The organism is Pelomonas nitida (genome assembly GCF_043555975.1).
Taxonomy (GTDB): Bacteria; Pseudomonadota; Gammaproteobacteria; order Burkholderiales; family Burkholderiaceae_C; genus Pelomonas; species Pelomonas nitida.
Genome location: NZ_JBIGIA010000012.1, coordinates 115,344 through 172,557, shown reverse-complemented (window position 1 = coordinate 172,557; position 57,214 = coordinate 115,344). Strand labels below are relative to the sequence as shown.

General features: G+C 65.8%; 47 protein-coding genes (1 of these 47 running past the window's edge). 31 read left to right on the top strand and 16 right to left on the bottom strand.

What is annotated here, in order from left to right:
* The 3 genes in view from ACG00X_RS16490 to ACG00X_RS16480 are tightly spaced (at most 56 nt apart) and all read right to left on the bottom strand, a layout consistent with a single transcriptional unit that may run on beyond the window.
* Positions 1-161: the 5' end (the start) of a septation protein A gene (locus ACG00X_RS16490; RefSeq protein ID WP_394489382.1), read on the bottom strand. It extends 481 nt beyond the left edge of the window; 161 of the gene's 642 nt are visible here — the first part of the coding sequence; its start codon is at positions 159-161; its stop codon lies beyond the left edge, outside the window.
* Positions 162-217: 56 nt separating this feature from the next.
* Complete coding sequence (gene msrB / locus ACG00X_RS16485) at positions 218-637, bottom strand: peptide-methionine (R)-S-oxide reductase MsrB (protein WP_394489380.1); 420 nt, start codon at positions 635-637, stop codon at positions 218-220.
* Positions 634-2,094: a protein adenylyltransferase SelO gene (locus tag ACG00X_RS16480; protein WP_394489378.1), complete on the bottom strand. Its 1,461-nt coding sequence runs from the start codon at positions 2,092-2,094 to the stop codon at positions 634-636. Before ACG00X_RS16480 ends, msrB begins: the two co-directional genes overlap by 4 nt.
* 167 nt (positions 2,095-2,261) lie before the next feature.
* Between ACG00X_RS16480 and ACG00X_RS16475 the strand changes: the two genes are divergently transcribed.
* The 6 genes from ACG00X_RS16475 (at position 2,262) to ACG00X_RS16450 (ending at position 9,614) form a co-directional block, all read left to right on the top strand.
* Positions 2,262-3,908 carry a 3-(methylthio)propionyl-CoA ligase gene (locus tag ACG00X_RS16475; RefSeq protein WP_394489376.1) on the top strand — a complete coding sequence of 549 codons (1,647 nt, stop codon included), beginning with the start codon at positions 2,262-2,264 and terminating at the stop codon, positions 3,906-3,908.
* Positions 3,909-3,960: 52 nt separating this feature from the next.
* Positions 3,961-5,214 carry a branched-chain amino acid ABC transporter substrate-binding protein gene (locus ACG00X_RS16470; protein ID WP_394489374.1) on the top strand — a complete coding sequence of 418 codons (1,254 nt, stop codon included), beginning with the start codon at positions 3,961-3,963 and terminating at the stop codon, positions 5,212-5,214.
* Positions 5,215-5,411: 197 nt separating this feature from the next.
* Entirely contained in the window at positions 5,412-6,371 is a 960-nt protein-coding gene (locus tag ACG00X_RS16465; RefSeq protein ID WP_394489443.1) for a branched-chain amino acid ABC transporter permease, read from the top strand.
* A gap of 84 nt (positions 6,372-6,455) precedes the next feature.
* Entirely contained in the window at positions 6,456-7,751 is a 1,296-nt protein-coding gene (locus ACG00X_RS16460) for a branched-chain amino acid ABC transporter permease (protein ID WP_394489372.1), read from the top strand.
* A 130-nt stretch (positions 7,752-7,881) separates the two neighbouring features.
* Positions 7,882-8,652 (top strand): ABC transporter ATP-binding protein, encoded by a 771-nt coding sequence (locus ACG00X_RS16455; protein WP_394489370.1) that lies wholly within the window; start codon positions 7,882-7,884, stop codon positions 8,650-8,652.
* Positions 8,653-8,906: 254 nt separating this feature from the next.
* Entirely contained in the window at positions 8,907-9,614 is a 708-nt protein-coding gene (locus ACG00X_RS16450; protein ID WP_394489368.1) for an ABC transporter ATP-binding protein, read from the top strand.
* A 291-nt stretch (positions 9,615-9,905) separates the two neighbouring features.
* On the opposite strand, the gene ACG00X_RS16445 is transcribed toward ACG00X_RS16450, so the two are convergent.
* A complete protein-coding gene (locus tag ACG00X_RS16445) occupies positions 9,906-10,406 on the bottom strand; it encodes a diguanylate cyclase (protein WP_394489366.1) in 501 nt (166 codons plus the stop codon).
* Positions 10,407-10,617: 211 nt separating this feature from the next.
* Between ACG00X_RS16445 and ACG00X_RS16440 the strand changes: the two genes are divergently transcribed.
* Genes ACG00X_RS16440 through ACG00X_RS16430 form a run of 3 tightly spaced genes read left to right on the top strand, consistent with a single transcriptional unit; the run spans position 10,618 to position 14,299 of the window.
* Positions 10,618-11,169: an ECF-type sigma factor gene (locus ACG00X_RS16440; protein WP_394489364.1), complete on the top strand. Its 552-nt coding sequence runs from the start codon at positions 10,618-10,620 to the stop codon at positions 11,167-11,169.
* Position 11,170: 1 nt separating this feature from the next.
* A complete protein-coding gene (locus ACG00X_RS16435) occupies positions 11,171-13,900 on the top strand; it encodes a protein kinase domain-containing protein (RefSeq protein ID WP_394489362.1) in 2,730 nt (909 codons plus the stop codon).
* 15 nt (positions 13,901-13,915) lie between these two features.
* Complete coding sequence (locus ACG00X_RS16430) at positions 13,916-14,299, top strand: hypothetical protein (protein ID WP_394489360.1); 384 nt, start codon at positions 13,916-13,918, stop codon at positions 14,297-14,299.
* Positions 14,300-14,679: 380 nt separating this feature from the next.
* Here the strand turns inward: ACG00X_RS16430 and ACG00X_RS16425 are convergent, their stop codons facing one another.
* Positions 14,680-15,204, bottom strand: a complete 525-nt coding sequence (locus tag ACG00X_RS16425) for an REP-associated tyrosine transposase (RefSeq protein ID WP_394489358.1) — start codon at positions 15,202-15,204, stop codon at positions 14,680-14,682.
* 831 nt (positions 15,205-16,035) lie between these two features.
* On the opposite strand from ACG00X_RS16425, the gene ACG00X_RS16420 reads away from it, so the two are divergent.
* A complete protein-coding gene (locus ACG00X_RS16420; RefSeq protein ID WP_394489356.1) occupies positions 16,036-17,715 on the top strand; it encodes a cytochrome ubiquinol oxidase subunit I in 1,680 nt (559 codons plus the stop codon).
* A gap of 116 nt (positions 17,716-17,831) precedes the next feature.
* On the opposite strand, the gene ACG00X_RS16415 is transcribed toward ACG00X_RS16420, so the two are convergent.
* Together ACG00X_RS16415 and ACG00X_RS16410 are read right to left on the bottom strand one after the other, a co-directional pair.
* The gene (locus tag ACG00X_RS16415) at positions 17,832-18,683 is read right to left on the bottom strand and encodes a J domain-containing protein (protein WP_394489353.1); all 852 of its coding nucleotides are present in this window, start codon (positions 18,681-18,683) and stop codon (positions 17,832-17,834) included.
* Between the two features lie 84 nt (positions 18,684-18,767).
* Complete coding sequence (locus tag ACG00X_RS16410; RefSeq protein WP_394489350.1) at positions 18,768-20,942, bottom strand: sodium-translocating pyrophosphatase; 2,175 nt, start codon at positions 20,940-20,942, stop codon at positions 18,768-18,770.
* 194 nt (positions 20,943-21,136) lie between these two features.
* Here ACG00X_RS16410 and ppa point away from each other — a divergent pair, with 194 nt between their 5' ends.
* The gene (gene ppa / locus ACG00X_RS16405; protein WP_394489348.1) at positions 21,137-21,673 is read left to right on the top strand and encodes an inorganic diphosphatase; all 537 of its coding nucleotides are present in this window, start codon (positions 21,137-21,139) and stop codon (positions 21,671-21,673) included.
* A gap of 49 nt (positions 21,674-21,722) precedes the next feature.
* Here ppa and ACG00X_RS16400 read toward each other — a convergent pair whose 3' ends face one another.
* Positions 21,723-22,886 (bottom strand): GNAT family N-acetyltransferase, encoded by a 1,164-nt coding sequence (locus ACG00X_RS16400; protein ID WP_394489345.1) that lies wholly within the window; start codon positions 22,884-22,886, stop codon positions 21,723-21,725.
* 85 nt (positions 22,887-22,971) lie between these two features.
* On the opposite strand from ACG00X_RS16400, the gene ACG00X_RS16395 reads away from it, so the two are divergent.
* Positions 22,972-24,981 (top strand): NAD(+) synthase, encoded by a 2,010-nt coding sequence (locus tag ACG00X_RS16395; protein WP_394489343.1) that lies wholly within the window; start codon positions 22,972-22,974, stop codon positions 24,979-24,981.
* A 307-nt stretch (positions 24,982-25,288) separates the two neighbouring features.
* Positions 25,289-25,627, top strand: coding sequence for a P-II family nitrogen regulator (locus tag ACG00X_RS16390; protein WP_394489341.1), 339 nt, complete (start codon positions 25,289-25,291; stop codon positions 25,625-25,627).
* A 259-nt stretch (positions 25,628-25,886) separates the two neighbouring features.
* Here the strand turns inward: ACG00X_RS16390 and ACG00X_RS16385 are convergent, their stop codons facing one another.
* The 5 genes from ACG00X_RS16385 to ACG00X_RS16365 are packed head-to-tail and all read right to left on the bottom strand — an operon-like array spanning position 25,887 to position 28,608.
* Positions 25,887-26,264, bottom strand: coding sequence for a diacylglycerol kinase (locus tag ACG00X_RS16385; RefSeq protein ID WP_394489339.1), 378 nt, complete (start codon positions 26,262-26,264; stop codon positions 25,887-25,889).
* Entirely contained in the window at positions 26,261-26,767 is a 507-nt protein-coding gene (locus tag ACG00X_RS16380) for an RDD family protein (RefSeq protein WP_394489337.1), read from the bottom strand. The genes ACG00X_RS16385 and ACG00X_RS16380 overlap by 4 nt, the downstream gene beginning before the upstream one ends.
* On the bottom strand, positions 26,764-27,537 hold the full coding sequence (locus ACG00X_RS16375) for a DUF3106 domain-containing protein (RefSeq protein ID WP_394489335.1): 774 nt from the start codon (positions 27,535-27,537) through the stop codon (positions 26,764-26,766). The genes ACG00X_RS16380 and ACG00X_RS16375 overlap by 4 nt, the downstream gene beginning before the upstream one ends.
* Before the next feature lie 31 nt (positions 27,538-27,568).
* Entirely contained in the window at positions 27,569-28,045 is a 477-nt protein-coding gene (locus ACG00X_RS16370) for a DUF3619 family protein (protein WP_394489333.1), read from the bottom strand.
* The gene (locus ACG00X_RS16365; protein ID WP_394489329.1) at positions 28,042-28,608 is read right to left on the bottom strand and encodes an RNA polymerase sigma factor; all 567 of its coding nucleotides are present in this window, start codon (positions 28,606-28,608) and stop codon (positions 28,042-28,044) included. Before ACG00X_RS16365 ends, ACG00X_RS16370 begins: the two co-directional genes overlap by 4 nt.
* 229 nt (positions 28,609-28,837) lie before the next feature.
* Between ACG00X_RS16365 and ACG00X_RS16360 the strand changes: the two genes are divergently transcribed.
* The 7 genes from ACG00X_RS16360 (at position 28,838) to pbpG (ending at position 38,138) form a co-directional block, all read left to right on the top strand.
* Positions 28,838-30,622 carry an acetolactate synthase 3 catalytic subunit gene (locus ACG00X_RS16360; RefSeq protein WP_394489327.1) on the top strand — a complete coding sequence of 595 codons (1,785 nt, stop codon included), beginning with the start codon at positions 28,838-28,840 and terminating at the stop codon, positions 30,620-30,622.
* A gap of 162 nt (positions 30,623-30,784) precedes the next feature.
* Positions 30,785-31,276 (top strand): acetolactate synthase small subunit, encoded by a 492-nt coding sequence (gene ilvN / locus ACG00X_RS16355; RefSeq protein ID WP_394409289.1) that lies wholly within the window; start codon positions 30,785-30,787, stop codon positions 31,274-31,276.
* 59 nt (positions 31,277-31,335) lie between these two features.
* Positions 31,336-32,352, top strand: a complete 1,017-nt coding sequence (gene ilvC, locus ACG00X_RS16350) for a ketol-acid reductoisomerase (RefSeq protein ID WP_394489325.1) — start codon at positions 31,336-31,338, stop codon at positions 32,350-32,352.
* Positions 32,353-32,561: 209 nt separating this feature from the next.
* Complete coding sequence (gene pssA / locus ACG00X_RS16345) at positions 32,562-33,386, top strand: CDP-diacylglycerol--serine O-phosphatidyltransferase (RefSeq protein WP_394489322.1); 825 nt, start codon at positions 32,562-32,564, stop codon at positions 33,384-33,386.
* A 191-nt stretch (positions 33,387-33,577) separates the two neighbouring features.
* Positions 33,578-35,266, top strand: coding sequence for a 2-isopropylmalate synthase (gene leuA, locus ACG00X_RS16340; RefSeq protein WP_394489320.1), 1,689 nt, complete (start codon positions 33,578-33,580; stop codon positions 35,264-35,266).
* Positions 35,263-36,804 carry a 2-isopropylmalate synthase gene (locus ACG00X_RS16335; protein WP_394489318.1) on the top strand — a complete coding sequence of 514 codons (1,542 nt, stop codon included), beginning with the start codon at positions 35,263-35,265 and terminating at the stop codon, positions 36,802-36,804. Before leuA ends, ACG00X_RS16335 begins: the two co-directional genes overlap by 4 nt.
* 380 nt (positions 36,805-37,184) lie before the next feature.
* Positions 37,185-38,138, top strand: coding sequence for a D-alanyl-D-alanine endopeptidase (gene pbpG / locus ACG00X_RS16330; RefSeq protein ID WP_394489314.1), 954 nt, complete (start codon positions 37,185-37,187; stop codon positions 38,136-38,138).
* A 67-nt stretch (positions 38,139-38,205) separates the two neighbouring features.
* Here pbpG and ACG00X_RS16325 read toward each other — a convergent pair whose 3' ends face one another.
* Positions 38,206-38,976, bottom strand: coding sequence for an IclR family transcriptional regulator (locus tag ACG00X_RS16325; protein ID WP_394489312.1), 771 nt, complete (start codon positions 38,974-38,976; stop codon positions 38,206-38,208).
* Positions 38,977-39,815: 839 nt separating this feature from the next.
* Between ACG00X_RS16325 and ACG00X_RS16320 the strand changes: the two genes are divergently transcribed.
* From ACG00X_RS16320 to ACG00X_RS16305, 4 genes are all read left to right on the top strand, one after another.
* Positions 39,816-40,205: a helix-turn-helix transcriptional regulator gene (locus tag ACG00X_RS16320; RefSeq protein ID WP_394489310.1), complete on the top strand. Its 390-nt coding sequence runs from the start codon at positions 39,816-39,818 to the stop codon at positions 40,203-40,205.
* 144 nt (positions 40,206-40,349) lie between these two features.
* A complete protein-coding gene (locus ACG00X_RS16315) occupies positions 40,350-40,691 on the top strand; it encodes a helix-turn-helix domain-containing protein (RefSeq protein ID WP_394489308.1) in 342 nt (113 codons plus the stop codon).
* Between the two features lie 24 nt (positions 40,692-40,715).
* The gene (locus ACG00X_RS16310; RefSeq protein WP_394489306.1) at positions 40,716-42,068 is read left to right on the top strand and encodes a type II toxin-antitoxin system HipA family toxin; all 1,353 of its coding nucleotides are present in this window, start codon (positions 40,716-40,718) and stop codon (positions 42,066-42,068) included.
* 290 nt (positions 42,069-42,358) lie between these two features.
* Complete coding sequence (locus ACG00X_RS16305) at positions 42,359-42,802, top strand: hypothetical protein (RefSeq protein ID WP_394489304.1); 444 nt, start codon at positions 42,359-42,361, stop codon at positions 42,800-42,802.
* A gap of 152 nt (positions 42,803-42,954) precedes the next feature.
* Here ACG00X_RS16305 and ACG00X_RS16300 read toward each other — a convergent pair whose 3' ends face one another.
* Both ACG00X_RS16300 and ACG00X_RS16295 read right to left on the bottom strand, forming a co-directional pair.
* Complete coding sequence (locus ACG00X_RS16300; RefSeq protein ID WP_394489302.1) at positions 42,955-43,275, bottom strand: hypothetical protein; 321 nt, start codon at positions 43,273-43,275, stop codon at positions 42,955-42,957.
* 222 nt (positions 43,276-43,497) lie between these two features.
* Positions 43,498-43,815, bottom strand: a complete 318-nt coding sequence (locus tag ACG00X_RS16295; RefSeq protein WP_394489300.1) for a hypothetical protein — start codon at positions 43,813-43,815, stop codon at positions 43,498-43,500.
* A 311-nt stretch (positions 43,816-44,126) separates the two neighbouring features.
* On the opposite strand from ACG00X_RS16295, the gene ACG00X_RS16290 reads away from it, so the two are divergent.
* The 7 genes from ACG00X_RS16290 to ACG00X_RS16260 all read left to right on the top strand — a co-directional run bounded on the left by ACG00X_RS16290 (position 44,127) and on the right by ACG00X_RS16260 (position 55,787).
* The gene (locus ACG00X_RS16290; RefSeq protein ID WP_394489298.1) at positions 44,127-45,557 is read left to right on the top strand and encodes a MalT transcriptional regulator family protein; all 1,431 of its coding nucleotides are present in this window, start codon (positions 44,127-44,129) and stop codon (positions 45,555-45,557) included.
* 290 nt (positions 45,558-45,847) lie between these two features.
* Positions 45,848-47,440 (top strand): class I SAM-dependent DNA methyltransferase, encoded by a 1,593-nt coding sequence (locus ACG00X_RS16285; RefSeq protein ID WP_394489296.1) that lies wholly within the window; start codon positions 45,848-45,850, stop codon positions 47,438-47,440.
* A 10-nt stretch (positions 47,441-47,450) separates the two neighbouring features.
* Positions 47,451-48,761, top strand: coding sequence for a restriction endonuclease subunit S (locus ACG00X_RS16280; protein ID WP_394489294.1), 1,311 nt, complete (start codon positions 47,451-47,453; stop codon positions 48,759-48,761).
* Entirely contained in the window at positions 48,758-51,940 is a 3,183-nt protein-coding gene (locus ACG00X_RS16275; RefSeq protein ID WP_394489292.1) for a type I restriction endonuclease subunit R, read from the top strand. Before ACG00X_RS16280 ends, ACG00X_RS16275 begins: the two co-directional genes overlap by 4 nt.
* Before the next feature lie 49 nt (positions 51,941-51,989).
* Positions 51,990-53,288, top strand: coding sequence for a dsDNA nuclease domain-containing protein (locus ACG00X_RS16270; protein ID WP_394489290.1), 1,299 nt, complete (start codon positions 51,990-51,992; stop codon positions 53,286-53,288).
* Positions 53,278-53,832 carry a hypothetical protein gene (locus tag ACG00X_RS16265; RefSeq protein WP_394489288.1) on the top strand — a complete coding sequence of 185 codons (555 nt, stop codon included), beginning with the start codon at positions 53,278-53,280 and terminating at the stop codon, positions 53,830-53,832. The genes ACG00X_RS16270 and ACG00X_RS16265 overlap by 11 nt, the downstream gene beginning before the upstream one ends.
* Complete coding sequence (locus tag ACG00X_RS16260) at positions 53,829-55,787, top strand: hypothetical protein (protein WP_394489286.1); 1,959 nt, start codon at positions 53,829-53,831, stop codon at positions 55,785-55,787. Before ACG00X_RS16265 ends, ACG00X_RS16260 begins: the two co-directional genes overlap by 4 nt.
* Positions 55,788-57,214: the final 1,427 nt, after the last annotated feature.

Here is a 57,214-nt window from a genome sequence, read left to right as displayed (position 1 = left end):
GCCAGCATCACCGGGCCTTCGTCGACACCGACGACGCCGCCCGACACCATGAAGCCGAAGTGCTCGGTCGTGAACGCGGCCGCCCAGGCCGCGTGGCCCTTGGCGTATTGATAGGTGCCGAAGAACAGGATCAGCGGCAGGAAATCGAACAGGAGCTTCATGGGGAATCAGTCGAGGGCAGCGCTGCTTGCGCCACGCCGGCGGTCAGTGGCCGAGTTCAGCCATTGTCCTTGACGAAGTCGATGGCCGCCGAGTTGATGCAGTAGCGCTCGCCGCTGGGCCCGGGGCCGTCGGGGAAGACGTGGCCCAGGTGGGAGCCGCAGTGGTTGCAGCGCACCTCCACGCGGACCATGCCGTGGCTGCGGTCGACGACGCGTTCGATGACTTCGCTGTTCACCGGCGCCCAGTAGCTGGGCCAGCCGCAGCCGGCGTCGAACTTGGTGCCGGACTCGAACAGCGGCGTGCCGCAGCCGATGCAGTTGTAGTGGCCGTCCTTGAAGTGGTCCCAGTACTTGCCGGTGAAGGCGCGCTCCGTCGCCGCGTGGCGGGCGACCTGGTATTGCATGGGGTCCAGCTGCTCACGCCATTCGGCGTCGGTCTTCTGGACGGGGTAGGGCTTGTTGCTGTCGTGGCTCATGATGAACAGGAGACTTCGAGGGACTGGGCCCAGTCGGGCGGCAGGGCCGCATCGGCGGGGTTCTCGGGTTCGTCGAACGGGCGGCTCAGAACTTTCAGCAACCGCTCGATTTCGCTGAAGTCGCCCTGGCTGGCGGCGCGGATGGCGCCCTCGGCGAGGTGGTTGCGCAGCACCACGGCCGGGTTGGCCGCCAGCATGCGCGCCTCGGCGTCGGGCGCGGTGCGCTCGCGCCAGCGCGGCAGCCAGGCGTCCAGCGCGGCGCGGTCGATGAACTGGTCGCGCAGCGCCTGCGGCTCGCTCAGCGCACGTGACAGGCGGCGGAAGGTGATGGTGTAGTCGGCGCCGGAGGCGGCCATCATCTTCAGCAGGTCGTCGGCCAGCGCCTGGTCGCCGGGCGCCTCGCCGGCCAGGCCCAGCTTGGCGCGCATATGGCCCAGCATCTGGCTGGCGAAGCGCTCGCGGAAGGACTCGACGGCGGCGATGAGCCGCTCGCCGGAGGCCTCGGCTTCCTGGTCGGTCGCGATGGGCATCAGCGGCATCAGCGCCTGGGCCAGCGCATGCAGGTTCCAGAACGCCACGGCCGGCTGGCGAGCGTAGGCGTAGCGGCCGCGGTCGTCGCTGTGGTTGCAGATGTGGCCGGGGTCGAAGGCGTCCATGAAGCCGAACGGGCCGTAGTCCAGCGTCAGGCCCAGCATGGACATGTTGTCGGTGTTCATGACGCCGTGGCAGAAGCCGATGGCCTGCCAGTGCGCGAGGAGGTCGGCCGTCTGCAGCGACACGCGCTGCAGCAGCGCCACGGGCGGCTCGTCCGCGTCGGCGCACTCGGGCGCGTGGTGGGCGACGAACCAGTCGAACAGGCAGCGCAGCGCGCCGTGCTGCTGGTGGTGGGCGAAGTGCTCGAAATGCCCGAAGCGCACGAAGCTCGGCGCCACGCGCGTGACGATGGCGGCGGTCTCGACCGTCTCGCGCCGCACCGGCAGCTGCGAGCCCGTGATGCACAGCGCCCGCGTCGTGGGCACGCCCAAGGCGGCCATCGCCTCGGAGCACAGGAACTCGCGGATGGACGAGCGCAGCACCGCGCGGCCGTCGCCGCGGCGCGAATAAGGTGTCAGCCCGCCGCCCTTGAGCTGCAGCTCCTGCAGGCCGCCGGGCGTGCTCACCTCGCCCAGCCACAGCGCGCGGCCGTCGCCCAGCTGGCCGGCCCACACGCCGAACTGGTGGCCGCTGTAGACGCTGGCCAGCGGGCGCATGCCGGGCCAGGTGGCGTTGCCGGAAAAGGCGGCCAGCGCCTCAGCGTGCTCGGCCCAGTCGGCGGGCCAGCCCAGCAGTGCGGCGCAACCGGGGCTGCGCGCCACCCAGTGCGGGTCGGGCAGGCCTTGCGCCGGCAGTTCGGTGAAGAAGTCCGGCCCCAAGTCCGCGAAGCGGTTGGTCCAGGTGAGGCCGTCCAGCAGTGTCATCGCCGCAGTTTAGTGAGAGCCTCCAAGGCCTCGCTGGCTTGGGTGTTTCCCCGGGGTGGGAAGGTCGCGGGTGTGACGGCCCGTGCGCAAGGCCGCGGGCTAGACTGGCCGCCACCCGCCTGCCCCCGGGCCGGGGCGGTGGACAAGAAAACCGGCAGGAGACAACCATGACATTGATGGGCCGGATGATGTCGGAGCCCTTGCTGATCTCGTCGTTGCTCAAGCACGCCGAGCGGCATTCGGGCGATACCGAGATCGTCAGCAAGCGGGTCGAGGGCGACCTGCACCGCAGCAACTGGCGCGAGGTGGCGCGCCGTTCACGCCAGGCCGCGCAGGCCTTCGCGCGCTTGGGCTGCCAGCCCGGCGACCGGGTCGGCACGCTGGCCTGGAACGGCCATCGCCACCTCGAGATCTACTACGGCACGTCGGGCTCGGGCCTGGTGTGCCACACCATCAACCCGCGCCTGTTCCCAGAGCAGATCGTCTGGATCGCCAACGACGCCGAGGACCGCGTGCTCTGTTTCGACGCGACCTTCCTGCCGCTGGTCGAGAAGGTCGCGCCGCTGCTCAAGAGCGTGCAGCACTTCGTGCTGATGACGTCGCGCGCCCACATGCCGGCGGCCACGGCCATCCCCGGCCTGCTGTGCTTCGACGAGCTGCTGGCGGCGGAAGACGGCGACTACACCTGGCCCACGTTCGACGAGAACACTGCGTCCAGCATCTGCTACACGTCGGGCACCACGGGCAACCCCAAGGGCGCCGTCTACAGCCACCGCTCCACGCTGCTGCACGCCTATGCGGCGGCGCTGCCCGACGCGATGGCCTGCTCCAGCCGCGACGTCGTGCTGCCCGTCGTGCCGATGTTCCACGTCAACGCCTGGGGCCTGCCCTACAGCGCCGCGCTGGTGGGCTGCAAGCTGGTGTTCCCCGGCCCGCACCTGGACGGCCGCAGCCTGTACGAGCTGTTCGAGGGCGAGAAGGTGAGCTTCAGCGCCGGCGTGCCCACCGTGTGGCTGGGGCTGCTGAACCACGTCAAGGCCAACGGGCTGAAGTTCTCCACCTTCAAGCGCACCGTCATCGGCGGCGCGGCCTGCCCGCCGGCCATGATGGCTTCGCTGCAGCAGGACTACGGCCTGGAGGTCATCCACGCCTGGGGCATGACCGAGATGTCGCCGCTGGGCACGCTGTCCAAGCTGACCACACGCCAGCTCGACCTGCCCGCCGCCGAGCAGCAGCGGCTGCTGGAGAAGCAGGGGCGCGTCATCTACGGCGTGGACATGGCCATCATCGACGACGATGGCCGCTCGCTGCCCTGGGACGGGCAGGCCTCGGGCAACCTGGTCGTGCGCGGGCACTGGGTCATCAGCCAGTACTTCCGCAACGACGCGTCGCCGCTGGTCAGCGTGGACGGCGAGCCAGGCTGGTTCCCCACCGGCGACGTGGCCACCATCGACGCCGACGGTTTCATGCAGATCACCGATCGCAGCAAGGACGTCATCAAGTCGGGCGGCGAATGGATCTCGTCCATCGACCTCGAGAACATCGCGATGGCCCACCCCGGCGTGCACGAGGCCGCCGTCATCGCGGCCCGGCACCCCAAGTGGGACGAACGGCCGCTGCTGGTCGTCGTGAAGAAGCCCGACGCCACCGTCACGCGCGAGGAGTTGCTGGCCTTCTATGAAGGGCGCATCGCCAAGTGGCAGGTGCCCGATGACGTCGTCTTCGTCGCCGAGCTGCCGCACACGGCCACCGGCAAGCTGCAAAAGCTCAAGCTGCGCGAACAGTTCGTCAGCCACAAGCTGCCCACCACCTGAATCGCCGTTCCGTCAAACCAGAGGCCACAGGCCCTTACCCCAGGAGACAAGCATGTTCGATTTCACTTCGTTCCGCTTCCGCGTGCGCGCTTCGGGTGCTGCGGCCGTCCTCGCGCTGGCGGCCGGCACCGCGCACGCCCAGAAGGGCGAGACGGTCAAGCTGGCCTACATCGACGCGCTGTCGGGCCTGATGGGCCCCGTGGGCCAGAACCAGGTCAAGACCTTCCAGTTCCTCGGCGAGAAGTTCAACAAGAGCAACCCGGCCGGCGTGAAGTTCGAGCTCGTCACCTTCGACAACAAGCTCAGCCCCGCCGAGACGCTGAACCTGCTGAAGGCCGCGGCCGACCAGGGCATCCGCTACGTCATGCAGGGCAACGGCTCCAGCGTGGCCCTGGCGCTGACCGACGCGGTGGCCAAGCACAACGAGCGCAACCCGGGCAAGGAGATCGTCTACCTCAACTACTCGGCGGTAGACCCCGACCTCACCAACAGCAAGTGCAGCTACTGGCACTTCCGCTTCGACGCCGACACCTCGATGAAGATGGAGGCGCTGTCGTCCTTCATCAAGGACCAGCCGGACGTCAAGAAGGTCTACCTGCTCAACCAGGCCTACGCCCACGGCCAGCAGGTCGCCAAATACGCCCGGGAGACGCTGGCGCGCAAGCGGCCGGACATCCAGATCGTCGGCGAGGACTTTCATCAGCTCGCGCAGGTGCGCGACTTCGCCCCCTACGTCGCCAAGATCAAGGCCAGCGGTGCTGACAGCGTCATCACCGGCAACTGGGGCTCCGACCTGGCCCTGCTCGTCAAGGCCGCCAACGAGGCCGGCCTGACGGCCAAGTTCTTCACCTACTACACCGGCGTGACCGGCACGCCCACGGCGCTGGGGCAGGGCGGCGCGGGCCGCGTGTTCCAAGTGGCCTACAACCACTACAACATGGGTGGCGAGGCGCAGAAGAACGTCGAGGAGTACAACAAGAAGTTCAACGACGACATGTACACGCTCAGCATCCAGCACATCTACACGCTGCTGAGCCAGGCCATGGCCAACGCCAAGTCCACCGACCCGGTCAAGGTGGCGGCCGCGCTCGAAGGGCTCACCGTCAAGAGCTTCAACGGCGAGGTGACGATGCGCAAGAGCGACCACCAGCTGCAGCAGCCGCTGTTCGTCTCGGTCTGGCAGAAGGCCGATGCCAAGTACCCCTACAGCCCCGAGAAGACCGGCATGACGCTGGCGCCGGTGAAGCAGTTCGACAGCTATGTGGCGTCGACGCCGACGTCCTGCCAAATGAAGCGGCCCGGCTAAGCCGTCTTGCTGCTGCGCAAGCCGATCTTGGGCCTGCAGTGCTCGCCGTACGGGTGTACGGCTGTGCGCTTCGACCCAACCTTGGCTTGCTCGCGACGCAATCCGGCTCAGCCGGGAGCGCGGTCTTTGAAAGGGCGGTCTTGGATCAAGTCTTCATCAACCTGCTGAACGGCCTGTCGTCCGGCCTGCTGCTGTTCATGCTCAGCGCCGGGCTGACGCTGATCTTCAGCATGATGGGCGTGCTGAACTTCGCGCATGCGAGCTTCTACATGCTGGGCGCCTACATCGCCTACTCGCTGGTGGGCGTGGTGGGCTTCTGGTCGGCGCTGCTGCTGGCGCCGCTGGGCGTGGGGCTGCTGGGTGCGGGCTTCGAGCGCTTCGCATTGCGGCGCGTGCACAAGTTCGGCCATGTGCCGGAGCTGCTGATCACCTTCGGCCTGTCCTATGTCGTGCTGGAGCTGGTGCAGCTGGTGTGGGGCCGCACGGCCGTGCCGTTCACGCCGCCGCCTGCGCTTCAGGGCTCGGCGTTCACCATCGTCTCGTCGCCCGCGCAAGGCTTCTCCGTCGTGCTGGGCAGGGCGGCGCTGGCGCTGTGCGATGCAGCACAGTGCTCCACCTTTCCGCTCACGCGCGCCTTCATGATGGCCGTGGCACTGCTGATGCTGCTGGCGCTGTGGCTGCTGCTCACGCGAACGCGCGTGGGTCTGGTCATCCAGGCCTCGCTGACGCATCCGGAGATGGTCGAGGCGCTGGGCCACAACGTGCCTCGCGTGTTGATGCTGGTGTTCGGCAGCGGCTGTGCGCTCGCGGCGCTGGCCGGCGTCATCGGCGGCATCACCTTCGTCACCGAGCCCCACATGGCCGCCATCGTCGGCTCCATCATCTTCGTCGTGGTGGTGGTGGGCGGCGTCGGCTCGCTGGCCGGTGCCTTCATCGCGTCGCTGGTCATCGGCCTGCTGCAGACGCTGCCGCTGACCGTCGACGCGTCGCTGGCCTCGGCGCTGGCGTCGCTGGGCGTCACCGTCTCCCCCGACACCCCCGGCTACCCGGTGCTGCGCCTGGCGCTGAAAGACGTGGCGCAGATCCTGCCCTATCTGCTGATGGTGCTGATGCTGATCTTCCGGCCCAAGGGCTTGCTCGGGACGAGAGAAGACTGAAGTCATGGCGCCCCCACGCTCACTTCGTTCACTGCCCCCCGAGGGGGCGCTGTCCTCCCTTGGGGCGGCCCGGCGGGAGGACTGATGGCCGCGACGAAGGAATTCCACTTCAAGCCCTACAGCGTCGGGCGCTGGTTCGTCTGGGGCGCCTTCGCGCTGGTGCTGCTGGTCGCCCCGCGCCTGTGGACCAGCGGCCTCGCGCAGACGCTGCTCACGCAGATGGGCATCGGCATCATTGCCTGCCTGGCCTACAACATCCTGCTGGGGCAGGGCGGCATGCTGAGCTTCGGCCACGCCGTCTACAGCGGGCTCGGGGCCTTCCTGGCCATCCATGCGCTGAACAAGGTGGGCGCCGGCACGCTGGGCCTCCCAGTGAGCCTGGTGCCGCTGGTGGGCGGCCTGGCCGGCATGGTGGCCGCGGCGCTGCTGGGTTATGTGTCCACCAAGAAGGCCGGCACGCCGTTCGCAATGATCACGCTGGGCATCGGCGAACTCGTCTTCGCGCTGGCGCTGATGCTGCCCGAGTTCTCGGGCGGGGAGGGCGGCGTGTCCAGCAACCGCGTCGTCGGCGCGCCGGTGCTGGGCATCACGTTCGGGCCGCAGATCCAGGTCTACTACCTCGTCGCCGCCTATTGCTTCGTCTGCACGGCGGCCATGTTCGCGCTGACGCGCACGCCGCTGGGCCGCATGCTCAACGCTGTGCGCGACAACCCCGAGCGCGTCGAGTTCATCGGCTACGACACGCACTGGGTGCGCTTCCTCGCGTTCACGATCTCGGGCTTCTTCGCCGGCATCGCGGGGGGCTTGAGCGCCATCAACACCGAGATCGTCAACGGTGAGGTGCTGCACGCCACGCGCTCGGGCGCCTACCTGCTGTTCACCTTCCTGGGCGGCGCGACCTTCTTCTTCGGCCCGGTCATCGGGGCGGTGCTGATGGTGTTGTGCGGCGTGCTGTTGTCGGAACTCACGCAGGCCTGGCTGCTGTACCTGGGGCTGATCTTCCTGTTCATGGTGATGTACGCGCCGGGCGGCGTGGCCAGCCTGCTGCTGATGAACCTGCGCGTGGCCGCCTACGGCAAGCTGGGGCGCATCTGGGTGTCCTACCTCGCGCTGGGCGGCGCCGCGCTGACGGCGCTGGCCGGCGCGGCCGCCATGATCGAGATGGTCTACCACCGCCAGCTCAACGAGGCGCTGGGCCCGCAGCTGCGCTTCCTGGGCGCCACGTTGAACGCCGGCGGCGCCGACGCCTGGTTCGGCGCCGGCCTCTTGGTGGCCGTGGGTGCGGGGCTGTTCGAGCTGGCGCGCCGCCAGTACGTGCAGCAGTGGGGCGAGATCCAGGAAGAGATCGAGAAGCTCATCAAGCGGAGGGAAAGTCTGTGACCACCCCCTACGGCCTGACGGCCGCCCTCTCCGGGATGCACCACCGGTGGCCTGGCGACGCCAGTGCCACGGTGGTCACTGGGCTTGCTGTTCGTGTGGCAGCCACGCGGCGTGTTCAAGGGGGCGCTGGATGAGGCCGACGTCCTGTGCGCTCGAACTGCGCGACGTGCGCAAGCGCTTCGGCAAGAGCGAGATCATCCGCGGCGCCAACCTGGCCGTGCAGCCGGGCGAGCGCGTGGCCATCATCGGTCCCAACGGCGCGGGCAAGAGCACGCTGTTCAACCTCATCAGCGGGCGCTTTGCGCCAACGTCCGGCGAGATCCTGCTGCACGGCGGGCGCATCGACGGCCGCAAGCCCTTCGAGGTCAACCGCCTGGGTCTGTCGCGCAGTTTCCAGGTCTCCAACCTGTTCACGCGTCTGAGCGTGTTCGAGAACCTGCGCTGCGCCGTGCTGTGGAGCCTGGGCCACCGCTATGCGTTCTGGAAGTTCCTCGGCAACCTGGGCGACGCCAACGACCGCGCCGAGCAGGTGCTGAAGATGATCCGCCTCGACCGCCGCCGCGACGTACTGGCCATGAACCTCACCTACGCCGAGGCGCGCGCGCTGGAGATCGGCATCACCATCGCCGGCGGCGCCAGCGTCATCCTGCTGGACGAACCCACCGCCGGCATGAGCAAGAGCGAGACCCTGCGTTTCATCCAGCTCATCCGCGAGGTGACCGTGGGCAAGACACTACTGACCGTGGAGCACGACATGGGCGTCGTGTTCGGCCTGGCCGACAAGATCGCCGTGCTCGTCTACGGTGAGGTCATCGCCTTCGACACGCCCGACGCCGTGCGCGCCAATGCGCGCGTGCAGGAGGCCTACCTCGGGTCGGTGCTCGCCGAGGTGCATCCATGAGCGCCGAGCGCAGGGCCGCTCCCAAGCCGGCGCACGCCCCCTCGGGGGACCGCCTGGCGTACCCGCAAGGCGAGGGGCATCCATGAGCGCCGAGCGCAGGGCCGCTCCCAAGCCGGCGCACGTCCCCTCGGGGGACCGCCTGGCGTACCCGCAAGGCGAGGGGCATCTATGAGCGCCGAGCGCAGGGCCGCTCCCAAGCCGGCGCACGTCCCCTCGGGGGACCGCCTGGCGTACCCGCAAGGCGAGGGGCATCTATGACCGGCCGTCAACTCAAGCTGGACAACCTGCACGCCTTCTACGGCAAGAGCCATGTGCTGCACGGCGTGAGCTTGGCAGTCAACCCGGGCGAGATCGTCAGCCTGCTGGGCCGCAACGGCGCGGGCCGCTCCACGATGGTCAAGGCCATCATGGGGCAGGTCGACGCCACCGGCTCCGTGACGTTCGGTGATGCGGAGCTGGTGGGCCGCAAGGCCTACGAGATCGCGCACCTGGGGCTGGGCTACGTGCCCGAGAACCGCGACATCTTCCCCAGGCTCACCGTGCACCAGAACCTGATGCTGGGCGAGAAGTCCGGGGCCAGGAAGCCCCGGTGGAGCTTCGACGACATGTACCGCATGTTCCCGCGCCTCAAGGAGCGCCAGCACACCGAGGCCGGCGTGCTGTCGGGCGGCGAGCAGCAGATGCTCACGCTGTGCCGCACGCTGATGGGCGACCCCGACCTCATCATGATCGACGAGCCCACCGAGGGCCTGGCGCCCAAGATCGTCGAGCTGGTGGCCGAGTACCTGAAGGCGCTGAAGGCGCGCGGCATCGCCGTGCTGCTGGTGGAGCAGAAGCTGGCCATCGCGCTCGACATCTCCGAGCGCTGCTACGTCATGGGGCACGGCCGCATCGTCTTCGAGGGCAGCCCGGCCGAACTGCGCGCCAACGCCCACGTTCGCAAGGAGTGGCTGGAGGTTTGAGCCTAGCCCGGATATCTCGCGAAGTACGCGGGAATTGCGTGGATGCCAGGCGCCGGGGGATGCGCCGAGACGGCCGCAGCCAATGCCCGTAGGCATTGGCGAGGAGTTGAGGTGCAGCCGACAAGCCTGGCGCCGCGCAAGCCCGCGTAGGCCCGTGAAGCCAAAGTGGATATCACGTTGAACGGCGAGATCGCCGTGTTCATCGGTGTTGCAGGTCGGCGCGGGCCGGCTTCGCGAAATATCCGGGCTAGAGCTTCGCCCGTCCCCCGGGCTTGTGAGAGGGCCGACCCGTCACTCCGCCAGGCGGCGCGCCACCTCGGCCAGCTCCGCGCCGTTGCGCCCGTGCTCGGGGAACAGCGAACGGCCCACCCGCACGGTCAATTGCACGACGCGCTCGTCCATGCCGTAGCTGCCGCGCACGGCCTGCAGCAGCCGCTGCTCCACGATGTCCGACTCCAGCGAGCCCGCCGACGGCAGCAGCACCGCGAAGCTCTGCTCGCCCACGCGCAGCACTTCGTCCACGCCGCGCACGCGGTGGCGCAGCCGCTGGCTGACGGCATCGATCAGCTCGTCGCGCGCGTCGACGTCCATGCTCTCGCCGGGGCGCATCTGCAGGTCCACCGCCACCCACAGCATGGCCAGCTGCGCGTTCTGGCGGCGGCATTGCGCGAACAGGCGCGACACGCGCAGCCCCAGCGCGGCCAGTGAATCGACGCGCGGCAACGGCGCCGTGACACAACTGCGGGAGGAGGCGGGCGGTTCGTCGCTGGCGATCATCTGTGGTTGAGGCATGACGTTGTGGTGATGTGGGTCGGTACAGGGAGAACCCTTGCTGGCGGTCGGGCCGTGCGCGCCGTTGCCATCGCGCTTCACAGGGTTCTCATCGAACAGAACGGGGCGGGTGGGCAAATCCCGTCATCGCCACGGAAATATTTCGTTGCAGGTGCGATACCGCCGCGTCGGCGCCACGATTCCGACGCACGCAGCCGTTAGAGTCCGGCCGGTGAACGAGATCACGCAGCTGCTGCAGTCGGCCCGTCGGGGCGATCGCGCCGCCGCCGACCAGGTGGTGGCCCAGCTTTATGGCGACCTGCAACGCCTGGCGCGCCGCCACGTGCGGCAGGCGGGTCATCTCACGCTGCTGGACACCACCGCCCTGGTTCACGAGGCCTGGCTTCGTCTGGCCGGAGCCGATGGCGCCGACTTCCCCGACCGCCGGCACTTCCTGGCCTACGCGGCGCAGGCGATGCGCTCGGTCGTCATCGACCAGGTGCGGGCCCGCCAGGCCGAACGGCGCGGTGGCGGGCAGCAACACCTGACGCTGGACACCGCCCTGGTCGAGCAACTGCCCAGCGGCGACACCGAGCTGCTGCGCGTGCACGAGGCGCTGGACGAACTCGCGCAGCTGGAGCCGCGCCTGGCCCAGGTCGTCGAGATGCGCTACTTCGCCGGCCTGCGCGAGCAGGACATCGCCGGTGCGCTGGGCGTCACCGAGCGCACCGTGCAGCGCGACTGGCAGAAGGCGCGGCTGTTCCTGTCACTGAGCCTGGCCTGACATGGACCCGCTGGACAAACAGCGCTGGCTGTCCCTGAGCCCCCTGCTCGACGAGCTGCTGGACCTGGCCCCACCCGCCCGCGCCGCCCGCCTGGCCGAGCTGCAGGCGCAGGACGCCGACACCGCCGACCAGCTCCAGCGCCTGCTGGCCCGCGCCGACGGGCTGGAGCAGCAAGGCTTCATGAGCGAGCCCGTCATCGCCCAGTGGAACGACGCGCTGGCCGCCATGCCCGGCGACGAGCCTGGGCCGCCGCCCGACCTCGCCGGCCAGGCCATCGGCCCCTACGTGCTGGAGCGCCAGCTGGGCCAGGGCGGCATGGGCACCGTGTGGCTGGCGCGCCGGGCCGACGGCCGCTTCGAGGGCCAGGTGGCCATCAAGTTCCTGACCGCCGGAGTGCTGGGCAGTGGCGACACCGGCCGCTTCGCCCGCGAGGGCGAAATCCTCGCGCGCCTGTCCCACCCGCACATCGCCCGGCTGCTCGACGCCGGGCTGCACCACACCGGCCAGGCCAGCCAGCCCTACCTCGTGCTGGAGTATGTAGACGGCCAGCCCATCGACGCCTACTGCCGGGCGCACCAGCTCGGTGTCGAAGCCCGCGTGCGGCTGTTCCTGGGCGTGCTGGCCGCCGTGGCCCACGCCCATGCGCGGCTCATCCTGCACCGCGACCTCAAGCCCAGCAACATCCTCGTCACCGAGCAAGGCGACGTGAAGCTGCTGGACTTCGGCATCGCCAAGCTGCTCGCCGATGCGACGCAAGCCAGCCAGGGCGCCGCCGCCACCGAGCTGACGCAGCGCGCCGGCAGCGCCTTCACGCCGCATTTCGCCGCGCCCGAGCAGGTGCAGCAGACCGACGTGACCACGGCCACTGACGTCTACGCTTTAGGCGTGCTGCTCTACCTGCTGCTGGGCGGCAGCCACCCGACGGCCGACGACACGCAAAGCCAGCTCGACCGCCTGAAGGCGGTGGTGGAACTGGTGCCCAAGCGCCTGTCCGACGTGGCGGCGGCGCACGACGACGAAGCCATCGCCGGCCAGGCCCGCGAGCTGCGCGGCGACCTGGACACCATCGTCGCCAAGGCGCTGAAGAAGTCGCCGGCTGAGCGCTACCCGAATGCGCAGGCGTTTGCCGATGACCTGCAGCGCTGGTTGGCGCATGAGCCCATCAGTGCGCGGCCGGACAGCCGGCTCTATGTGTGGAGCCGCTTCGTGCGCCGCCACCGCTGGGCCGTGGCGGCAGGCTCGGCGGCGGTGCTGGCATTGGTGAGTCTCACGGCGGTGAGCGCCTTGCAGGCGCGGCGCGCTGAGGCGGCCGAGCAGCAGGCGCAAGTCCGGCGTAAGCAGGCCGAGGATGCGCTCAGCTACATGCTGGGCGAGTTCGCTGACAAGCTGCGGCCGATTGGGCGGTTGGAACTGCTGGATAACGTGGGCAGCAAGGCGCTGAGCCTTCTCGCCGAAGGCGCGGAAGCCGGCCCGATGGAGAAGCTTCAGCGCGCCAAGGCGCTGACGGTGATTGGCGAGGTGAGGGTGTCCAAGCGCGAGCTGGACTCCGCCATCGAGCCGCTGGAGGCGGCCAATGCGCTACTGCAGGGCGACCCGCCCACGCCTGACCTGCTTGCCGCATGGCGCAAGGCACAGGGGCAGGCGGCTTTCTGGCTGGGGCATGTGGCGTACACGCAGAGGCGGTTTGGGCCGGCCGGGGAGGCTTTGGGCCGCTACCGCGAAGCCAGCCAGCAATGGCTGGCCGCCGAACCGACCAACCTGGATGCCCAGGTCGAACTGGCCTATGCGGACAACAACCTTGGCATCCTGATGTTGGACCAAGGGCGATTGGCCGAAGCCGAGGATCGATTCACGCAGGCTACCGCCAAGATGGAGCGGGTACTGCAGCCTCGGTCTGAGGATGCGAGCTTGCGCGCCGAATGGGCCGCTTCGCTGAGCTGGCTCGGTTCAACGCTTATGCAGCGTGGTCGATACGCGCAGGCCGAGCAGGTGTTCCATCGTGCTCTCGAACATGCCCAGGCTCTGCTGGCGAGTCATCCGGCGGATCAAGCTTGGCAGCAGGAGTTGGGAGACAGCGCTCGCGCGCTGGCCGACGTGTTGCTACGCGATGAGAGGTTCGCCGAGGCCCAGCCTTTCGCATTGCAGTCCGTTCGAGCCTTTCGTACATTGACAGAAGTCGACCCGAAGAATCGCAAATGGGCCTTTAGTCTGATCCGTAGCGAAGTGACTTTGCTGCGCAGCCGGCCAGTGCCGCCAGCAGCCGTGACGGGTGCTCTTCTGCACCGTCTGGCAGCGTTGGAGGCTGGCCACGCTCCTTCCGCGCGTTTGCATCCGTTGCGCGCCGAATTGGTGGGCTTGCATGCACGTGCGTTGCGCAAGTCGGGAGATCAGTCCACCGCGCTGGTCACCGTGGAACGGCTCTTGGAGTTGTTGCGGGCTGATCGGTCCAAGACACCCAAAGACCTTGAAACCGCCAACGCCCTGCTAGAACTAGCCTTGCTGCGGGCCACGGAGTTGACCGACGACGCTGTCCAGCGACGTAAGGGTTGCGAGGCGTTGCGTGATGATCTTCAACTGAGCCCCTTGCCGGCGCTGCTGCGTGTGCATGCCGGCGTGACCCGCGTCGCCGCCCGTACGCATCTGTGCCTGCAGCAGCCGATTGAGGCCCAGGACCTGCAGCAATGGCTTGACGCTCAATCCCGGCTGCGCCCCGTTTCCCCCACCCTCTGAAACCGGAGATCCTTCATGTCAGAACCCACCAATATCTTCTACGTCCAGGCCGAGCCGGACCCCCTGGACCCGCAGCGGGCACGCTGCACTTTCTTCACCGACTACGCCTGCACGGATCCGGTCAAGTCGCCGATGTCCATCCCGGTGACGGCGGGTGAAGCCATCTTCGTGCAAGTGGCCACGCCCAACCATTGGCTGCTCGTGGGAGCCGTGGCGGACCGCTGCGACACCTCGGTCATCGACCCCAGCTTTCTGCCCTCAACCTTCAACCAGGTGGCGGTAGCCATGCCCGTGAATCGGGTCATTTCCCAGGGTGTTTTGTTGATCTTCTCCAGTCAGGGTGAGGTGACGCAGCTCTATTCCAGCAGCGACCCTGTTATCAGGAACGATGGCGTTTGAGTGACCTTACCCCTGAATTCCGTATCCCATAGCTGGACTACGAGTTGACTTGCCGGCGTTGGCCGGCGAGCCAGCCCGGTAGGTTAATGGGATGGACGTCCCCACCTTGAACGGCATCGAAGTGCCAAAGTGGAAGGGCAATGTTCAACCACTGAGTGGAAGGGGCGTCCGAGATGGAGATTACGACGATCGGCCTGGATTTGGCCAAGCCCGGTAGGTTGGGGTGAGCCTGCGAACCCCAACGTTTGACGGCTGCGGTTTGTCGGGGCGAACTCCGCGAACCCCAACGTTTGACCGTTCCGGTTCGTTGGGGTTCACTGCGTTCACCCCAACCTACCCATGACGCCATGCGCTGCCGCCGCGCCGACACGCCCAACGCCTCACTCGCCTGCTTCGATCTCCACGCACTCGACGTCAGCCCACGCGGCGTCGAGCACGCCGTTTCGGATGAAGCTGTGAATGCTGGAGTGCGGCCAGTCGGCTGCCCGGGCCACCCAGCCATGCTTCACCGGGTTGAAGTGGATGTAATTCACGTGCCGCTCGAAGTCAGCGTCGTCGCGGATCAGGTGCTCCCAGTAGCGACGCTGCCACAGCCCTCGCTCGCCCTTGGCGGCCCGGCTGGCGCTCACGCGCTCGCCGGACGGGATTCGCCGCGAGAAACCTTGCTTGATGAGCATGATGCGCGTGGCGAAGTCGGCGTCTTCGCGCGGCAGCGTCATCAGCAGATGCAGATGGTCGGGCAGCACGCAGATCGCGTCCAAGCCAAACGGGCGCGACCGGCGAACGGTGCGGATGCTGTCTCGCAGTGCGTCGATGTGATCCGTCAGCACGCGACCCCGGCGGTCAGCCGCGTTCAACGTTAAGAAGTAGGTGGCGCCGGGCGTGTCGGCGCGGCGGTAGCGCATGGCGTCATGGGTAGGTTGGGGTGAACGCAGTGAACCCCAACGAACCCGGATGGTCAAACGTTGGGGTTCGCAGGCTCACCCCAACCTACGACAGGCACGATGCGCTACCTCTTTCTTCACATTGAACGCGGTTGATTGCGGCCCGGTCGGTTGGGGAGAGACCGCGAACCCCGCCGTTCGGCCGTCCGGGTTCGTCGGCTTCACTGCGTCCGCGCAGCCCACCGCCTGCCCGATCCCATCGCCGCACGCCGAGACGGCTTGTGCACCGTTTTCGACCCGCTTTCGTGGCCGCCGCGTGAGCGGCGAACAGGCGTAGCCATGGCGCCTGCTGAGGCTGCGGACTTGTTCACGCATGAAGGGCTCATGGGTCCTGGCTTCGTGAGGTAAGTCCTGCCCCGCGCGCGCGGTCGTATGCCGCTGTGTCGACGTGTAAGCAGTTGCTTCGTTGCGCTCAAAGGCGCCGCTATGTTCCAGCGGGCCGACAACGCCAACTCCTTGTCGATTTCGCCGTTGCGATCGATGGCGACGGCGTTCGCGCTGAAGTGAGCGGTTCCAGAATTCAGCGCGTCGAGGGCATCAAGCCCGAAGACGCTCCGGTGGCTTCTCGCTCCCGTGAGTCGTGTGTCAACGGCATCCCACCTGCCCATCCGGTGCGCTTTCACAAGGAGTGCATGGCAAGGTTTCGTGCACATCGGCTGCGGGGCGTTCTGCCAGTTCCGTGACCTCGCGGCGGCGATGCAAGGGCTTGAGCCCTGGCATGGCAGGCGCAGCGCAGGCGCTGACTGGGCAGGGCGTGCCGGCTCGGTTCGCAAGCAAATCTGGAGGTTGTTTATGACAGATGCAGCCGGCACCGTGGACATGACGCGAGCGCTGTTCGCGTTTTCAACAGAGTTCCACTACCTTTTCGTTCCGCTGACCATCGGGCTGATGGCGGTGATCGCCTCGCTGGAGGCCGTGGCGCTCTACACGCGCAAGGCCGTGTGGGCGGAGGCGGCCCTGTTCTGGGGGCGCTTTTTTCTCGTCAACTTCGTGTGCGGTGTGCTCACGGGCTGGCCGCTGCGCCACCACTTGCAGGCGCAGTGGGGCCACTACACCGAGGCGGCCGGCGAGGTGCTGACCTACATCTTCTCGCTGGAGGGGCGGCTGGCGCCGGTGCTGTTCGGCCTGGTGCTGATCTTTGCGTTGCGGCGGCGGCTGCCGCTGCGCTGGCGGCTGGGCGTGTCGGCGGCGCTGGCGGCGGCGTTGATCGCGCAGTCGGTGGCCATCCTGGCGCTGAACGCCTGGATGCAGAACCCCGACGGCATCGTCTGGGCCGAAGGCCGGTGGCATCTGCCCGACCCGTCGGTGCTGTTTGCCAACCCGCTGCTGCCGTCCAAGCTGCTGCACACGCTGGCGGCGGCCTATGTGCTGGGCGGCATGTTCGTGACCGGGCTGAGTGCCTGGCTGCTGTTGCGCGCACGCCGCGTCGAGGTGGCGCAGTCGTCGATCCGCGTGAGCGCCTTCTTCACGCTGGTTGCGCTGTTGACCACCGCGCTGGCCGGGCACCGCAGCGGCGAGCAGCTGGTGCACCACCAGCCGGCGAAGTTTGCGGCCATCGAGGGGCTCTGGCGCCCGAGCGCAGGCCGCGAGGCGCTGACCGTCTTTGCGCTGCCGGACGCGGCCAGCCGCAGCAACCGGTTCGCGCTGGAGATCCCCGGTGCGCTGGCGTGGATTGCGGGCAGCGATCAGCCGCTGCCGAATCTGCAGGACATCGAGCGGCAGACGCGCGACTCGCTGAGCCGCGCGTTGGCGTTGCGCGCTGTAGAGCGCGAGCCGGCGCGCAGCTTGACGCTGGCGAGCTATCAGGCCAGCCACGGCGTGCTGAGCTTGCTGGACACGGCGCAGGCCCCGTCAGACGCCGCGCTGGACGCCGCCGCACGGCGCGCGCTGCCGCCGGTGGCGGCGGTGTTCTGGGGCTTTCGGGTGATGGTGGGCGCCTGGGTGGTGTTGATGGTCGTGGTGGGCGTGCTGAGCTGGTGCGGCGCTCGCCCGGATCAGCGGCGGGGCCGGGTGCTGTTGTGGGCCTGCCTGTGCGCGCTGCCGTTTGCCTGGATCGCCAACATGGCCGGGTGGATGGTCTGCGAGATGGGGCGGCAGCCCTGGACGATCACCGGTGTGCTGAGCACGCTGCGCAGCCACAGTGTGGCGGCCGGCGGCGTTCCGGTGTGGGTGCTGCTGGGCTGGGGTGCGGCCTATGCCTGCGTGGCGGTTGCCAATGTGACGCTGTCGCTGCGCTGGCTCAGGCCCGCGCCGGTGGCCGCGACCGTGGCGGCCCAACCGGTGGTGGTGCAGCCGGCGGTGGTGCGGCTGAGCGGCCGCGAGAAGCGCCGGCTGGTGGCGGCCGCCTGCCGGCCGGGCGCGTCGGTGGAGCAGATCGCGCGGGCGCACCGCATCAGCGTGCGCCGGCTGCAGCGCTGGATTCGCACGCTGGAGGTGGCGGGCAAGCTGCCGGGGCCGCAGGAGTGCTATTGACCCTGGGAGGCTGACGAGCGCTGTGGACAGGGGGCGCTGCTGGGCCGGGCGGGCCGGCGTCGGTTCAACGGGTCAGCTCAACGAGTCGGTTCAGCGCCGTTGAGCAGTCGCGGGGCTCAGCCCAGCCCCAGTCCGGTGACCCGCTGGTAGCGCTTGCGCAGGAAGTCTGCCGCCAGCCGCGCATCGCCGCCCACGCGCTCGCCGATGTAGAGCTCCTGGCGGCGCTCGGCGATCTGGGCGCGCAGCCGGTTGGCCATGATGTCCAGCGGCCGCATGCCGCCGGCTTCGGCCCGCTCGATGGCGACGCGCAGCTGGTGCATCTGCAGGTTCTGCAGCATCACGGTTTGTGCCTGCACAACGCGGATGCGCCCCTGCACCATGTGCTCGCACAGGCCCAGCCAGGCGCGCACGGCGTCGGCCGGGCCGCCAATCACCTTCTCGGGCAGCTCGCCGGCCGCGAGCAGCAGGCTCTCCAGCCGGGCGCGGTCGCCGTTGGTGTAGGCCTCGTTGACGGTCATCATGCGCTGCTCGCAGACCTCGCGTTCGGGGCCGGAGGGCGCCAGGTCGGGGTGAAAGCGCATGGCCGCGCGGCGGTACAGCGTCTTGAGCGTGGGCGGCGGCAGGTCGGTCATCGGGCCCGTGGGCTCGGGCGGCAGCGGCACGGGCTCGGGCAGGGCGGGGATGTCGGGCCAGGCCTTGGCGGCGGGCGGCGCGGGCAGCGGTGCGTCCACACCCTGGCGTTTGAGCGTGTCGTACAGCAACGCCGTGGCCTGGTGCAGCTGCACTTCCAGCTCGTCGAGCTCGCGCATCAGCGGGGCTAACGCTTCCAGGTAGCGCAGGCGAAAGCCCAGCAGCTTGGCGCGCACGCCGTCGTGGTCGGCCTCCAGTGCGGCCAGGCAATGGCGGAGCTCCTGCAACTGCTCGCGCCTGCGCGTCAGTTCGTGTCTCGCGATCGCCGTGCTGGTCATGCGCGGATTTTGCCGTGGCCCAAACGAGAAAAAAGCCCGCGAACCGTGAATTCGCGGGCCTTTCGGGCTTGCCGGGCGGGCGCTTCAGGGCGCAGCCATGGACGCTGCGGCGCTGGCCGGCTCGGCCGGGGCGGTGGGGGCCGAGGCGGCGACGGCGGCCGGTGAGGCATGCACCGGCGCCAGGCTGCCGGCGGGCAGCGGCAGCAGCGGCACGATGAGCAGCGCCACGATGTTGATGATCTTGATGAGCGGGTTCACGGCCGGGCCGGCGGTGTCCTTGTAGGGGTCGCCCACGGTGTCGCCGGTGACGGCGGCCTTGTGCGCGTCGCCGCCTTTCTTGTGCAGCACGCCGGCCGCATCGGTGAAGCCTTCCTCGATGAGCTTCTTGGCGTTGTCCCACGCGCCGCCGCCGGTGCACATGCTGATGCCGACGAACAGGCCGGTGACGATGGTGCCCATCAGAAGGCCGCCCAAAGCGGCCGGGCCCAGCACCAGGCCCACGAGGATGGGCGCGGCTACCGGCAGCAGCGACGGCACGATCATTTCCTTGATGGCGGCGGTGGTGAGCATGTCGACGGCCGCGCCGTACTCGGGCTTGCGCCGGCCGGCCATGATGGCGCCGTCGGCGAACTGCTTGCGCACCTCCACCACCACCGCACCGGCCGCGCGGCCCACGGCTTCCATCGCCATGGCACCGAACAGGTAGGGAATGAGCCCGCCGATGAAGAGGCCCAGGATGACTTTGTGGTCGCTCAGGTCGAAGCTGGCGGCCATGCCGCGCGCGGTCAGCGCGTGCGTGTAGTCGGCAAACAGCACCAGCGCGGCCAGCCCGGCCGAGCCGATGGCGTAGCCCTTGGTGACGGCCTTGGTGGTGTTGCCCACGGCGTCCAGCGGGTCGGTGATGTCGCGCACGCTGTCGGGCAGCTCGGCCATCTCGGCGATGCCGCCGGCGTTGTCGGTGATGGGGCCGTAGGCGTCCAGCGCGACGACGATGCCCGCCATGCTCAGCATGCTGGTGGCCGCCACGGCGATGCCGTACAGGCCCGCCAGCGCATAGGCCGCGTAGATGGCGGCGCAGACGAACAGCACCGGCCACGCGGTGGACTTCATCGACACGCCCAGGCCCGCGATGACGTTGGTGCCGTGGCCGGTGGTGGAGGCCTGCGCGACATGTTGCACCGGCGGGTATTGCGTGCCGGTGTAGTACTCGGTGATCCAGACCATGGCAGCGGTCAGCACCAGGCCCACGGCGCAGGCGCCGAACAGCGCCATCGCCGTGGTGCTGCCGCCGCTGCTCAGCGCGATGTCGCCGGGGAACATCGCGCGGGTCACGAAGAAGAACGCGACCAGGCTCAGCACGCCGGCCACGATGAGGCCCTTGTAGAGCGCCGGCATCACGTTCTTCATGCCCTCGCTGGCCTTGACGAAGTAGCAGCCGATGATGGACGCGATGATGGACACGCCACCGAGTGCCAACGGGTAGACGACGCCGGCCAGCGCGCTGCTGCCGGTGATCATGAGCGCACCCAGCGCCATCGCGGCGATGAGCGTGACGGCGTAGGTCTCGAACAGGTCGGCGGCCATGCCGGCGCAGTCGCCGACGTTGTCGCCCACGTTGTCGGCGATGACGGCCGGGTTGCGCGGGTCGTCCTCGGGGATGCCGGCCTCGACCTTGCCGACGAGGTCCGCACCCACGTCGGCGCCCTTCGTGAAGATGCCGCCGCCGAGCCGCGCGAAGATCGAGATCAGCGACGAGCCGAAGGCCAGGCCCAGCATGGGCTTGAGTGCCGTGCTGTCATGCCCGCCGCCGATGGCGAGGTAAAAGCAGCCCACGCCCAGCAGGCCCAGGCCCACGACGAGCATGCCGGTGATGGCGCCACCCTTGAAGGCCACGTCCAGCGCGGGGCCGATGCCCTTGGTGGCGGCCTGCGCGGTGCGCACGTTGGCGCGCACCGAGATGTTCATGCCGATGAAGCCGCAGATGCCCGACAGCGCCGCGCCGACGACGAAGCCGGCGGCCGTGGTGAGCCCCAGGCCCGACACCGCGATGGCGATGGCCAGCACGACGCCCACGAGCGCGATGGTGCGGTACTGCCGCCCCAGGTAGGCCGCGGCCCCTTGCTGGATCGCCGTGGCGATCTCCTGCATGCGGGCGTTGCCCGCGTCCTGGCTCAGGATCCAGCTGCGCTGGATGAACCCGTAAAGCACGGCCGCGAGGCCGCAGGCCAGCGCGAAATACAGCGCCATCTCCGTCGACATAGGCAAGTCTCCTGTGGTGCGTGTGATTTTTTCGGCCACTGCGGGCTGCGAGTGGCCTGCGCGGCGGAGCTTAAGGCCGGGTCTTGCCTGCCGGGGGAGCGTTTACCCATGGAAGGCCCCGGCCCCAGCCGGGCGGGGCCGCGGCCGGCGGGCTCTTTAGAATGCGGGTTTTCCTTGACCCCCAAAAGACGACCATGAGCCTGCACAACGTGACCCCCGGCGCCAAGGCGCCCGACGAGTTCAACGTCATCATCGAAATCCCGATGAATGCCGACCCGATCAAGTACGAGGTGGACAAGGAGAGCGGCGCGCTGTTCGTCGACCGGTTCCTGACCACGCCGATGTACTACCCGTGCAACTACGGCTACATCCCCAAGACGCTGGCCGACGACGGTGACCCGGTGGACGTGCTGGTCATCACCCCGTTCGCGCTGTCGCCCGGCGTCGTCGTGACCTGCCGCCCGCTGGGCGTGCTGATGATGGACGACGAGGCGGGTGGCGATGCCAAGCTGCTGGCCGTGCCCACCAACAAGATCCTGCCCATGTACAGCCACTGGGAAAAGATCGAGGACGTGAACCCGATGCGCCTGTCGGCCATCCAGCACTTCTTCGAGCACTACAAGGACCTGGAGAAGGGCAAGTGGGTCAAGGTCAAGGGCTGGGAAGGCCCGGACGCGGCCAAGAAGGAAATCACCGACGGCCTGGCCAACTACGCCAAGGCTGAGAAGTAAGCCCACCCGCTACCGGCTGCGCCGGCCCTCGCCGGGCTGGCGGAGTAGCTCATGAAGACGCCGCGCTTGCGGCGTCTTTTGCTTTGTAGGGTGCGTGTTCGTTCAGCTCACCGAGGTAGCCCGCCATGGCGTCGCCTTCGCGGGCGAGGAATTCGTTGACGGCCTCGGCGAATGCCGGGTGGGCCAGCCAGTGGCTGGAGGCCGTGGGCGTGGGCATGAGGCCGCGCGCCATCTTGTGCTCGCCCTGCGCGCCCCCCTCGAAGCGCTGGTAGCCGTGCTCGATGCACCAGGCCAGCGGCTGGTAGTAGCAGGCATCGAAGTGCAGGTTGGGGATGTGCTCCACCGCGCCCCAGTAGCGGCCGAAGGCCGCGCGCCGTGCCGGGTCCAGCGCGATCAGTGAGGCGGCGATGCGCTCGCCGCCCTGCAGCGCGGTGAACATGGCCCAGTGCTCGGGCATGTCGGCCGCCATGCGGGCGAAGAAGTCGCGGCTGAGGTAGGGCGTGCTGTGGTGCTCCCGGTAGGTCTGCTGGTAGCAGCGGTGGAAGAAGTCCCAGTCGTCGGTGGTGATCGCCGCGCCCTCGCGGGCCTCGAACTGGACGCCTGCCTCGCGCACGCGGCGTTGCTCCTGCTGGATCTTCTTGCGCTTGTCACGCTGCAGCCGCGCGAGAAAGGCCGGGAAGTCGGCGTCGCCGTCGGCGGTCCAGTGGAACTGCACGCCGTGGCGCGCCATGCAGCCGGCCTGCGCGAGCGCGGCCTGGTCTTGCGCGTCGCCGAACAGCACGTGCAGCGAGGAGGCGCTGCTGTCCTTCGCCAGCGCGCGCAGCGCCTGGGCGAGCAGCGCACGGGCCGCGTCGTCCACCGCCAGCAGCCGGCTGCCCGGCACCGGCGTGAAGGGCACGGCCACCAGCAGCTTGGGGTAGTAGGCCAGGCCGTGGCGGCGGTAGGCGTCGGCCCAGGCCCAGTCGAACACGTATTCCCCGTAGCTGTGGCCCTTGAGGTAGGCCGGGCAGGCGGCCAGCAGCCGGTCTTCGTCCCAGAGGCTCAGGAACATGGGCTGCCAGCCGGTCTCGGCCGTGGCGGAGCCGGAGTCGTGCAGGGCCTGCAGGTATTCATGCCGCATGAACGGCGTGGGCCGGGGCGACGCGGCCAGCAGGCGGTTCCAGGCGTCGCGCGGCAGCGCGGCGGGCGAGTCGGCGACACGGAGGGTGGGCATGGCGCTGTATTGGAAGGGCAGTTGCCATTCACGCCAAAACGCGAGGGCTTCTCGACCCTGCGGCCGGGGCCGGCTTGATGGCAGGATGCGGCCCATGCGTTTCGACAATCTCTACAGCCATGATTTCGCCCGCGTTGCCGTGGGCCTGCCTTTGTGCCGCGTGGCCGACCCGGCGTTCAACGCCGCGCAGACCATCGCGCTGCTGCAGCAGGCGGCGGCCGAGGGCGCGGCCGTGGTGGCGTTTCCGGAGCTGGGCCTGTCGGCCTACAGCTGCGACGACCTTTTCCACCAACGCGCATTGCTGGACGGCTGCGAGGCCGCGCTGGCCGAGGTGGCGGCCGCCACGCAGGCGCTGCCCATCGTCGCCATCGTCGGCATGCCGCTGCGCGTCGAGCAGCGGCTGTTCAACTGCGCCGTCGTGCTGCTGCGCGGCCGCGTGCTCGGCGTGGTGCCCAAGACCTATCTCCCCAATTACGGTGAGTTCTACGAGGCTCGCCAGTTCTGCTCGGGCGAGGAGGCCACCGTCAGCACCGTGACGCTGCTGGGCCAGCTGGTGCCCTTCGGCAGCCGCCAGATCTTCACGGCCGATGACTTGCCGCTGCTGCGCCTGCACGTGGAGATCTGCGAGGACGTCTGGACGCCCATTCCGCCGTCGTCCTTCGCGGCGCTGGCGGGGGCGACCGTGCTCGTCAACCTGTCGGCGTCCAATGTCGTCGTCGGCAAGGCCACGTACCGGCGCCAACTGGTGGCGCAGCAGTCGGCGCGCTGCCTGGCGGCCTATGTGTATTCGTCGGCGGGCGCGGGCGAGTCGACGACCGACCTCGCCTGGGACGGCCAGGCGCTGGTCTGCGAGAACGGCGAGCTGCTGGTGGAGTCCGAGCGCTTCCAGCGCCGCTCGCAGCTGGTGACGGCCGATGTGGACCTCGAACGCCTGGGCCGCGAGCGCATGCGGCAGACGAGCTTCGGCGACGCCGTGCGGCTGCATGCCTCGTACGTCGGCGCCTTCCGGCATGTGGCGTTCACGCTGGGCCTGGACCGCGACCAGCCGCTGGCTCTGCGCCGCCGTGTCGAGCGCTTCCCCTACGTGCCGGCCGACCACAGCCGCCGCGACGAGCGCTGCCAGGAGGTCTACAGCATCCAGGTGCAGGGCCTGACGCAGCGGCTGGCGTCCAGCGGCATCCGCAAGCTCGTCGTCGGCATCTCGGGCGGGCTGGACTCCACACATGCGCTGCTCGTCGCGGCGCGTGCCATGGACGCGCTGGGCCTGCCGCGCACGAACATCATCGGCGTGACCATGCCCGGCTTCGCCACCGGCGAGCGCACGCGCGCGCAGGCGCTGCGGCTCATGGCGGCCGTGGGCTGCGAGGCGCGCGAGATCGACATCCGGCCCAGCTGCACGCAGATGCTGAAGGACATCGGCCACCCGCATCGCGACGAGCAGCCGGTCTATGACGTGACCTTCGAGAACGTGCAGGCCGGCGAGCGCACGAATCACCTGTTCCGCCTCGCCAACCTGACGGGCGGCCTGGTGCTGGGCACGGGCGACCTCTCCGAGCTGGCGCTGGGCTGGTGCACCTACGGCGTGGGCGACCACATGTCGCACTACAACGTGAATGCCAGCGTGCCCAAGACGCTGATCCAGCACCTGGTGCGCTGGGTGGCCGAGACGCATCAGCTGGGGGAGGGCACCGACACGCAGGTGTTGCTGGACATCCTCGACACCGAGATCAGCCCCGAGCTGATCCCGGGCAGCCTGCAGAGCACGGAGGCGACCGTCGGCGCCTATGCGCTGCAGGACTTCAACCTCTTCTACACGCTGCGCCACGGCTATGCGACGGCCAAGATCGCCTTCCTGGCGCGGCATGCGTGGGACGAGGTTTATTCGCTCCCGGAGATCAAGCGGGTGCTGCGCATCTTCGTGCAGCGCTTCTTCAAGGGCAGCCAGTTCAAGCGCAGCTGCGTGCCCAATGCGCCCAAGGTGGGCAGCGGCGGCTCGTTGTCGCCGCGTGGTGACTGGCGAGCGCCCAGCGATTCAGAGGCCGCCGTGTGGCTGGCCGACCTCGACAGAGTGCCGGAGCCTAGGTCCGGCAGTTGACCGCTCGCGACGCAGCGAAACGCTGGCCGCATCAACCCCTAGCGTTTGCGGCGACGTTCACCATGTCGTTGAGCAGCGCTGCATGCCCGCTGGGCTGGCGCTTCGTGGCGCTGGCCGCGTTGCTTCTCCTCGTGGGCACGAGCCCACGTCGTCGTCACACCTGGCCAGCGCCCCGCCTCGCCCGCCCCTCGGGCGTGCCCAACTGCCGGATCTGGGCAAGTAGTCCCGTTGGCACCACCGCCATGACTCTCGGTGCCCCAGTCCTTGCCGTGCTTAAATCTCCGCAAACGAAACTTGGAGCCTCGCCATGAAGCAGATCATTGCCGTCATCAAACCGTTCAAGCTCGACGAGGTGCGCGAGGCGCTGGCCGAAGTGGGCGCCTCGGGCCTGACGGTCACTGAAGTCAAGGGGTTTGGGCGCCAGAAGGGCCACACCGAGCTCTACCGTGGCGCTGAATACGTGGTGGACTTTCTGCCCAAGGTGAAGGTCGAGGTGGTCGTGAAGGACGACGAGGTCGACCGCTGCATCGACGCCATCCTGAAGGCCGCCAAGACCGGCAAGATCGGCGACGGCAAGATTTTCGTCGTGCCGGTGGAACAGGTCATTCGCATCCGCACGGGCGAGACCGACGAAGCGGCGGTCTGAACACGCCCCTCGCTCAGCCTCGCGTCGCTGAACGCGAGCAAGTCTGATCGGTATTGCCGACCGCGCTGCGGCAGTAGCGCGGCTCTTCGGCAGGCGCATGCGGCCCACTGGGCGCCATGTGTCCGGCCTCAGCCCCCGAGGGGGCCGCGATCCTCACGGCATTGAGCCGCGAGCACATCGCCAGATGGGCCGGCTTGGTAGCAGCCCGGCGCTCGGCCCGAAAATGCGCGCCGGGGAAGCGCCGTAGAGCAGATGCCCGTCAGCGCAGGTGCTGCCAGAGGGCGCAGGCCCAGATGCCGCCGGCCAGCACCAGCGCCATCAGCACGGCGGCGCTGGCGATGTCCTTGGCGCGCTTGGAGAGTTCATGCCGCTCGAAGGACACGCGGTCGACCACGGCCTCGATGGCGGAGTTCAGCAGCTCGACGATGAGCACCAGCAGCAATGAGCCCAGCAGCAGCGCCGCCTGTTCCCAGGTCTTGGCCAGCCAGAACGCCATCGGTGCGGCGATGACGCACAGCCAGGTCTCCTGGCGGAACGCACTTTCGCCGGTGTAGGCCGCCTTCAGGCCGGCCCAGGAATAGCCGGCGGCGTGGATGACTCGATCGAGGCCGGTTCGGCCCTTGTGCGGGTTGCTCATGAACGCACGGGTAGTTGGGTGATGATTCGCGAACCGCAGATCGCGTCGTGCAGGAATTGTCGCTGCGGGTGCAGCCGGGCGACGAGCAGATAGCCGGCAATTCCTGCCACCAGGCTGCCCAAGATGGCGGCACCGTGCAGATGCATCACTTTGACGGTGATGAGCGCGGGCAGGAACCACAGCCAGCTGAGCAGGTAGCGCGCAACGGCGCGCCCCAGCCCGAGCGGCTGCCCGGCGCCGTCCACCACGCGCAGGTGCCAGGTCTTCATGGCCAGCGTCTGGCCCGAACGGGTCCAGAAGTAGACGAAATAGGCACCCAGCCCGATCAGCAGGAAGGCCAGGCCGGCCGTGCCCCGCAGGGCGTCCTGCCGCCCCACCACGATGGAAGTCAGCAGGCCGGCCGAGAACAGCACGCCGAACAGCAGGGCGCCGTCGTACAGGAAGGCGGCGAAGCGTCGCGCCAGGCCGGGGGGCGTGGCGCCTGGATCGACGGTCAGCGTCATGGGCGCGGAGCGGATGCCGCAGCGGGCGCCTTCAGCGACCGTGGCAGCAGCGTCTGCGGGTCCACCAGCGCGGGGTCGGCAACGACCTTGGTCTCGCCGGCGGCGTGATGCATGGGGACTCGCGGGCTGTGCGTGATCAGCACCGTCGTTGCGCCCGGCTTGGCCTGGACCACGCTGCCGGTCACCGGCACCGGCGCCACGAGCTTGGGCGCCGCCGGCACGAGGTTGGACTTCGGCACGGCGGCCAACGGCTTGGCCACGGTGCTCGGCTTGGCGGCGAGGGCCTGTCGACGGGCGACGGCCTTGTCGGCCAGCTCCTGGCGCTTCTCGGGCGGCAGCGCCTGATAGGCCTCCCACTTGGCCTGGCGCTGCTCGGCGTCCATTTGCTTGGCCGCCTGGAAGACGGCGCGTGCCTTGGTGCGCTCGGAGGGCTTGAGCTGGGCCCAGTCCCGCATGCGTTCCTGTACGCGTGCGAGTTCGGCCGGCGGCAGCGTGGCGAGGGTCGGTGTGGCGCTCAGCCACTTGCTGCGCTGGGCTTCGCTGATGTCGGCCCAGTCCTGCTCGAGCGGCGCGAGCAGGCTGCGCTGCTTCGGCGTCAGGCCCGCCCAGGTGGCCGGCGGCGCGGTCAGTGGCGGAACGGCGGGCTTGGCGAGAACCGGCGGCCGGGCAGGGGGTGCCGGGACGGCAGGGATGGCGCTTGCCGGGGCGGAAGGCGGCTCGGGCGCTTGCGCAAAAGCAGAAAGCCCCGCTGCGCCAAGCAGCAGGGCCATCGTCAGGCGGGGGCTTGTCAGGCGCATCCGGTCACTCGTCTCCGTCCCTGAGGAACTCCGCGAAACCCGGGTCGCGGAAGGCGGACGGCGGCAGGTTGTCGCTGAGCAGCGCGGTGTCCACCTCGGCCGCCGCAGCAATCTGCTCGTTGTAGCGGCTTTGCTGCATCAGCAGCAAGCCGGCGACCAGCAGCAACAGCGGCAGTGCGGACACGAGCTTGGCCCACAGGCCGCCCTCGGAGCCCCCGCGGGGCCCGCCGCCGAGCGCCAGCGTGGACCCTTGGTGCACCAGGTTGGCGCTGCCTGCTTGAACGGCGATTTGCGCGGCGCTGGCCGCGCGAGCCTGCGCGGCACGCGCGAGCGCCTGCTCGCGGGCGAAGCGCAGTCGCTCGGTGACGTCGTGGGGAAGCGCCGCACTGCGCTCGGTCAGGCCGGCAGCCACGCGCAGGCCGAACTGGGCAACGCGTGCATCCAGCTCGGCGGTCGGAACGGAAATATTCGATGGCTTCATAGCGTGATCCCCTTGGCCTTGAGCGATTTCGCCAATGCATGAACGGCCCGGGAGCAATGCGTCTTCACGCTGCCCTCGGAACAGCCCATCACGGCGGCGGTCTCGGCGACATCCAGTTCCTCCCAGTAACGCAGCAGGAAGGCTTCCCGTTGACGCGCTGGCAATTCTTCGACTTCCGCCTCGATTCGCTGCAAGATTTGCGCCCGGCTGACCTCGTCCGCAGCGCTCAAGGCGCCGAGTGCCCCGTTCTGTGATTCGAGGACTTCCAGCAGGTCGAAGTCTTCGTCGGCGGAGGCGCCTTCGAAATCCGACATGTTGGTCATGACCGCCTTGCGCACCTTCTGGCGACGGAAGTAATCCATCGTCGCGTTGGACAGGATGCGCTGGAACAGCAGGGGCAGTTCGGCCGCCGGGCGGTCGAAATAGCTCTCTGCCAGCTTGATCATGGCGTCCTGCACGATGTCGAGGGCGGCATCGTCGTCTCGAACCAGATAGGCCGTGCGCTTGAAGGCGCGGCGGTCAACGGTACGCAGGAAATCGTTAAGTTCTTTGTCGGTGGCCAAGGCTTAGGCGGTTCCGGGCATTGGCGCGGATTATGGCATTCGTCGGATACGAAGGCTCGGCGGGTTTTGCTCGGCATAATGCGATTTCGCAATAGCGTCACCTGGTCTTTCGATGGCCGCCCGACTGGGGTCCCATCTGTTGATCGCGCAGGTTCCGAATCCGCCTCACGAGGGCGTGAAGAGGAGCACCAATGGTTTTTCGTTAGAGAAATTCGCAAAGGTTCAAAAAATGGACACGTCTGCCGCGGAAATCAAGCGCGCCGTCTCAGGCCCGCTGCATTCCTCCCCCTCCCAAACACCGACGGAGCTCAACGGCTCCGAGATCCTCGTTCGCTGCCTGCAGGCCGAAGGGGTTCGCCACCTCTGGGGCTACCCCGGTGGCGCGGTGCTCTACATCTACGACGCGCTCTACAAGCAGAACAGCATCCAGCACGTGCTGGTGCGGCACGAGCAGGCCGCCGTGCATGCGGCTGACGGCTTCGCGCGGGCTTCCGGCGAGGTCGGTGTCGCGCTGGTCACCTCGGGCCCTGGCGTCACGAATGCCGTGACCGGCATCGCCACGGCCTACATGGACTCGATCCCGATGGTCATCATCACGGGTCAGGTGCCGACGCCGGCGATCGGCCTGGACGCCTTCCAGGAGTGCGACACCGTCGGCATCACGCGCCCCATCGTCAAGCACAACTTCCTCGTGAAGGACGTGCGCGACCTGGCGCTGACGCTGAAGAAGGCCTTCCACATCGCCCGCACCGGCCGCCCGGGCCCGGTGGTCGTCGACATCCCGAAGGATGTGTCGCTGGCGCGCACGACCTTCAGCTACCCCGACCGCGTCGAGATGCGGTCGTACACGCCGGCCAAGAAGGGCCACAGCGGCCAGATCCGCAAGGCGGTGCAGCTGCTGCTGCAGGCCAAGCGGCCCTATATCTATACAGGCGGTGGCGTCATCCTCGGCGAGGCGACGGCCGAACTGCGCCAACTGGTGGATCTGCTGGGCTTCCCCTGCACGAACACGCTGATGGGCCTGGGCACGATGCCCGGCACCGACCCGCGCTTCCTGGGCATGCTGGGCATGCACGGCACCTACGAGGCCAACATGACCATGCAGCACTGCGACGTGCTGCTGGCCGTGGGCGCTCGCTTCGACGACCGCGTCATCGGCAACCCCAAGCATTTCGGCTCGGTGGAGCGCAAGATCATCCACGTGGACATCGACCCGTCGTCGATCTCCAAGCGCGTGCGCGTCGACATCCCCATCGTGGGCGATGTGAAGGACGTGCTGCAGGAACTGATCGCGCAGCTCAAGGAGGCGCAGGCCAAGCCAGACGCCAGTGCCGTGAACGCCTGGTGGAATCAGATCAACGAGTGGCGCCGCAAGGATTGCCTGGTCTACAAGCCGTCTGACGAAGTCATCAAGCCGCAGATGGTGGTCGACACGCTGTGGAAGCTCACGCGTGACCGCGAGACCTACATCACGAGCGACGTGGGCCAGCACCAGATGTGGGCTGCGCAGTATTACAAGTTCGACCAGCCGCGCCGCTGGATCAACTCCGGCGGCCTGGGCACGATGGGCGTGGGCCTGCCCTACGCGATGGGCATCAAGCTCGCCAAGCCGGATGCAGACGTGTTCTGCATCACCGGCGAGGGCAGCATCCAGATGTGCATCCAGGAGCTGTCGACCTGCTTCCAGTACAAGACGCCGGTCAAGATCGTCTCGCTGAACAACCGCTACCTGGGCATGGTGCGCCAGTGGCAGCAGCTCGACTACGAGGGCCGCTACTCGCACAGCTACATGGACGCGCTGCCCGACTTCGTGAAGCTGGCCGAGGCCTACGGCCATGTCGGCCTGCTCGTGCAGAAGCCCGGCGACGTGGAAGGCGCCCTGAAGGAAGCGATGCGTCTGAAGGACCGCACGGTCTTCCTCGACATCCGTACCGATCCGACCGAAAACGTCTGGCCCATGGTCAAGGCGGGCAAGGGCATCTCGGAAATGCTGCTGGGCTCGGAAGACCTGTGACCGCCTGAAGCCGGCGGCTTTGGCGAGGGTGACCGCCCTCGCCGAGACCGGCGGTGCAAGGCGGGAGCAGCCGACGAAGGCAACCTCCTCAACGATTCGAACGCGCTGCCAAGGCGCGCTGGTTACCGCCAGCGGCGCTGAAGAGCACGAAGGACGATTCCCATGAAACACATCATTGCTTTGCTCCTGGAGAACGAGCCCGGTGCGCTGTCGCGCGTCGTCGGCCTGTTCTCGGCCCGTGGCTACAACATCGAGAGCCTCACGGTCGCCCCGACGGAAGACCCGTCGCTGTCGCGCATGACCATCGTCACGACGGGCAGCGACGAGATCATCGAGCAGATCACCAAGCACCTGAACCGCCTCATCGAGGTCGTCAAGGTCGTCGACCTGACCGAAGGCAACTACACCGAACGTGAGCTGATGCTCATCAAGGTGCGCGCCGTCGGCAAGGAGCGCGAGGAGATGAAGCGCACTGCCGACATCTTCCGCGGTCGCATCATCGACGTGACCGAGAAAACCTACACCATCGAGCTGACCGGCGATGCCGGCAAGCTCGACGCCTTCATCGACGCCATCGACCGTGCGGCGATCCTGGAAACCGTCCGCACCGGTGCCAGCGGCATCGGCCGCGGCGAGCGCATTCTGCGCGTCTGACCCTCCCCACCCCCTTTTTGCCCCGCCGGCCATCAGCCGCTGAACCTGGAGAAATCACCATGAACGTCTACTACGACAAGGACGCCGATCTCAGCCTCATCAAGGGCAAGAACGTCACCATCATCGGCTACGGCTCGCAAGGCCATGCCCATGCGCAGAACCTGAACGACAGCGGCTGCAAGGTCACGGTCGCGTTGCGTCGTGGCGGCGCGTCCTGGTCCAAGGCCGAGGGCGCCGGCCTGAAGGTCGCCGAGATCGCCGAGGCCGTGAAGACGGCAGACGTCGTCATGATCCTGCTGCCCGACGAGCAGATCGCCGAGGTCTACAAGAACGAAGTCGAGCCCAACATCAAGCAGGGCGCCTCGCTGGCCTTTGCCCACGGCTTCAACGTGCACTACGGCCAGGTCACGCCGCGCGCCGACCTGGACGTCTGGATGGTGGCCCCCAAGGCCCCTGGCCACACCGTGCGTGGCACCTACCGCCAGGGTGGCGGCGTGCCTCACCTGATCGCCGTCTATGCCGACAAGTCCGGCAAGGCCCGTGACCTGGCCCTGAGCTACGCCGCGGCCAACGGCGGCGGCAAGGCCGGCATCATCGAGACCAACTTCCGCGAGGAAACCGAGACCGACCTGTTCGGCGAACAAGCCGTGCTGTGCGGCGGCGCAGTCGAGCTGATCAAGGCGGGCTTCGAGACGCTGACCGAAGCCGGCTATGCGCCCGAGATGGCCTACTTCGAGTGCCTGCACGAGCTCAAGCTCATCGTGGACCTGATCTACGAAGGCGGCATCGCGAACATGAACTACTCGATCTCGAACAACGCCGAGTACGGTGAGTACGTGACCGGCCCCAAGGTCGTCACGTCCGCCACCAAGGAAGCGATGCGCCAGTGCCTGAAGGACATCCAGACCGGCGACTACGCCAAGTCCTTCATCCTGGAAAACAAGGCCGGCGCCCCCACGCTGCTGAGCCGCCGCCGCCTGACGGCCGAGCACCCCATCGAGCAGGTCGGCGAAAAGCTGCGCGCGATGATGCCCTGGATCAAGGCCAACAAGCTGGTCGACAAGTCCAAGAACTAAATCGCCGCTTTCCGCGCGATTTGAAAGGCCGGGCCACGAGGCGCCGGCCTTTTGCGTTTTCAGCTGTCGATGCGGATGAGCTGCATGCGCCAGTTGCTCTCCCAACATGGTGGCCTTTCGCGCAGTTCGCGCGGTTAGAGCGGGTGACGCATGCTAGTTTTGACGTTGGGCAGGACTTGTCAGCAGGCCCCTGCGCTATCCTGCCGCCCATGATTCCCGACCCCATCGACGACGACGAGCCCAACGTCGCCGCCCGTCCCCGCCGCAAAGGCATCTACGCGCTGCCCAACGCCATCACGCTGGGCGCATTGTTCAGCGCCTTCTACGCCATCGTCATGGCCATGAACGGCCGCTTCGAGGTGGCCTGCGTGGCCATCTTTGCTGCCGCCGTCCTGGACAGCCTGGACGGCCGCGTCGCGCGCATGACCAACACGCAGTCCGCCTTCGGCGAGCAGATGGACAGCCTGTCCGACATGGTGGCCTTCGGCGCCGCGCCGGCGCTGATCGTCTACATGTGGGCACTGAAGGACATGGGCAAGCCGGGCTGGATCCCGGCCTTCGTCTACATCGCCGGGGCCGCGCTGCGGCTGGCGCGCTTCAACGTCAACATCGGCGTCGTCGACAAGCGCTACTTCCAGGGCCTGCCCAGCCCGGCTGCGGCGGCCATCGTCATGGGCCTGATCTGGGCCTTCGTGGACGGCGCCGAGACATCGCGCCCGCCCGCTGGCAGCTGGATCGCCTGGGTAGCTTACGGCGTGACGCTGTTCGCCGGGCTTTCGATGGTGACGAATGCGCCCTTCTACAGCTTCAAAGTCTTCGATCGGCGGCGCAGCGTGCCCTTCATCGTGCTGGTGGTCATGATGCTGGGCATCGGCCTCGCGGCACTCGATCCGGCCCGCGTTCTTTTCGGTGTCTTCTGTGTTTACGGCCTGTCGGGCTATGTCATCTACGGCTGGCGAAAGGCCAAGGGCAAGCCGGTCAGCGTGATCTCGACGAGCACCGACGAGCCCGATGAACGCGGCTTGCATCAATAGGCTTTCATGCTAGATTCCGTTCCCATGAATTTCGCGATCGGCCTGCTGCTACTAGCCCTAGAGGAACCACGGGTTCGCTAGTCAGTCACGCCTATACGCTCACCTGACCCCAACGGCCCGTTTGCAACCGCAGCGGGCCGTTCGTGTTTTCCAAGGCTGCCGGTTGCGCCACCCACCCCAGGATGGACACCATGTTGAAGCAACCGCAGCTCAAGTACCGACCCTTCGCCCCGATCTCACTGCCGGACCGCACCTGGCCCGACGCGGTGCTGACCCGCGCGCCGATCTGGCTGAGTACCGACCTGCGTGACGGCAACCAGGCGCTCATCGAGCCCATGGACATCGGCCGCAAACTGCGCATGTTCCAGCAGCTGGTGAAGATCGGCTTCAAGGAGATCGAGGTCGGTTTCCCGTCGGCGTCGCAGACCGAGTTCGACTTCATCCGCCTGCTCATCGACGGCGGCCACATCCCCGACGACGTGACCATCCAGGTGCTGACGCAGGCGCGTTCCCACTTGATCGAGCGCACCTTCGAATCGCTGGACGGCGCCCGGCGCGTCATCGTGCACGTCTACAACGCCGTCGCGCCCATCATGCGGCGCGTCGTGCTGGGGCAGGACGAGGACGGCATCGTGGAACTCGCGGCCTCGCATGCCCGCCAGATCAAGGCGCTGGCCGCCGCACGGGCGGGCACGGACTGGCGCTTCGAGTACTCGCCCGAGATGTTCTCCGGCACCGAGCTGGCGTTCAGCAAGCGCGTCGTCGATGCGGTGACCGCCGTGTGGGAGCCGACACCCGAGCGCAAATGCATCATCAACCTGCCGTCCACCGTCGAGCACAGCACGCCGAACATCTTCGCGGACATGATCGAGTGGATGCACCGCCATCTCGAGCGCCGTGACGCCATCGTGCTGTCCGTGCATCCGCACAACGACCGCGGCACCGGCACGGCGGCGGGCGAGCTGGCCTTGATGGCCGGCGCTGACCGCATCGAGGGCTGCCTGTTCGGCAATGGTGAACGCACAGGCAACGTCGACCTCGTCAACATCGCACTCAATCTCTACACCCAGGGTGTGGACCCGCAGCTGGACTTCTCGGATATCGACGAGGTGCGCCGCTGCGTTGAGCACTGCACGCAGATCCCGGTCCACCCACGCCATCCGTACGTGGGCGATCTCGTGTACACCTCCTTCTCCGGCTCGCACCAGGATGCGATCAAGAAGGCCTTCGCGGCACGCAAGGAGGGCGACCTCTGGGACATGCCCTACCTGCCGGTCGACCCCAAGGACCTGGGCCGCAGCTACGACGCCGTCATCCGCGTGAACAGCCAGTCGGGCAAGGGCGGCATCGCCTACCTGCTCGAGGCCGAGTACGGCCTGGAGCTGCCGCGGCGCCTGCAGATCGAGTTCAGCCAGGTCGTGCAGCGCGTCATGGACGACGCCGGCAAGGAGCTGACGGCCTCCGACATCTACGGCATCTTCGAGCGCGAATACGGCATCGGCAATGCGGCTGCCTCGGTCGTGCAGCCGCAGATGACCGAGGAGGCGGGCGGCGCGATGCGACTGTCGGCCGAGGTCGTGCTGGGCGGCTGGATGGGCCATGTGCAGGGCGAGGGCAACGGCCCCATCGACGCTTTCGTGCATGCACTGTCGACCCGCCTGGGGCAGGATGTGCGTGTGCTGGACTATCACGAGCACGCCATCGGCAGCGGTGCGGATGCGCGGGCGGTGGCTTACCTGGAGATCCGGGTCGGTGACCAGACGCGTTATGGCGTCGGCGTCGATGGCAGCATCGTGCGTGCGTCCATGCAGGCCATCCTGTCCGGCCTGTCGCGTGCCGAGCTGGCCGTGCCCCAACAACGAGAGGAGAACGTGCGATGACCGACAAGCTCATCATCTTCGACACCACGCTGCGTGACGGCGAGCAGTCGCCCGGCGCGTCGATGACGCGCGAGGAAAAACTGCGCATCGCGCGCCAGCTCGAACGCATGAAGGTCGACGTCATCGAGGCCGGCTTCGCAGCGTCCAGCAACGGCGACTTCGAGGCCGTGAAGGCCATCGCGGCGGCCGTCAAGGACAGCACCGTCTGCTCGCTGGCCCGCGCCAACGACCGCGACATCGCCCGCGCCGCCGAGGCGCTGGCCGGGGCCAGCCGCGCTCGCATCCACACCTTCATCGCCACCAGCGAACTCCACATGGAGAAGAAGCTGCGCATGACGCGCGAGCAGGTGCTGGCGCAGGCGACGCTGGCGGTGCGCTTCGCGCGCAACCTGTGTGGCGACATCGAGTTCTCGCCCGAGGACGGCTACCGCTCGGACATCGACTTCCTGGCGCGCGTCTGCGAGGCCGTCATCCAGGAAGGTGCGGGCACGATCAACATCCCCGACACCGTCGGCTACGGCATCCCCGAGCTGTACGGCGACTTCATCCGCCGCCTGCGCGAGAAGGTGCCCAACAGCGACAAGGCCATCTGGAGCGTGCACTGCCACAACGATCTGGGCATGGCCGTCGCCAACTCGCTGGCCGGCGTGAAGATCGGCGGCGCCCGCCAGATCGAATGCACGATCAACGGCCTGGGCGAGCGCGCGGGCAACTGTTCGCTCGAAGAAGTCGTCATGGCCGTCAAGACGCGGCGCGACTACTTCGGGCTTGACGTGGGCATCGAGACCTCGCAGATCGTGCCGGCCTCCAAGCTCGTGTCTCAGACCACCGGCTTCGTCGTGCAACCCAACAAGGCCGTCGTCGGCGCCAACGCCTTCGCGCACGCCAGCGGCATCCACCAGGACGGCGTGCTGAAGGCGCGCGACACCTACGAGATCATGCGCGCCGAGGACGTGGGCTGGGCCGCCAACAAGATCGTGCTTGGCAAGCTGTCGGGCCGCAACGCCTTCAAGCAGCGCTTGCAGGAACTGGGCATCCAGCTGGAGAGCGAGGGTGAGGTCAATGCGGCCTTCCAGCGCTTCAAAGACCTGGCCGACCGCAAGAACGAGATCTTCGACGAGGACATCATCGCCCTCGTCATGGATGAATCCGTGACCGCCGAGCAGGAGCACTTCCGGCTGCTGTCGCTGGCGCAGCGCAGCGAAACCGGCGAGCGCCCGCATGCGGCCGTCGTCTTCGCGGTGGGCTCGCAGGAGCACCGTGCCGAGAGCGAGGGCAACGGCCCGGTGGATGCCACGCTCAGGGCGATCGAGTCGGTGGTCGAGTCGGGTGCGGAAATGCTGCTGTATTCGGTCAACGCCATCACCGGCGGCAGCACCGAGGCCCAGGGCGAGGTGACGATGCGGCTGCAGCATGCCGGCCGCGTGGTCAACGGCGTGGGCGCCGACCCGGACATCGTGGTGGCCTCCGCCAAAGCCTATCTCAGCGCGCTGAACAAGCTGCGGAGCAAGGTGGAGCGGGTCGCGGCTCAGGGCTGAACCTCCTGACATGCGCGGAAGGCGGTAAGCGACGTAACCGTTGCCGCCCCCTGCGCGCCGTTTCCCCAGGCGTGGAATCTGCCGCGTAATCATCCGGTTGCTTGAGGCTAGGGCCGGTGCGGCTACCCTCAGAATCCGGTTGAACCGCCGGGTGGCGTGGCTGATTGGCACCTCGGGGCTGACCCCGATATCCCTAGCTTGTCAGCCAAGGCCTACTTGGCGGCGTTGAGCCGGCTGCGGTTCTGGCGAATGGCTGGAATCGGAACGAGACTTGACTTGAGATATCGCGCTTAAGTTCTTATCTTGTTGATGTTTTTGGCGGCGCTTACACTGCCGCCCTGCTGTTGGGGACTCCGTTGAAGACTTTTGCCGTTGCTTTCTTGAGCCTTGCCCTTGCGTTCGTGGGCACCGCCGAGGCCGCCACCGCCAGCAAGACCAAGGTCATCAAGGCCAAGCCTGCCGCATCCCAGGTTCGCAAGGTTCGGCCCGTTGCGGTGCGCAAGCCCGTCGCCCCCGCCGTTCCGACCTTCGGCATGGCTGCGGGCCTGCATGCCGTGGAAGACCCGCTCGCGCTGCGGTCGAGCGTGGCCTATGTGCTCGACCAGAACACCAACGAGGTGCTCTTCTCCAAGAATCCCCAGGCTGTGCTGCCCATTGCGTCCATCACGAAGCTGATGACGGCGCTGGTGGTCGTCGAGTCCGGCCTGTCGATGGACGAGAAGCTGACGGTCACCGAGGACGACAAGGACACCGAGAAAGGCACGGGCTCGCGCCTGGCCTTTGGCACGACGCTGACGCGCGGCGACATGCTGCATCTGGCGCTGATGTCCAGCGAGAACCGCGCCGCCCACGCGCTGGGCCGCAACTACCCCGGCGGGCTGGACGCCTTCGTCGCCGCCATGAACGCCAAGGCGCAGAGCCTGGGTATGGCCGACACGCACTACGTCGAGCCCACGGGGCTGTCGAGCCGCAACCAGAGCAGCGCCGCCGATCTGGCCAAGCTCGTCAACGTGACCAGCCAGGTGCCGCTGCTGCGTGACCTGTCGACGTCGCGTGAGGCGCGCGTTGCGCTGGGTAAGCGCCTGGTGCAGTTCCGCTCGACGAATGGTCTGTTGTCCAACCCGTTGTGGGACATCGGCCTGCAGAAGACCGGCTTCATCAACGAGGCCGGCAAATGCCTGGTCATGCAGGCCCGCATGGCCGGTCGTCAACTGATCATGGTGTTCCTGGATTCCAGCGGCAAAGCCTCGCGGATTGCCGATGCGGAGCGCATGCGCAAGTGGCTGTCGGAGCAGGCTGTTGAGACGGTGCCTGGACCGGCGACCAAGCTCTAGGGCCGACGACGCCTCCTGAACCAGAAAGCGGCGCTTGTGCGCCGCTTTTGCTTGGTGGGTTCGGTGTTCAGGCCCGGTAGCCGAGGGCGGACGAAATCTGGGCGGCGGTTTCCTTCAATCGCACGACCCAGTTCTCTTCAAGTCGGTCGGCCGGGGCGGAGATGGATAAGCCCGCCACCAGCTTGGCCTGGTCGTCGTAGATGCCGGCCGCCATGCAGCGCACACCCAGCTCCAGCTCTTCATCGTCGCGGGCGATGCCACGCTGGCGCACGGTGGCCAGCTCGCGCTCGAGAGCGCCGACCTCCGTCAAGCTGTTGCGCGTGTGGCCGGCCAGGCCGGTTCGCGCGGCGTAGGCCCGCACGCGTGGGCTGTCATCGCCGGCCAGGAACAGCTTGCCGACCGAGGTCAGATGCAGCGGTGCGCGCCCCCCCACGGCACGCACGACCTGCATGCCCGAGCGCTCGGAGTAGGTTCGTTCGATGTAGACGATCTCGTCGCCCTGGCGCACCGACAGGTTGACTGGCTGATGCGTGAACTTGTGAAGTTCGCGCATGGCCGGCAACGCCGCGTCGCGCACATCCAATCGGGCCTTCACCAGGTTGCCGAGCTCCAGCATGCGCATGCCCAGTCGATAGCTGCCGGCCTCGGGGCGGTCGACATAACGACCCAGCGTCAGGTCGTTGAGGATGCGATGCGCCGTGGAGGGGTGTAGGCCGGTGGCCTCGGACAACGCCTTCAGCGAGACCGGGTCCTGGTGGCTCGCCAGGACGTCCAGCAGCGCGAACATGCGTTCCAGCACCTGGATCGCCGGGGTCTGCGGCGCCTCTTTGGATTTCATGGGGGCATTGTGGGGGAGATTGCCCGTGTTTTGTATGGCGAAAGCAGCCTTCAGCAGATGTGAATGTCCGTTCGCGCCGTCTTGAGCGCCGCAGAGGCGTCCGTGGCGGTGACGGGAAAAGAGTTCACGACCATCCTGCTGAAGGCACGTTTGGCAGCTCGGGCCAGAACGGACTGATGTCGTCAGCGGTGCCGACGCGTAGGCGGAAGCCGCCACGTTGGTGCGGCGACGTGCGGTCAGGCTGGGTGCGCCTCACGCTCGCTGGTCGAGCTGAATTGACATGGTGGCTGGAGACGCGGGTTGGCCTCTTGGCGTTCAGGCATTCTGTGCCCGCCAATGCCATTTTCTTGGCCCGTGACATTCCCCAATGCAAAAAGCCGCGGAGTCCGCGGCTTTTGCAGGTCCTTGATAAACAAGGAAATTCTGGTCGGGGTGAGAGGATTCGAACCTCCGGCCTCTACGTCCCGAATGGGTCATGACTTCTATTTTTGAGCTTCTGCGTGCTCCTAGAAAATAGCCAAGTCATTTTAAATCAACAACTTGCGTTTTGCTGCGCGTCGTTGCGCGCACCTGCATGCAGTGGCAGAAATGCGCCATCTGCCACTGATTTGCCACTGATTTGGTCCCTACGGTTGCCTATAAAAGTAGCACTTTCGGCGCTGTGCCAGGCCAACGAAGGACGCTCCCGCCGCATACAGCACGGCCGGCGGTCGAGGCTTTGGCGGGACACTGTTTGTCCATCGAGACGTGCTTGGTCGAGGCCTGAAACCGCCGGCTGCCGCCAACCCTTGACTAAAACTTTCTAGCTTGACTCGGGGTGTCCACAGCCAAGGTTTCTCATGACCGCCCCCTTCAAGCCACTTCACAGACAAGACATCGCTGACTTGCTTGATGTCTCTCTCCGTACTGTCGATAACTGGGTCCAAGAGGGCCGGATTCCGGCCCCGAAACACCTCGGCCGCGGCGTTCTCTGGCACCCAGACTGCTTCTATGGCTGGCTCGACCAGTACCTCAAAGCGACGGGGCCGGAGCCGATGTCCGACCGGGCTTCCATGTCCGCCCCTGTGGAGCCGGCTGACGCTCCGCACATCGATGTTGTGGAGGCTGGTCTCCTGAAGTCCTCGGGTCCCAGGAGGAGGGCGACCAAGGAGGCTCAAAGCATCGTCGAGCGTGAACTGGCCAAGCTTCAAGCTCAGGCCCAGGCCAGCATTGCCTTGGAAGAGGCTTGATGGGTGCTTGCGTTGGGCACACTCGACCCATCCGTTATCGGTTAAGAGCGATTTAGTGAGAATATCGCCTTTAGGAGATTTTTAGAAAATATCTTCTTAAGGAGATATATTGCAAATATCGCCCTTGGGAGATAAGCTGCAGCCATGGACTACCCCGTCGCCATCATTGGGCAGCTCAAGCAGTACCTGCGCTCCCTGCGCAAGGCGCGTGGCATGACGCAGGCTGACCTCGCCAAGCGGCTGGGGGTCGGCCAATCCCGCATCGCCGACATTGAAGCGAATCCGGGTGCGGTGAGCGTTGAGCAATTGCTGCAGGTTCTGGCTCGACTCAATGCGCAATTGGTCGTGAGAGATGGGCAGGCTCCAACAGATGCAGCTTCCGTCGCAAGCGTTGAGCAGGGTGGGGGCACGCCGCGCGTCGAGGACGTTGCAACTGCGCCTCCTGTTCCTGGCGACGAGTCGGACTCTCCCAAGGGCCAATGGTGAGCTCTTTGCGCTTGAGGGCTCTTCATGGCTGAGAAGCTGCGCGAACTTTGGGTCTGGATGAACGGCGAGCATGTGGGCGTTTGGCATCGCGGCCGAACCGGGAACCACCGCTTCACGTACGACAGCACTTGGTTGAGCTCGCCCCGAGTGCGACCGCTGTCCTTGTCCATGCCCATCACCCCGGACCGGACGGTTTCTGGCGAGCTCGTCGTCAACTATTTCGACAATCTCCTGCCAGACGACGACCGGATTCGCCGGCGTGTCGCCACGCGCTTCAAGACGAACTCCACGGAGGCGTTTGAACTGCTGCAAGCGATAGGAAGGGACTGCGTGGGCGCAGTGCAGTTGCTGCCGCCTGATAGGGCACCAACCGGCTTCGACAACGTCGAGTGCGAGCCGATGAGCGACGCGGCCATCGAGCAGCACCTGCACGGCGTCGTAGGTAGCCCGGGCTTGGGCGCGGACCAGAATGTGGACGACTTCCGCATCTCCATCGCCGGGGCGCAAGAGAAAACCGCCCTGCTGCGCCTGGACGGCCAATGGTGCAAGCCGCTGGGCGCAACGCCGACCACTCACATCATCAAGTTGCCGTTGGGCTTGGTGGGCGGTCGGCGCCTGGACCTGACCCATTCTGTGCAGAACGAATGGCTCTGTGCTCAGTTCTTGAAAGAGCTGGGCCTGCCGGTGGCGAACACGGAGATGGCTCGCTTTGGCGGGCAGATGGCTTTGGTGGTGGAGCGCTTCGACAGGGCTTGGGCCACTCGGCCCTCCGATGGTCAGCGCTGGATTGCGCGGCTACCGCAAGAGGACTTCTGTCAGGTCTTGGGCCTGCCATCAAGCGCCAAGTACGAAAGCAGCGGCGGGCCGGGCATGCAGCGTTGCGCGCAAATCATTCTGGCCAGCCAGGCCCCGAGGTCGGACCTCTCCAACTTCCTTTGCACGCAATTGGCTTTCTGGCTGCTGGCTGCAACGGATGGGCACGCCAAGAACTTCTCGGTGTTTCTGTTGCCAGACGGGCGCTATCGCATGACGCCGCTCTACGACGTCATTTCCGTGTGGCCCGTCGTTGGTGAAGCCGCCAATCAGGTGCCGTGGCGGGCCGCAAAGCTCGCCATGGCCATCCGGTCCAAGAACGTCCACTACACACTTCACAGCATCCAGACGCGCCACTGGCACGGCGTTGCCGCAAAGGCTGGGGTCGATGGCGTGTGGGAAGACATGCTGACAACAATGCAACGAGTCGAGCCGGCAATAGCCGCTGTGCAGGCAAAACTTCCAGCTGAGTTCCCTCCACGCACGGCGGAAGCCGTGTTCGCGGGCGTCCGAGCACAGGCGCAGCGTTGGAAACAAGGCCTGGAGGCTTCCAGGTCAACGTAGCGGCGCGATTCGTCCAACGAGCTATCGAAGGCACGCCGTGGCTACACGTTGTGCGCCAACCCGGCGTGCAACAAAGGTCAAACGTGAAATCTAGCGTTCTTAGAGAAGCGCTTATCAGCGGCATGGGGCTCGTGGCAAGAGGGTGCTTCGGTCTCAGCTCCCTGGAGCGAGATGCGGCGGCCGGTCCTGGTGACCCCATAGATGGTTCGAGGAATGGCCCATGGGTCTTGTCTTCGACCGTGCACCGGGACCTGTGGGAACAGTTGTGTGCAGCGCGGGTCCCGCCGGCCATGCATCTGACCGAGGTCGCTGTGGAGGATGTCGGCCGTCATCTCGTGTTGAGGTTGACTGCCCCTGGCTGGCAGCACCAAATCGTCCTGCCGCTTGCCGCGAGTGAGGTGGAGAGTTGGCTTCGGGAACTGGGGCAGCGGCGCACAGTGCTCTTGGCCTTGCGCTATCTCGGCGCCGCGCCGGGCGCTGTCCTGGGTCTTGAAATTGACCTCGGACTCATTTCGCACCTGAATGAAGGCGAGGGCATGGCCGCAGAGCGCGGAGGCTATCTTTCGATGGTGGCCGGCTTGGCGTCTCTGATGGATGGGCGGTGGCGCTTGCGGGACGCAGTGGCTGACGGGCATGCTCCCCGTGAGAGCTTTTCGCCGCTTCTGCCGCATGACTTGGAGCCTTCGAGAAGCACTTTTGCCGGACTGCTCAACGAGGTAGCGATGCGTCCGTAATTTAAGGCCCGCAGCGATGCGGGCCTTTTCGTTGTTCACGCCCTTGGGGTTGATGCGCTAAAAGCCAGCTCACGAAAGCTTCCTCAGCCTTCATGAGCGCGCGAAAAGAAGCCCCCTGAGGGGCTTTTTGAATGATGAGGGCCGGGCGCTGACTAAACCCGCTTGGCCATCGACGAAATACTGCCGTTCAGGAGCCGCGTCTGGATTTCCGTGCCTACACGAAGCGCGCATTCATTCTCGACATCACATCCGACCAAATCCAGCAGGTGGATGTCGCATGCTTTCGCGCTGGCCGGATAACGAATGGTCGCGTTGCTGTACCAGTCCTCCTCGTCTTCGATGTTGTGTGCCGAACGACCCTCGATAAGGACGGTGAGCGCGTCGTCCAGTTCAATTGAACATAGCCACTGTGCAACTTGAATCGACTCGGTGTTTGTGGCGCTAGTGACCGATATTTCCTTGATTTCAAACATGCTATTTCCTCTCTGAGCAGGCGGAACGCCTAATTTGTCAAGCTCCCGGTTTTAGCCTCTTGAGGATACGCGTGCGTTGAATTCAAGGTGGTACATATCTCATGGGAGAAATGACCGTGCCCAGAAAGCTAATGTCAATCCGCTCGACCGTGTATTTTGTGGGCATGGAAAAGCTCCCGAGAGGGAGCTTTGAAAGTCCGCCAGACAGGCGTGTAGCCTAAATTAGGCGTTAAATTGTGTTGGCGTTAAAGTCCCATCCATAAGGCGAGCGTGAATTTCCGCGCCCACGTGAAATGCGCAAGCTTGCTCCATTTCGAATTCAAGCAGCGCTATTTGTTCGGTATCCCCTGATTCAGATTCGAGTGGATGCCGAAGATTGGCGTCGGAATTCCAAGTGTCGTCCTCTGTGTCGTGGGAGGACGAGCCCTCCAGCAAGACGCTAGAGCCTTCCCCGAGTTGGGCGGAGCAAAGCCATTTGGTGAAGTAAAGCGATTCGGTGCCAGCGGCGGAACTGACAAATATTCTCATGATTGCAAACATTTCGACCTTCTTGGTAAGAGAGCTACATTGCCCAAGGGGTCTAGTGCGATGTTTTAGCCTTCTGGACTCGCAATGCTCCTTGCGGAAATATCCGTGGCGAAGGGTTTGTGAAATTGGTTCCGCCGAGAGCCTGCTTCCTGTTTTTGGAAGCTAAAACCGCGATGGCTACACGCACATATGGCCCGCACGATGTGGGCCTAAAACAAAGCCCCGAACCGTTTTGTCTTGGCAGGCATCGGTTCGGGGCGTGGCGGGGTAGCCAATGAAATGTGTAGCAACCGGGCTTTTATCCGCCATCACGCGGAGCCCATATGTCCTCTTCTCTTGCGCACTCTCGGTCCTGGGCCGAGGCAGAGCCCTTCCTGTATCACGACACATCGAAGTTCGGTTTCGTTTCGCTGGACTCCAAACGCGGTAAGCAATGGACGGAGGGGTCTACATCGCTGGCGACACTTGCTGACGCGCTGCAGAACCTTCGTCCGGATGCCGACGCGCACTACATCAGTCAGGGCGTGTTCTCCCGGGCAAATCGGCGAACCGTCAATCTCCTGCGTATGCCCGTCGTTTTCAGCGACTTGGATACCTACAGCAAAGACCATCTGAAGCACATGAGTCCCGCCCACCTGTGCGGCCTGGTCATCATGACTCTGGAAGACCTCGGTCTACCTGAGCCCAGCCTTGTTCTGAGTTCGGGGCGAGGGCTGCATCTCAAATGGCTGCTTTCAACCCCGGTACCCCAGGCCGGACTTCCCAGATGGCAGGCCGTGCAGCGCGAGCTCGTCGCGCAGTTGAGCGAGTTTGGCGCTGACAGGAACTCGATAGATGCGTCGCGCGTGCTGCGCCTGGAAGGCACCATCAACAAGGCCTCTGGAACCGTTGTGCACATCCTTCACCGTGCAAGCACCGTGGCGGGCGGCAGCATGCGCCTGACGAACGGGCAGATTGGGTGGTGCTTCGATGACTTGGCTGAGCGTGTGCTGCCGCTCAGCAGGGACCGCATCAAACAGCTGTCGGTGAGCCGCGACGAAGGATTCCAAGTCGGGCGCATCATGGACGCGGCCAACGACGAGCAGCCGGACCGCTCGCTGCTTTTGGAAGCTCAGGCAGGTACTGGTAAGACCAGCAGGTTGTTTGGCGGCCATCGCTTGTCCGCAGCACACCTCAACTGGAATCGCTTGCAAGACCTGCGCCGCCTGGTTGAGCTCAGGGGCTGGGATAAGCAAGGGGTTCCCGACGGGCAGCGCGACAACTTCATGTTCCTGTCCTCGTGCTTTCTGGCCCATTCTGTGTATGTCACCAGCTTGGAGAGCGAGGTGCTCAGCTTGGGCAGAGAGTTCGTGCCCGACTGGACCGAAGAAAAGCTACTCGCGAAGACGAGCGCTGCGCTGCAGCGAGCCGCCAAAGCGGCCCGCGGGGAGAAGGTCCATTTCGAAGGGAAGGACGTCGACCCAAGGTACGTCTTCAAGAACGCCACCTTGGTCGAAAGGCTCCAAATTGAGCCAGCCGAGGAGCGGCAGATGAGGGCCATCCTGAGCGAGGCCGAGTCGAGGCGGCGCAATGCTGAGCGTCACGCCGAGAAGCGCCGCGAGGCAGGTCGACCGACGCTGGCCGAGGTGCGAGCTCAGCGCGAACTCCAGAAGATGTCGGCGAGACAACTGCTGGCTGCGGGAAGCACGATGCGTCAAATCTCAGCTGAGCTGGGTGTCTCCATCAATACGGCGCGAACGTACGCAAAAAGTTGACCCCCCTCCAAGTCGCGTCCCTGTGTATGAAGGGGGTGGCGGAGCCCACGCAGTTTTATATCCGGCAGGGGGGGCTAAAACCACCTCCTATCGGAACTCTTCCCGTCGCAGGGCGCTATTGAAAAGCTCCGTCGCTTGATGCCTGGTAAGCCTGCCGGCCGGGCGATGGTTAACCATCAGGAGGTGAGCATCACGACCCTCGCACTTCCACTGGCTCTGAAGGCGGTAATGCCCGTTACATTCATGGACAAATATCAGGGATGCGGTCGGGGATATCCGACCGAGTTTGAATGAATCAAGACCTCAAGAGAACCCTCTGGGCTGCCGCTGACAAGCTGCGCTCCAGCATGGATGCCGCCGAGTACAAGCACATCGTCCTCGGCCTCATCTTCCTCAAGTACATCTCGGACGCCTTCGACGAGCGCCGCAGTCAGCTGCTGGCTGCATTCGCAGACGAAGCCGGCGAGCTCCACCTCCCGGACGCGGCAGACCACGCCGAGGCGCTGGAAGAGCGGGACTACTACACGATGGCCAACGTCTTCTGGGTGCCGGGCTCGGCGCGCTGGGAGGCCATCCGCGCCCAGGCCAAGCAGGCCGACATCGGCGTGCGCATCGACGCCGCCCTGGAAGCCATCGAGGCCGACAACCCGCGCCTCAAGGGCATCCTCGACAAGCGCTTCGGCCGCACGCAGCTCGAACCCGGCCGCCTGGGCGAACTGGTGGACCTGGTGTCCACCATCGGCTTCGGCGAGGGCCACCACGCCAAGGACTTGCTCGGCGAGGTCTACGAATACTTCCTCGGCCAGTTCGCCAGCGCCGAGGGCAAGAAGGGCGGCCAGTTCTACACGCCGGCCTCGGTGGTGAAGGTGCTGGTGGAAGTGCTGGCGCCGCACCAGGGCCGCGTCTACGACCCGGCCTGCGGCTCCGGCGGCATGTTCGTGCAAAGCGAGAAGTTCATCGAGGCACACGGCGGCAAGGCCGACGACATCAGCATCTATGGCCAGGAGGCCAACCCCACCACCTGGCGCCTGGTCGCGATGAACCTGGCCATCCGTGGCTTCGCAGCCGACCTGGGCAAGGAGCCGGCCGACACCTTCCACCGCGACCAGCACCCCGACTTGCGCGCCGACTACGTGCTGGCCAACCCGCCCTTCAACATCAGCGACTGGGGCGGCGAGCGCCTGGCCGAGGACCGGCGCTGGGCCTATGGCACGCCGCCGGCCGGCAATGCCAACTACGCCTGGCTGCAGCACATCCTCCACCACCTCAGCCCCCGAGGCCAGGCCGGTGTGGTGCTGGCCAACGGCAGCATGTCGTCCAACCAAAGCGGCGAGGGTGACATCCGCCGCGCCATGGTCGAGGCCGACGTGGTGGATGTGATGGTGGCGCTGCCGCCGCAGCTGTTCTTCAACACGCAGATTCCTGCGTGCCTGTGGTTCCTAGCCCGGGACAAGAGCGGCCGCGCTGCCGCAGGGGACTCAAAATCCCCCGCCCGTGACCGGCGCGGCGAGGTGTTGTTCATCGACGCTCGCAAGCTCGGCCGCATGGATACGCGCGTGAACCGCGTGTTCGACGACGAGGACGTGGCCCGCATCGCCGCCACCGTGCACCGCTGGCGCGCCGATGGCGAGGACGGTGCCGACGAGCTCTATGCTGACGTGCCCGGCTTCTGCCGCGCCGTGAAGCTGTCCGAGATTGCCGAACACGGCCATGTGCTGACGCCGGGGCGCTATGTTGGCGCCGAGGCGGCCGAGGACGACGACGAGGCCTTCAACGAGAAGATGGAGCAGCTGACCGCTCAGCTCGCCGAGCAGATGGCGAAGGGCGCAGAACTGGACGCTGTGATTCGGGAGAAGCTGGGGGTGATGGGCTATGCGGTCTGAGGGCGTCCGCGTGAAGCTCAGTGACCTCATCCGTGTGAAGCATGGATTCGCCTTCAAGGGCGAGCACTTCGTCGACGAGCCGACGTCAGATGTATTGCTGACGCCAGGTAACTTCGCGATTGGAGGGGGGTTTCAAGACACCAAGCTGAAGTTCTATCGCGGCCCGGTGCCGGAGGAGTACATCCTTAAGCCAGGAAGCTTGGTCGTCACCATGACCGACCTGAGCCGAGCGGCAGACACTTTGGGCTATGGCGCGGTCGTGCCGAAGCATCATCAACGGCGGTATCTTCACAACCAGCGAGTCGGCCTTGTAGAGGTGCTTCAGCCAAAGAAGGTCTCGAAGGCTTGGCTGCATTACCTCATGCGTACTTCCGAGTACCGAGCATGGGTTGTCGGGTCAGCGACCGGCTCCACGGTGAGGCACACGTCGCCGTCGCGAATCTGTGACTTCGAGTTCGACCTTCCAGCAATTCAAGTTCAGGAAGAGGCCGCAACAGTACTAGACGCGTTGGAGAGCCGCATCGACCTCCTGCGCCAAACCAACGCCACCCTCGAATCCATCGCCCAAGCCCTGTTCAAGAGCTGGTTCATCGACTTCGACCCGGTGCGGGCCAAGGCCGAGAACCGTGAGCCTGACGGCATGGACGCCGCCACGGCGGTGCTGTTCCCCGCAGAGTTCGAGGAATCGGCGCAGGGGTTAATTCCGAAGGGGTGGAGGCTTGGAAAGTTCGGTGACCTCGCCGAGTTGGCGAAGGGCTCAGTCAACCCGCTCGCCGCGCCGGACGAGGAGTTCGAGCACTACAGCCTTCCCGCCTTTGACGCGGAGCAACTGCCAGTATTCGAGCGTGGTGAGACCATCAAGAGCAACAAGACGCGGGTACCGGCCGGCGCTGTTCTTCAGTCGAAGTTAAATCCGCACATTCCTCGCGTCTGGTTACCTTCACGTATAGGCGAAACGGCCGTCTGCTCCACCGAATTTCTGCCCTGGGTTGCGCGCGAAGCTGCAAGCAGTGAGCTCGTCTATTGCGTGCTTGCGGGAGCCTCCTTCGAGGCGTCTGTCCGCACCTTGGTGACGGGAACGTCCAATAGCCACCAGCGTGTAAAACCTGACCAAGTTGCCGCGCTCGACTTGACTGTAGCGCCGGGTTCGATTGCCAGGGCATTCACTGACGCTGCTCGCCCGTTGCTGGGGAAGGTCGGCGAGAACAGGCTTCAGGCGAAAACCCTGACCGAGCTTCGCGACAGCCTTTTACCCCGCCTCATCTCCGGAAGGCTCCGCCTCCCCGAGACCCGACGCCAAATCGAGGAAATCACCGCATGAACCAGGGCATCAGCGAGGATGCTGTCGAACAGGCCACGATGGAATGGCTGGCCGGCCTGGGCTGGGCTACCGCCCACGGCCCCGACATCTCCCCGCCCGATGCCCGCACGCCCGGTAGCGACCGCGCCAGCTACCGCGAGGTGCTGCTGCCCGGCAGGATGCGCGAGGCCATCGCGCGGCTGAACCCGGACATCCCGCCTGGCGCCCGCGACGACGCGCTGCGCCGCGTGCTGAATCCCAACGTGCCAGGCCTGGTGAATGCCAACCGCCAGATGCACCGCTGGCTGGTGGACGGCGTGCCGGTAGAGTTTCAGAAGGACGGCGAGACGCGCGGCGACCGCGTGCGGCTGCTGGACTTCGTCGACGTCGCGGCCAACGATTGGCTGGCCGTCAATCAATTCAGCGTGCAGGGACCCAAGCTCACGCGCCGGCCCGACGTGGTCCTGTTCGTCAACGGCCTGCCGTTGGTCGTCGTCGAGCTGAAGAACCCCGGGGACGAGGACGCCGATATCTGGGCGGCCTGGAACCAACTCCAGACCTACCAGCAGGACATCCCAGACCTGTTCCACGCCAATGTGCTGCAGGTCATCAGCGATGGGATTCAGGCGCGCATGGGCTCGCTGACCAGTGACCGCGAGCGCTTCATGGCCTGGCGCACCATCGACGGCGTGGCCACCGACCCGCTGGGCGCCATGCGCGAGCTGGAGACTCTGGTGCTGGGCCTGTTCCAGCGCGAACTGCTGCTGGAATACCTGCGCCACTTCGTGCTGTTCGAGGACGAAGGCCGGCTGGTCAAGAAGGTGGCCGGCTACCACCAGTTCCACGCGGTGCGGGCCGTGGTGCAGAGCGTGCTGACGGCATCAAAGCCTGGAGGCACGCGCAAGGGCGGCGTCGTATGGCACACCCAGGGCGCGGGCAAGAGCATCGAGATGACCTGCCTGGCCGGCGCGCTGATGGCGCACCCAGACATGGGCAACCCGACCCTGGTGGTAGTGACTGACCGCAACGACCTGGACAACCAGCTCTTCGGCGTGTTCGCCGCCGCCAGCGAGATGCTGCGCGAGACGCCGGCTCAGGCAGACACCCGGCCCGAGCTGCGGCGCCTGCTGGCCAACCGGCCCTCGGGCGGCATCATCTTCACGACCATCCAGAAGTTCACGCCGGGGGAGGATGAGGACACGTTCCCGGTGCTCTCGGACCGTCGCAACATCGTCGTCATCTGCGACGAGGCGCACCGCAGCCAGTACGGCTTCGAGGCGCGCCTCGTTAATGACCGGGCGGCACCGCCAGCTGCCAATGACGGCCAGGCGTTGCAGGTGGCCGAGCCGCGCGCCGAGTACCAGGCCGCCAGCGCCGTTCGCTACGGCTATGCCCAATACCTGCGTGACGCGCTGCCCGGCGCCACCTTCGTGGCCTTCACCGGCACGCCTGTCAGTCAGCACGACCGCGATACCCGCGCTGTGTTCGGCGACTACGTCCACATCTACGACATCGAGCAGGCGGTGCGCGACGGCGCCACCGTGCCCATCTACTATGAGAGCCGGCTGGCCCGCCTGGAACTGAAGGAGGCCGACGCCACGCAACTCGACAACGAGGTGGACGAGCTGACAGAGGACGAGGAGGGTGACGCCGCCAAGGTGGCCAAGATGCGTCGCTGGGCGGCGCTGGAGCAACTGGTGGGCGCGCCGCCACGCGTGCAGAAGGTCGCAGCCGACATCGTGGCCCACTTCGAGAACCGGCTGACGGCGATGGACGGCAAGGCAATGGTCGTGGCGATGAGCCGCGACATCTGCGTGCACCTCTACAACGCCATCGTCGCGCTGCGGCCCGACTGGCACAGCGATGACCCGATGCAGGGCGTAATCAAGGTGGTGATGACGGGCTCTGCCTCCGACAAGGCACTGCTGAAGCCGCACATCTACCCCAAGGACGTGCGCAAGCGCTTGGAAACGCGCTTCAAGAACCCGGCCGACCCGTTCAAGCTGGTCATCGTGCGCGACATGTGGCTGACTGGCTTCGATGCGCCCTGCCTGCACACCATGTATGCAGACAAGCCGATGAAGGGCCACAACCTGATGCAGGCCATCGCGCGGGTGAACCGCGTCTTCAAGGACAAGCCCGGCGGTCTGGTGGTGGACTACATCGGCATCGCCAATGAGCTGAAGGCGGCGCTGGCCGACTACACCCAGGCCCAGGGGCGCGGCAAGCCCACCATCGACGCGCACGACGCGTTGGCCGTGCTGCAGGAGCAGATGGACGTGCTGCACGACATGCTGCACGGTGTGGACTACGCCGACTTCCGCAGCAAGGCGTGGCAACGCCTGCCGGCGGTAGCCAACCATGTGCTGGGGTTGGACGACGGCAAGAAGCGCTTCGCCGACACGGTGCTTGCGGCCAGCAAGGCCTTCGCGCTGTGCTGCACATTGGATGAGGCGCTGGCCTACCGTGACGAACTGGCCTTCTTGCAAGCGGTCAAGGCAGCGCTGACCAAGCATGCAGGCACCGACAAGAAGCTGACCGACGAACAGAAGGAACACGCGCTGCGGCAAATCATTAGCCGTGCGGTGGTCAGCGACGAGGTCATCGACATCTTCTCGGCCGCCGGCCTGAAGCGACCTGACATCGGCGTGCTGTCCGATGAGTTCCTGGAAGACGTGCGCCACATGAAGGAACGCAACCTGGCGGTCGAGCTGCTGGAGCGGCTGCTTAAGGGCGAAATCAAGTCACGCTTCAAGACCAACGTCGTGCAGAGCGCCAAGTTCTCGGAACTGCTGCAGCAAAGCCTGACCCGCTACCGCAACCGGGCCATCGAGACGGCGCAGGTCATCGAAGAGCTTATCGAGATGGCCAAGAAGTTCCAGGCTGCCGCGCAACGCGGCGAGAGCCTGGGGCTCAACCAAGACGAGATGGCCTTCTATGACGCGCTAGCCATGAACGAGGCGGCGGTGCGCGACCTGGGCGACGAGACGCTGAAGAAGATTGCTGTGGAGCTGACGCAGAGCCTGCGCAGGTCCGTCACCGTGGACTGGGCCAAGCGCGAGACGGTGCGCGCCAAGCTACGAGTGATGGTGAAGACCCTGCTACGCCGCTACAAGTACCCGCCGGACAGGCAGGAAGAAGCGACGGAAACGGTGTTGAGGCAGGCGGAGTCGTTGTCTGCGGAGTGGGTGGTCTCGTGACGATGTAGCGGATGACGCCCTGTTGGGCGTATTTTTGGGAGGAGGGCAGATGGGACGAAAGAAAAATGAACCCTTGCCACTTGGGTTGCCTGAGCAGGCGGATGGGCTTGCCACGGCCCCCTCAGACCGGGGAGACGAGACCCAGGAGCGGTTTCGTTATCAGTGGGCTATTGGAGTTTGGCTACTTGCGCAGAGCTTGACTGGCGCACGCGCCATTCGCGCACTTTGGTGCGAGCACCATGACGACTATCTGCTGGAGTTGCAGAGCGGGCGCTACGTCGCTGTCCAGGTCAAGACGGATAGCCGTGAGAACGCGCGCTGGCGGTGGAGTGACGACGCGTTGGTCGAATCAGTCCTTCGTTTCTGCGCGTTCGAGAAGGTGCATGGAACTGCCATTGACGGCTACGAGTTCGTATCGAATGCCGCACCCTACGTGCCGGCGGCAACGACAAAGAGGGATGACTCACTCGCAGCGAGCCCGGACCGCCTCATCCAGTGCTGTTCGAGTGCCGCAAGTCAGTCGGACTTGGAAGAACCTTATAAAGCTGCCTTCGCAGGCCTTGTAGGCAAGACCGGCGGCGACGCGACTGTCCTATTCCAAGTTCTACGCAAGCTCAGATTCGCGCAGGGGCCAGTCCTCCGCGGCTATGACGACACCTTTGCCGCCTCCATCGTTCCTAAGCTGCCTGGCTGTGCCGCGCTGACAACTGTCTTGTGTTGCCGTCTGAGGGATGAGCTGATAGGCCTCGTCCAAGCTGCTTGCAGATTGCGGGTCGATGGGATAGATGGTGCTGTCGCATATCTGGCTACGAATGGACGCCCCGATGTTGCGGTCCGAGGCAAATGCATAACCGCTGAATCGGCGGCCGAGTTGGTAGCGCGGGTTCGGCAGCCAACCTTCCGGTTTGTCAACAGTGGAGCAGGCATAGATATTGGGTCAACCCCTGGGCGCGTCGAAGTCCTGAACCGAAAGATGCGCAATGCCTACCTCGGCAGTCAATTTGAGCCTCTACGGATGCGCATGGACTCGGCCGACCAGCGTTTGATGGAGCGAGCCTTGCTAGAGGCTGATGGTTTTGACGCTATCGCGAACCAACTCCTCGGCACCGTGTTGGTCGAATGTAAGGACATCGAGGCTCTGGCGTTCGACCATGCCGATGAGAAGACGCGTGGCCTGGCGATTTACAAACAAATCCTGCAGCGGATGGACAGCCTCGCGAAGGAGGAGCCGGAGCGTGTGTGTCGCGAGCCGAAGGACACGCTGATGGGCATCGCCGGCATGCTGTCGGGCGAATGCAAGTTTGCGTGGGGCACGCCGTTGGAAGAGGAGGCCCAAGATGGCGCTTGAACTTGCACGCGCGCTCGCAGCAACTGAGCGGGACGACAACTTGCACATGGCAAGGCTGCTGCTGTTGATGGCCGCGCATGCGGGCGACAAAGCCCGGCCTGTCGAGGGTCTAACGAAACTTGCAAAGCTCGATTTTCTGCTGCGCTATCCCAATTGCCTTGAGCGTGCGCTGACCGCAGCGGGCAAGGACCCGGCCAAGGCGGAGGTGGCCGAGTTCGAGCGGACGACCATCGAAAGCAGGATGGTTCGATTTCGATATGGTCCGTGGGACCACAGGTATCGCCGATGGGTCGCATTGATGGCGGCCCGAGGACTGGTGGCCGTCGACGTCAAAGGAAAGACGGTTCAGCTCTGGCCTACGCCGGAGGGACACCTCGTCGCTACCGCACTTGCGGACCAAGAACCGCTTGAAAACCTAGCGACCCGCGCGAAGCTGGTGGCAAAGAGTTTTGGCAATCGCAGCGGGTCCGATTTGAAGAACTTTGTCTACGCCACGTTTCCAGAACTGACCGACATGAAGTGGGGAGAGGAAATCGCCATATGAGACTTGCGCTAAAGAAGCTTCACCTGTCGCTCCACAAGTCGATTGAACGAATCGACCTACCGGGTGTTGTCTACTTTTTCGGCCCTATCGGGTCCGGAAAGTCCAGCATCGGGCGGCTCATCGACTTTTGCCTGGGCGGCAGTTACGCCTGGACGCCTGCCTTGCAGGCGGAAATGGTCTCGGCGGCTTTGGAGATGTCCGTCAACGATGTCCCCGTGACCTTGCACCGTGACAAGGACTCGAATCAAGTCATGGCGGCCTGGCAGGATGGTGATGAGACGCTGCAGGTGCTCGTCCCCGCAAGGACCGGAACCAATGAGGTCCTCCCAGATTCGGGCGTTGTTGTGCTGTCCGACCTGCTCTTCCATCTTGCAAAAGAGGAGCCACCGTATGTACGTCGGCGTAAGGGAGCCCCTGACGAGCGACTTGAGCGCCTGAGCTTCCGTGACCTATTTCGATTTTGCTATCTCGACCAGGAGGGCATGGACAACGTCTTCTTTCGGTTGGACTCGGACAACTATCCAATCCGTGCCAAGAGTGTTGATGCCCTGCGATATGTCCTAGGCTATCGCACGGAACAGGTTGCAGAGTTGGAGTCCCGTCTTCAGGAGGTTCGAGAGCAGCGCTTGGGGTTGTTGTCCGGCGCTCAGGCACTTGCAAAGGCGCTGCTGGATGCCGGTCTGGACGATATCAATGCCTACGACGCGAAGATTGAATCGACAAAAGCTGAAATCGACCACGCGCGTGCGGCTGCGCAAGTAGCTCGGCAGCAACGTGCGCCAGCGCCGCATGCTGCGGAGGAGCTTAGAGAGCACGCGAGGCGCCTTGCGCTAGAGCAGATTGCGCTCGAGCAGGCTTCCTCGGATATCGACCTTCGCATAGGCGAGCTTGAACGGCATACGAACGAACTGCAGATGCTTTCAGTTCGCTTCCAGCGGACGGCATCTGCGCGGATGGTTCTCGGTGGCGTAGATTTTTCGTCGTGTCCCCGGTGCACGCAAACCCTCCCGGGCCGAGAGGTAGGACTTTGCGTGGTTTGCGGGCAGCCTGAGCACATCACTGATGCTGCGGGGGCGCTTGGAGAGTCCGTGGTCAACGAGGACCTGCGAGCTCGTCAAGCAGAGTTGAAGGAAACCTTAGCTCGCATGCGTTCTCAAAAGCGGGCTGTACAGCTTCGCGCCGCCGAAATCGCAACCGAGAGAAACGCGGCGGACCGCTCGCTGGAAGTACGGCTGAAGGAGTACGACTCAGCGTTCCTCTCCCAGGCGTTGCAGCACGAGCGCACGGTAGCCACGCTGGAGCAGCGACTTGATGCAATGCTGAAGTACCGAAGGTTGCCAGACGTGCTCCAGGAGCAACAGGCGCAGGCAGAGGCGTTGAAGATTGATGAAGCCGAACTGCGGGCCAAGCTCGAGACCGCCAAGAAGTCAGCTTTTAACGACCGCAAGAATGTTGACCTTCTGGGCGAACTATTCCTTGACTGCCTGGTCCGAGCCAAATTTCCAGATGTCCGAGCGGACTATCGCGTTGAGATTGACCCCGCGACCTTCTATCCACGCATTCCTCTCGGGGCGAACGAAGCCCTTGTGGTGCTTTCCTTCGACAACGCCGGAAGCGGTGGCATGAAAGCGCTGTTCAAGACCTGCTACGCGCTAGCGCTGCATAGGGTCTGCGCGCGAGCCGGTGACGCCAGGTTGCCGCCCGTGCTCATCATTGACACGCCGACTAAGAACGTCAGCTCGGTCGAGAACCCGGAGGTGATTGCGGCATTCTTCCGATTGGTTTACGAGCTGGCTGCAGGGGAGCTGGTCGAGACCCAATTTGTCATCATAGATAACGAGTTCAATGCTGTCCCGGAGGGCATCGACCTTCCCGTTCGTAGTCGGCATTTGGTAAATGGTGACCCCGAAAATCCACCGCTGATTCCGTATCTGGTGGGTGACTTTTCTCAGTGACCGAGTGCGCAATAGGAGTCGGTAAAGAACAAAGCCCACCTCGCGGTGGGCTCTGCCGTTGGCCGTTTGTCGTTTCGCGCTGACCCATCGAAGAAGAGCCGGCGGCGTGAACCGCCGGCTTCCGAATCAATGAATCAAGGCGGGGTACGAAGCCCCCTCGTCCTGTCTCGTGACAGGCAATTGCCTTGCCCTCCACGGATGGTTCCCTCGGGTGCCAACCCTCAGTTCCATCTCATCTGCTTGTCGCCATCGGCGAGCCCGGTGCCACCCGAACTCGCCGTTTGGTAGGCGATGCAGAAGTCGGTGGGCGCCTTTTCATCGGCGCCCGTTCCTCTCGACCACGGTGCCACCCGCGGTCTCGTTCATCACATTGGTCTCGTCTAGACCTTCCGACTCGACGCCATGGTTCACATGACGCCGGCCGCTCAACCGCACGCTCCAGTTCACATCTCGGGACTGACCCACCATTGCTGGTGGCCCGACCTTCACTGCGAGCAGTTGTCTCATAGGCGTTGGTTTCCGGGGTTGCTACCTCCACCGGACCGCCGCCCATTTCGTTTTCGTTAGACCCGTTGTGTTTGACGAGCAGACCACCAGTCCCTCACGAACCGCACCGCATTCGGACGCTATCCACCGATTTCCCCTCCCCGAACCCATTAAGCAGGAGGTTACTCATCGCGACGTTCTCGGTTCACTTCCAGGAATTCCAGGCACTTCAGGCCCTAGCTGGTTCTTACCCTCCACATGCCCACTCTCACAGGCAATTACACGCTTTTGCTCTCGGCGAGGCACAGTGCTTCCAGGCGCGACCCTGTTCACTCTGTGCTCCCGTGCCAGCCTCTTCCACCGGATTCAAACCCGGCTTCATGACCAGCCCTGCAGGCTTCGACTGATTTTCATCAGCCTCGCGCTGCCCTGCCGAACTACGTGGTGGCTTTTCGTCGTGCATCTCAACCTTCTCAGGGGCCGAGGTAGCACGCCGACGACGGACTTCAGAACGCCTCTTGCGAGGTCATCCCATACCGCTTTCAACAAGTCAGGAGCTCGCACCGGATGATGAATCCGAGTGGTCACAGGCTTGCGCCCCTGGTGCACTTTTTACCGCGCACCCTCCTTTTCCGAATCGCACGAGTTCCCTCCGTCGCGCTTGGCGGCGCAGACATGAAGTAGAGGCGGGGGATTACTCCCAACGATGAAACCGTTGGGGATTACTCCCCACCCCCCTTCCGGCACGTGACGGGCGCCCTTTTAAGACGCATCACGCGCTGCGGCAACATCGGTAGCAAACCGATGAGCACCGGAAGGACAGACGAGAACGTGAGCAGGGTCGGGTGGCGACCGACCGCTGCTCACAAGACGATGAACGAGTTGTGGGAAGCGTTGGCGCGCTTTTTGACCCTGTGCGACGTATTGGCTGTATATCGCGT

Coding starts and splice junctions, on each gene's coding strand:
- ACG00X_RS16310 (WP_394489306.1), top strand. CDS start 40,716: ATGGCTGAGAAGCTGCGCGAACTTTGGGTCTGGATGAACGGCGAGCAT.
- ACG00X_RS16360 (WP_394489327.1), top strand. CDS start 28,838: ATGGACACGTCTGCCGCGGAAATCAAGCGCGCCGTCTCAGGCCCGCTG.
- ACG00X_RS16390 (WP_394489341.1), top strand. CDS start 25,289: ATGAAGCAGATCATTGCCGTCATCAAACCGTTCAAGCTCGACGAGGTG.
- ACG00X_RS16300 (WP_394489302.1), bottom strand. CDS start 43,275: ATGTTTGAAATCAAGGAAATATCGGTCACTAGCGCCACAAACACCGAG.
- ACG00X_RS16425 (WP_394489358.1), bottom strand. CDS start 15,204: ATGCGCTACCGCCGCGCCGACACGCCCGGCGCCACCTACTTCTTAACG.
- pssA (WP_394489322.1), top strand. CDS start 32,562: ATGATTCCCGACCCCATCGACGACGACGAGCCCAACGTCGCCGCCCGT.
- ACG00X_RS16385 (WP_394489339.1), bottom strand. CDS start 26,264: ATGAGCAACCCGCACAAGGGCCGAACCGGCCTCGATCGAGTCATCCAC.
- ACG00X_RS16435 (WP_394489362.1), top strand. CDS start 11,171: ATGGACCCGCTGGACAAACAGCGCTGGCTGTCCCTGAGCCCCCTGCTC.
- ACG00X_RS16295 (WP_394489300.1), bottom strand. CDS start 43,815: ATGTTTGCAATCATGAGAATATTTGTCAGTTCCGCCGCTGGCACCGAA.
- ACG00X_RS16395 (WP_394489343.1), top strand. CDS start 22,972: ATGCGGCCCATGCGTTTCGACAATCTCTACAGCCATGATTTCGCCCGC.
- ACG00X_RS16430 (WP_394489360.1), top strand. CDS start 13,916: ATGTCAGAACCCACCAATATCTTCTACGTCCAGGCCGAGCCGGACCCC.
- ACG00X_RS16375 (WP_394489335.1), bottom strand. CDS start 27,537: ATGGCCCTGCTGCTTGGCGCAGCGGGGCTTTCTGCTTTTGCGCAAGCG.
- ACG00X_RS16325 (WP_394489312.1), bottom strand. CDS start 38,976: ATGAAATCCAAAGAGGCGCCGCAGACCCCGGCGATCCAGGTGCTGGAA.
- msrB (WP_394489380.1), bottom strand. CDS start 637: ATGAGCCACGACAGCAACAAGCCCTACCCCGTCCAGAAGACCGACGCC.
- ilvN (WP_394409289.1), top strand. CDS start 30,785: ATGAAACACATCATTGCTTTGCTCCTGGAGAACGAGCCCGGTGCGCTG.
- ACG00X_RS16275 (WP_394489292.1), top strand. CDS start 48,758: ATGAACCAGGGCATCAGCGAGGATGCTGTCGAACAGGCCACGATGGAA.
- ACG00X_RS16290 (WP_394489298.1), top strand. CDS start 44,127: ATGTCCTCTTCTCTTGCGCACTCTCGGTCCTGGGCCGAGGCAGAGCCC.
- ACG00X_RS16265 (WP_394489288.1), top strand. CDS start 53,278: ATGGCGCTTGAACTTGCACGCGCGCTCGCAGCAACTGAGCGGGACGAC.
- ACG00X_RS16455 (WP_394489370.1), top strand. CDS start 7,882: ATGAGGCCGACGTCCTGTGCGCTCGAACTGCGCGACGTGCGCAAGCGC.
- ppa (WP_394489348.1), top strand. CDS start 21,137: ATGAGCCTGCACAACGTGACCCCCGGCGCCAAGGCGCCCGACGAGTTC.
- leuA (WP_394489320.1), top strand. CDS start 33,578: ATGTTGAAGCAACCGCAGCTCAAGTACCGACCCTTCGCCCCGATCTCA.
- ACG00X_RS16400 (WP_394489345.1), bottom strand. CDS start 22,886: ATGCCCACCCTCCGTGTCGCCGACTCGCCCGCCGCGCTGCCGCGCGAC.
- ACG00X_RS16450 (WP_394489368.1), top strand. CDS start 8,907: ATGACCGGCCGTCAACTCAAGCTGGACAACCTGCACGCCTTCTACGGC.
- ACG00X_RS16260 (WP_394489286.1), top strand. CDS start 53,829: ATGAGACTTGCGCTAAAGAAGCTTCACCTGTCGCTCCACAAGTCGATT.
- ACG00X_RS16460 (WP_394489372.1), top strand. CDS start 6,456: ATGGCCGCGACGAAGGAATTCCACTTCAAGCCCTACAGCGTCGGGCGC.
- ACG00X_RS16305 (WP_394489304.1), top strand. CDS start 42,359: ATGCATCTGACCGAGGTCGCTGTGGAGGATGTCGGCCGTCATCTCGTG.
- ACG00X_RS16335 (WP_394489318.1), top strand. CDS start 35,263: ATGACCGACAAGCTCATCATCTTCGACACCACGCTGCGTGACGGCGAG.
- ACG00X_RS16270 (WP_394489290.1), top strand. CDS start 51,990: ATGGGACGAAAGAAAAATGAACCCTTGCCACTTGGGTTGCCTGAGCAG.
- ACG00X_RS16380 (WP_394489337.1), bottom strand. CDS start 26,767: ATGACGCTGACCGTCGATCCAGGCGCCACGCCCCCCGGCCTGGCGCGA.
- ACG00X_RS16480 (WP_394489378.1), bottom strand. CDS start 2,094: ATGACACTGCTGGACGGCCTCACCTGGACCAACCGCTTCGCGGACTTG.
- ACG00X_RS16415 (WP_394489353.1), bottom strand. CDS start 18,683: ATGACCAGCACGGCGATCGCGAGACACGAACTGACGCGCAGGCGCGAG.
- ACG00X_RS16470 (WP_394489374.1), top strand. CDS start 3,961: ATGTTCGATTTCACTTCGTTCCGCTTCCGCGTGCGCGCTTCGGGTGCT.
- ACG00X_RS16465 (WP_394489443.1), top strand. CDS start 5,412: ATGCTCAGCGCCGGGCTGACGCTGATCTTCAGCATGATGGGCGTGCTG.
- ACG00X_RS16285 (WP_394489296.1), top strand. CDS start 45,848: ATGAATCAAGACCTCAAGAGAACCCTCTGGGCTGCCGCTGACAAGCTG.
- ACG00X_RS16410 (WP_394489350.1), bottom strand. CDS start 20,942: ATGTCGACGGAGATGGCGCTGTATTTCGCGCTGGCCTGCGGCCTCGCG.
- ACG00X_RS16315 (WP_394489308.1), top strand. CDS start 40,350: ATGGACTACCCCGTCGCCATCATTGGGCAGCTCAAGCAGTACCTGCGC.
- ACG00X_RS16370 (WP_394489333.1), bottom strand. CDS start 28,045: ATGAAGCCATCGAATATTTCCGTTCCGACCGCCGAGCTGGATGCACGC.
- ilvC (WP_394489325.1), top strand. CDS start 31,336: ATGAACGTCTACTACGACAAGGACGCCGATCTCAGCCTCATCAAGGGC.
- ACG00X_RS16320 (WP_394489310.1), top strand. CDS start 39,816: ATGACCGCCCCCTTCAAGCCACTTCACAGACAAGACATCGCTGACTTG.
- ACG00X_RS16420 (WP_394489356.1), top strand. CDS start 16,036: ATGACAGATGCAGCCGGCACCGTGGACATGACGCGAGCGCTGTTCGCG.
- ACG00X_RS16445 (WP_394489366.1), bottom strand. CDS start 10,406: ATGCCTCAACCACAGATGATCGCCAGCGACGAACCGCCCGCCTCCTCC.
- ACG00X_RS16475 (WP_394489376.1), top strand. CDS start 2,262: ATGACATTGATGGGCCGGATGATGTCGGAGCCCTTGCTGATCTCGTCG.